General features: G+C 72.2%; 36 protein-coding genes and 2 rRNA genes. 22 read left to right on the forward strand and 16 right to left on the reverse strand.

Annotated elements, in window-relative coordinates; all coding sequences use genetic code 11:
• A 23S ribosomal RNA gene (locus ACFYY2_RS19530) occupies positions 1 to 73 on the forward strand; the annotation flags it as partial.
• A 79-nt stretch (positions 74 to 152) separates the two neighbouring features.
• Positions 153 to 269: ribosomal RNA gene (rrf, locus tag ACFYY2_RS19535) — 5S ribosomal RNA — on the forward strand.
• A 195-nt stretch (positions 270 to 464) separates the two neighbouring features.
• On the opposite strand, the gene ACFYY2_RS19540 is transcribed toward rrf, so the two are convergent.
• The 5 genes from ACFYY2_RS19540 to ACFYY2_RS19560 are packed head-to-tail and all read right to left on the reverse strand — an operon-like array spanning position 465 to position 5,933.
• Entirely contained in the window at positions 465 to 1,778 is a 1,314-nt protein-coding gene (locus tag ACFYY2_RS19540; protein WP_388744360.1) for a DUF58 domain-containing protein, read from the reverse strand.
• Positions 1,779 to 1,788: 10 nt separating this feature from the next.
• Entirely contained in the window at positions 1,789 to 2,808 is a 1,020-nt protein-coding gene (locus tag ACFYY2_RS19545) for an AAA family ATPase (protein WP_388744363.1), read from the reverse strand.
• On the reverse strand, positions 2,805 to 4,031 hold the full coding sequence (locus tag ACFYY2_RS19550) for a DUF4350 domain-containing protein (RefSeq protein ID WP_388744366.1): 1,227 nt from the start codon (positions 4,029 to 4,031) through the stop codon (positions 2,805 to 2,807). Before ACFYY2_RS19550 ends, ACFYY2_RS19545 begins: the two co-directional genes overlap by 4 nt.
• Complete coding sequence (locus ACFYY2_RS19555) at positions 4,028 to 4,720, reverse strand: DUF4129 domain-containing protein (RefSeq protein ID WP_388744369.1); 693 nt, start codon at positions 4,718 to 4,720, stop codon at positions 4,028 to 4,030. Before ACFYY2_RS19555 ends, ACFYY2_RS19550 begins: the two co-directional genes overlap by 4 nt.
• A gap of 4 nt (positions 4,721 to 4,724) precedes the next feature.
• Entirely contained in the window at positions 4,725 to 5,933 is a 1,209-nt protein-coding gene (locus ACFYY2_RS19560) for a glycerophosphoryl diester phosphodiesterase membrane domain-containing protein (RefSeq protein ID WP_388744372.1), read from the reverse strand.
• Between the two features lie 140 nt (positions 5,934 to 6,073).
• Between ACFYY2_RS19560 and mtnA the strand changes: the two genes are divergently transcribed.
• The 7 genes from mtnA to ACFYY2_RS19595 all read left to right on the forward strand — a co-directional run bounded on the left by mtnA (position 6,074) and on the right by ACFYY2_RS19595 (position 14,589).
• Entirely contained in the window at positions 6,074 to 7,222 is a 1,149-nt protein-coding gene (mtnA, locus tag ACFYY2_RS19565; RefSeq protein WP_388744375.1) for an S-methyl-5-thioribose-1-phosphate isomerase, read from the forward strand.
• A 4-nt stretch (positions 7,223 to 7,226) separates the two neighbouring features.
• Positions 7,227 to 7,916 (forward strand): two-component system response regulator MtrA, encoded by a 690-nt coding sequence (gene mtrA, locus ACFYY2_RS19570; RefSeq protein ID WP_187281934.1) that lies wholly within the window; start codon positions 7,227 to 7,229, stop codon positions 7,914 to 7,916.
• A 1-nt stretch (position 7,917) separates the two neighbouring features.
• Positions 7,918 to 9,945 carry an MtrAB system histidine kinase MtrB gene (gene mtrB / locus ACFYY2_RS19575; protein WP_388744378.1) on the forward strand — a complete coding sequence of 676 codons (2,028 nt, stop codon included), beginning with the start codon at positions 7,918 to 7,920 and terminating at the stop codon, positions 9,943 to 9,945.
• Positions 9,935 to 11,800 carry an LpqB family beta-propeller domain-containing protein gene (locus ACFYY2_RS19580; protein ID WP_388744381.1) on the forward strand — a complete coding sequence of 622 codons (1,866 nt, stop codon included), beginning with the start codon at positions 9,935 to 9,937 and terminating at the stop codon, positions 11,798 to 11,800. Before mtrB ends, ACFYY2_RS19580 begins: the two co-directional genes overlap by 11 nt.
• A gap of 103 nt (positions 11,801 to 11,903) precedes the next feature.
• Complete coding sequence (locus tag ACFYY2_RS19585) at positions 11,904 to 12,623, forward strand: ComF family protein (protein WP_388744384.1); 720 nt, start codon at positions 11,904 to 11,906, stop codon at positions 12,621 to 12,623.
• Between the two features lie 329 nt (positions 12,624 to 12,952).
• The gene (hpf, locus tag ACFYY2_RS19590; protein WP_388744387.1) at positions 12,953 to 13,642 is read left to right on the forward strand and encodes a ribosome hibernation-promoting factor, HPF/YfiA family; all 690 of its coding nucleotides are present in this window, start codon (positions 12,953 to 12,955) and stop codon (positions 13,640 to 13,642) included.
• A 194-nt stretch (positions 13,643 to 13,836) separates the two neighbouring features.
• Positions 13,837 to 14,589: a response regulator gene (locus tag ACFYY2_RS19595; protein WP_388744390.1), complete on the forward strand. Its 753-nt coding sequence runs from the start codon at positions 13,837 to 13,839 to the stop codon at positions 14,587 to 14,589.
• 19 nt (positions 14,590 to 14,608) lie between these two features.
• Here the strand turns inward: ACFYY2_RS19595 and ACFYY2_RS19600 are convergent, their stop codons facing one another.
• Together ACFYY2_RS19600 and ACFYY2_RS19605 are read right to left on the reverse strand one after the other, a co-directional pair.
• A complete protein-coding gene (locus ACFYY2_RS19600; RefSeq protein ID WP_388744393.1) occupies positions 14,609 to 15,784 on the reverse strand; it encodes a winged helix-turn-helix domain-containing protein in 1,176 nt (391 codons plus the stop codon).
• A gap of 10 nt (positions 15,785 to 15,794) precedes the next feature.
• The gene (locus ACFYY2_RS19605; protein ID WP_388744395.1) at positions 15,795 to 16,385 is read right to left on the reverse strand and encodes a GNAT family N-acetyltransferase; all 591 of its coding nucleotides are present in this window, start codon (positions 16,383 to 16,385) and stop codon (positions 15,795 to 15,797) included.
• A gap of 240 nt (positions 16,386 to 16,625) precedes the next feature.
• Between ACFYY2_RS19605 and secA the strand changes: the two genes are divergently transcribed.
• Positions 16,626 to 19,454, forward strand: coding sequence for a preprotein translocase subunit SecA (gene secA, locus ACFYY2_RS19610; protein WP_388744398.1), 2,829 nt, complete (start codon positions 16,626 to 16,628; stop codon positions 19,452 to 19,454).
• Between the two features lie 282 nt (positions 19,455 to 19,736).
• Here secA and ACFYY2_RS19615 read toward each other — a convergent pair whose 3' ends face one another.
• Positions 19,737 to 20,165 (reverse strand): Rv3235 family protein, encoded by a 429-nt coding sequence (locus ACFYY2_RS19615; RefSeq protein ID WP_388744400.1) that lies wholly within the window; start codon positions 20,163 to 20,165, stop codon positions 19,737 to 19,739.
• Positions 20,166 to 20,445: 280 nt separating this feature from the next.
• On the opposite strand from ACFYY2_RS19615, the gene ACFYY2_RS19620 reads away from it, so the two are divergent.
• The 3 genes from ACFYY2_RS19620 (at position 20,446) to ACFYY2_RS19630 (ending at position 27,122) form a co-directional block, all read left to right on the forward strand.
• Complete coding sequence (locus tag ACFYY2_RS19620) at positions 20,446 to 20,952, forward strand: DUF6912 family protein (RefSeq protein WP_388744403.1); 507 nt, start codon at positions 20,446 to 20,448, stop codon at positions 20,950 to 20,952.
• A 97-nt stretch (positions 20,953 to 21,049) separates the two neighbouring features.
• On the forward strand, positions 21,050 to 21,721 hold the full coding sequence (locus ACFYY2_RS19625; RefSeq protein WP_388744406.1) for an HAD family hydrolase: 672 nt from the start codon (positions 21,050 to 21,052) through the stop codon (positions 21,719 to 21,721).
• A 373-nt stretch (positions 21,722 to 22,094) separates the two neighbouring features.
• A complete protein-coding gene (locus tag ACFYY2_RS19630; protein ID WP_388744408.1) occupies positions 22,095 to 27,122 on the forward strand; it encodes an NAD-glutamate dehydrogenase in 5,028 nt (1,675 codons plus the stop codon).
• A 90-nt stretch (positions 27,123 to 27,212) separates the two neighbouring features.
• Here the strand turns inward: ACFYY2_RS19630 and ACFYY2_RS19635 are convergent, their stop codons facing one another.
• Positions 27,213 to 28,013 carry an ABC transporter ATP-binding protein gene (locus tag ACFYY2_RS19635; RefSeq protein ID WP_388744411.1) on the reverse strand — a complete coding sequence of 267 codons (801 nt, stop codon included), beginning with the start codon at positions 28,011 to 28,013 and terminating at the stop codon, positions 27,213 to 27,215.
• Positions 28,006 to 28,947 carry an ABC transporter permease gene (locus ACFYY2_RS19640; protein WP_388744412.1) on the reverse strand — a complete coding sequence of 314 codons (942 nt, stop codon included), beginning with the start codon at positions 28,945 to 28,947 and terminating at the stop codon, positions 28,006 to 28,008. Before ACFYY2_RS19640 ends, ACFYY2_RS19635 begins: the two co-directional genes overlap by 8 nt.
• 144 nt (positions 28,948 to 29,091) lie before the next feature.
• Between ACFYY2_RS19640 and ACFYY2_RS19645 the strand changes: the two genes are divergently transcribed.
• Positions 29,092 to 29,697: a TetR/AcrR family transcriptional regulator gene (locus tag ACFYY2_RS19645; RefSeq protein WP_388744415.1), complete on the forward strand. Its 606-nt coding sequence runs from the start codon at positions 29,092 to 29,094 to the stop codon at positions 29,695 to 29,697.
• A 4-nt stretch (positions 29,698 to 29,701) separates the two neighbouring features.
• On the opposite strand, the gene ACFYY2_RS19650 is transcribed toward ACFYY2_RS19645, so the two are convergent.
• Positions 29,702 to 33,130, reverse strand: a complete 3,429-nt coding sequence (locus ACFYY2_RS19650) for a CDP-glycerol glycerophosphotransferase family protein (protein WP_388744417.1) — start codon at positions 33,128 to 33,130, stop codon at positions 29,702 to 29,704.
• A 100-nt stretch (positions 33,131 to 33,230) separates the two neighbouring features.
• Here ACFYY2_RS19650 and ACFYY2_RS19655 point away from each other — a divergent pair, with 100 nt between their 5' ends.
• The 6 genes from ACFYY2_RS19655 to ACFYY2_RS19680 all read left to right on the forward strand — a co-directional run bounded on the left by ACFYY2_RS19655 (position 33,231) and on the right by ACFYY2_RS19680 (position 44,469).
• A complete protein-coding gene (locus ACFYY2_RS19655) occupies positions 33,231 to 35,246 on the forward strand; it encodes a CDP-glycerol glycerophosphotransferase family protein (RefSeq protein WP_388744420.1) in 2,016 nt (671 codons plus the stop codon).
• A gap of 75 nt (positions 35,247 to 35,321) precedes the next feature.
• Positions 35,322 to 36,032 (forward strand): methyltransferase domain-containing protein, encoded by a 711-nt coding sequence (locus ACFYY2_RS19660; RefSeq protein WP_388744422.1) that lies wholly within the window; start codon positions 35,322 to 35,324, stop codon positions 36,030 to 36,032.
• Between the two features lie 11 nt (positions 36,033 to 36,043).
• Positions 36,044 to 36,901, forward strand: a complete 858-nt coding sequence (locus ACFYY2_RS19665) for a TylF/MycF/NovP-related O-methyltransferase (RefSeq protein ID WP_388744425.1) — start codon at positions 36,044 to 36,046, stop codon at positions 36,899 to 36,901.
• A gap of 121 nt (positions 36,902 to 37,022) precedes the next feature.
• The gene (locus tag ACFYY2_RS19670; RefSeq protein ID WP_388744428.1) at positions 37,023 to 40,475 is read left to right on the forward strand and encodes a CDP-glycerol glycerophosphotransferase family protein; all 3,453 of its coding nucleotides are present in this window, start codon (positions 37,023 to 37,025) and stop codon (positions 40,473 to 40,475) included.
• Positions 40,472 to 43,315, forward strand: coding sequence for a CDP-glycerol glycerophosphotransferase family protein (locus ACFYY2_RS19675; RefSeq protein WP_388744431.1), 2,844 nt, complete (start codon positions 40,472 to 40,474; stop codon positions 43,313 to 43,315). The genes ACFYY2_RS19670 and ACFYY2_RS19675 overlap by 4 nt, the downstream gene beginning before the upstream one ends.
• The gene (locus ACFYY2_RS19680) at positions 43,315 to 44,469 is read left to right on the forward strand and encodes a glycosyltransferase (protein ID WP_388744433.1); all 1,155 of its coding nucleotides are present in this window, start codon (positions 43,315 to 43,317) and stop codon (positions 44,467 to 44,469) included. The genes ACFYY2_RS19675 and ACFYY2_RS19680 overlap by 1 nt, the downstream gene beginning before the upstream one ends.
• A gap of 66 nt (positions 44,470 to 44,535) precedes the next feature.
• On the opposite strand, the gene ACFYY2_RS19685 is transcribed toward ACFYY2_RS19680, so the two are convergent.
• From ACFYY2_RS19685 to ACFYY2_RS19705, 5 genes are all read right to left on the reverse strand, one after another.
• Positions 44,536 to 46,770 (reverse strand): CDP-glycerol glycerophosphotransferase family protein, encoded by a 2,235-nt coding sequence (locus ACFYY2_RS19685; RefSeq protein WP_388744436.1) that lies wholly within the window; start codon positions 46,768 to 46,770, stop codon positions 44,536 to 44,538.
• Between the two features lie 186 nt (positions 46,771 to 46,956).
• Complete coding sequence (locus ACFYY2_RS19690; protein WP_388744438.1) at positions 46,957 to 47,871, reverse strand: carbohydrate ABC transporter permease; 915 nt, start codon at positions 47,869 to 47,871, stop codon at positions 46,957 to 46,959.
• Positions 47,868 to 49,235, reverse strand: coding sequence for a carbohydrate ABC transporter permease (locus tag ACFYY2_RS19695; RefSeq protein ID WP_388744440.1), 1,368 nt, complete (start codon positions 49,233 to 49,235; stop codon positions 47,868 to 47,870). The genes ACFYY2_RS19690 and ACFYY2_RS19695 overlap by 4 nt, the downstream gene beginning before the upstream one ends.
• A gap of 4 nt (positions 49,236 to 49,239) precedes the next feature.
• Positions 49,240 to 50,607 carry an ABC transporter substrate-binding protein gene (locus tag ACFYY2_RS19700; RefSeq protein WP_388744443.1) on the reverse strand — a complete coding sequence of 456 codons (1,368 nt, stop codon included), beginning with the start codon at positions 50,605 to 50,607 and terminating at the stop codon, positions 49,240 to 49,242.
• Between the two features lie 306 nt (positions 50,608 to 50,913).
• Positions 50,914 to 54,204, reverse strand: a complete 3,291-nt coding sequence (locus ACFYY2_RS19705; protein ID WP_388744446.1) for an FHA domain-containing protein — start codon at positions 54,202 to 54,204, stop codon at positions 50,914 to 50,916.
• 408 nt (positions 54,205 to 54,612) lie between these two features.
• On the opposite strand from ACFYY2_RS19705, the gene ACFYY2_RS19710 reads away from it, so the two are divergent.
• Both ACFYY2_RS19710 and ACFYY2_RS19715 read left to right on the forward strand, forming a co-directional pair.
• The gene (locus ACFYY2_RS19710) at positions 54,613 to 56,256 is read left to right on the forward strand and encodes a serine/threonine-protein kinase (protein WP_388744448.1); all 1,644 of its coding nucleotides are present in this window, start codon (positions 54,613 to 54,615) and stop codon (positions 56,254 to 56,256) included.
• 148 nt (positions 56,257 to 56,404) lie between these two features.
• Positions 56,405 to 57,640: a serine/threonine-protein kinase gene (locus ACFYY2_RS19715; protein ID WP_388744450.1), complete on the forward strand. Its 1,236-nt coding sequence runs from the start codon at positions 56,405 to 56,407 to the stop codon at positions 57,638 to 57,640.
• Positions 57,641 to 57,671 lie beyond the last annotated feature (31 nt).

Here is a 57,671-nt window from a genome sequence, read left to right on the forward strand (position 1 = left end):
GTTGATAGGCCAGATGTGGAAGCCCGGTAACGGGTGGAGCTGACTGGTACTAATAGGCCGAGGGCTTGTCCTCAGTTGCTCGCGTCCACTGTGTTAGTTCTGAAATAACGAACGGCCGTGTTTTGATCCGGTGTTGGTTAATTTCATAGTGTTTCGGTGGTCATTGCGTTAGGGAAACGCCCGGTTACATTCCGAACCCGGAAGCTAAGCCTTTCAGCGCCGATGGTACTGCAGGGGGGACCCTGTGGGAGAGTAGGACGCCGCCGAACAATTATTCCGGGAAAGCCCCGTGCCCTTGTGGCACGGGGCTTTTCTGCGTTCCCGGACCATTGGACGGTGAAGCCGGTACGGCTGCTCCGTCGTGATTATCGTCGTGCCTGACATGACTACGGCCGGCTGCGTCACTGCTTGGCCCCGCTCGCCCCGAGCTCTTTGGCTTGTGGTGGGCTGCGGGGCTCCTGCTTCTACAGGCGACCGGCTGCCTTGAGCGCGAGGTAGGCATCGGCCAGAGCCGGGGCGAGCTCGCTCGGAGAGGCGTCGACGACCGTGACGCCGTGCTGACGAAGCTGGTCCGCGGTGCGGCGGCGCTGGGCCTGGGTCTGGGTGCCGGCTGCTGCCTCGTAGGTCGCGTCCACTGTGCCGCGTGCACGCGCCATCGCCTCGACCTGGGGGTCCGCGACTGCGGCGACCAGGACAGTGTGGCGTCGGGTGAGCTGAGGGAGCACGGGAAGCAGACCCTCTTCGATCGGCGCCGCGTCCAGGCTGGTGAGCAGGACCATCAAGGAGCGCCGAGGCGCGCTCGCCAGTGCTGCCGCGCTGAGTCCGCGGGAATCGGTCTCCAGCAGTTCGGGTTCCAGCGGTGCCAGCGCACCGACGAATGCCGACAGCACGTCGCTGCCTGCTGCCCTGCCCCGTACCTGGGCTCGGATGCGCCGGTCGTAGGCGAGCAGGTTGACGCGGTCGCCGGCGCGGGTGGCGAGTGCGGTGAGGAGCAGCGCGGCGTCCATGGCGGCGTCGAGACGGGGCACGTCACCGACCCGACCCGCTGAGGTACGGCCCGTGTCCAGGACGACGAGGATGTGCCGGTCCCGCTCCGGACGCCAGGTGCGGACCGCGACGCCGGTCTGGCGTGCCGTGGCCCGCCAGTCGATGGAGCGAGTGTCGTCTCCCGGGACGTACGCCCGCAGGCTGTCGAACTCCGTCCCCTCCCCGCGGGTGAGGACGCTGGTCCGGCCGTCGAGCTCGCGGAGCCTGGCGAGCCGCGACGGCAGGTGTTTCCTGCTCGTGAAGGGAGGCAGTACCCGGACCGTCCAGGGCACGCGGTGATGCCCTTGGCGGGCGGCGAGCCCGAGGGGACCGAACGAGCGGACCGTCACCCGCTCCGCCTTGCGGTCGCCCCTCCGGGACGGGCGGAGCACCGTGGTGAGGCGCCGCCGTTCGCCGGCGGCCACGACGAACTCGTGCCGGGACGAACGCTGTTCGGGCTCGGTGCTCCAACTGCTCGGGGGCCAGGCGTCGCGCAGGTGGGCGCGCAGCGGGCGCCGCGATGGATTGGTCACGGTGAGTTGCACGGTGGCGGTTTCGCCGAGTCGAACGGATGTGTCACCGGATCGAGTGAACTGGAGCGTACGTACTGGCGCGGCCAGGGCGTAGTCGCACAGAATTGCCAGTGAGAGCGGGACATCGACCGCGAGCATGCCGGTCCAGCTCGGGGCCGCAATGGCTACGGGGAGTGATCCCAGTGCCGCCACCAGGGCGGCCCGACCGGTGAGGGCCATGGTGACCGCCTTACCGGGGGACGGGGACGTGGGCAAGGACGGCTGTGATGACGGAGTCGGGGGTGACTCCTTCCATCTCGGCTTCCGGGCGCAGCTGGATGCGGTGGCGAAGCGTGGGGAGGGCGAGGGCTTTCACGTCGTCGGGGGTGACGTAGTCCCGGCCGGTGAGCCAGGCCCAGGCGCGTGCGGTGGAGAGCAGTGCGGTGGCTCCCCGGGGGGAGGCACCGAGGTTGAGCGAGGGGGATTCACGCGTGGCACGGCAGACATCGACGACGTAGGCGGCGATCTCGGGAGAGACGGAGGTCTTGGCGACGGCCGCGCGTGCGGCCTCCAGGTCGGCGGGGCCGGCGACGGGGCGTATGCCGGCGGCTTCGAGGTCGCGCGGGTTGAATCCGTCCGCGTGACGGGTGAGCACGTTGATCTCGTCCTCCCGTGAAGGCAGGGGCACGGTGAGTTTCAGGAGGAATCGGTCCAACTGTGCCTCGGGCAGCGGGTACGTCCCTTCGTACTCGACGGGGTTCTGGGTGGCGGCCACGAGAAAGGGATCGGGCAGAGGCCTGGGTGAACCGTCGATGGTGACCTGGCGTTCCTCCATGGCCTCCAGTAGCGAGGACTGTGTTTTCGGAGGGGTGCGGTTGATCTCGTCGGCGAGCAGCAGATTGGTGAACACGGGGCCGGGCTGGAACGAGAACTCGGCGGTGCGGGCGTCGTAGACCAGCGACCCCGTCACGTCGCTCGGCATCAGGTCGGGAGTGAACTGGACGCGTTTGACGTCCAGTTCCAGGGAAGCGGCCAGGGCCCGGACCAGGAGGGTCTTCGCCACGCCGGGGACGCCTTCGAGGAGGACGTGTCCGCGGCAGAGGAGAGCGACGACCAGGCCGGTGACGGCGGGGTCCTGGCCGACGACGGCCTTGGAGATCTCTGAACGCAGAGCTTCCAGGGAGGCCCGGGCACTGTCCGAGGTTACGGGCACCGCAGGGGTTCCTGTGGGTGCCGCAGGCTCGGCGGTCTCCGGGGTCGTGGCGCTCATGAAGTACGTACCTCTCTTTCGAGGGCGTCGAGTTGGTCGGTGAGCAGGACAAGCGCGGCGTCGTCGGCGGGAGCAGGGCCGAAGAGGAGGGTGCCGAGGTCCTCGCCCGGGGTGCTGAGGCGTGCGGTGACGGCGGGAAGGAGGACTTCGGGCGACTCGGAGTCACGGGGGGACACCCCGAGGAGGGGAGAGATGCGGGTGCGGGTGGCCGCGCGCAGGGTGGCGGCGGCGCGGTCGCGGGCGTTGGCCTTGCGGTAGAGGCGTGCTCGTCCTTCGGTGGATTCGGAGGCGCGCACGGCGACCGGTAGCCGTTCGGTGACGAGGGGGCCGAGACGCCGGGCTCGCCAGACGGCGGCAAGGCCGGCGGCGACGGCGAGCTGGAGTGTGCCCCACAGCCAGCCGGAGGGGATCAGGCTGATGAAGCTGCGCTCTCCGCCGGCTTCGTCGGCGCCGTCATGGGGTTTTTCGCTGCCGGTCTCGATAGCGGAGGGGTCGTCGAGCGAGGGGAGGTACCAGACGAGATGTGGTCGCGAGCCGAGGAGTTGCAGGGCCAGCGAGGCGTTGCCCCGCTTGTCGAGACGGTCGTTCCGGAAGATGTCGGGGGAGCCGAGGAGCACGGTGTCGCCGGTTTGCCGCTCGGGCAGGACGAGGAGCGTGGCGTGTCCGGCGTCCGGGTAGCAGGCGGTGGCCCCGTCCGTTTCGGTGGAGTAGTGCGTGCCGCCCATGTCGGCGGTTCCGGCGGCGCGGGCGGCGGGGAGAGCGCAGTTCGGGGAGCGTCCGGCCACGGGCCCGGCGGACTCCGCCCGGACGGGCGGGGCGAGACGGGCGACCGATGCGGGTCCGGGGGCGACGAGCACCGTGCGCCCCCCGGATTCGGCGGTTGCGGCGCTGAGGAGCCTCTGCTGGTGGGAGGTGAGCAGGTTGGGACCGGCCACGAGGAGCGTGGTGTCGGACTCTGCCGCGGAGGTCACCTCGGCCAGCGTGGTGGCGACGTCGACGGATACGCCTTGGGCCCGGAGGAGTTCGGCGACGGCCCGGCTGCCCTGGGGGTCGGGGGAGCGGGGGTCGAGGCGGCCGTGCTGTCCGCCGGACTGGAGCGCGGCGAAGGCCACCCCGGCGACGACGAGGACGAGGACGGCCAGCAGGATGCCTCGCGCGCGCTGCCATATCTGCCCGGGGGTGCGGGAGTCGGAGGTGGTCGGGACGGCTGTCGTGCCGGTCACAGGGCGCTTCCTCCGGCTGTCAGGGCCGTCAGCAGGGGCTTGGCGGTCTCGATGTCCCGGTCGAGCGTGCACAGGCTCAGATACGCGGCCTCGTCGGCGGTGCGGCCGCCGTACGTGACGTCGTCGAAGACCCGGGCGGCTGTCCGGAGCCGGGCCGCGTATGCGGGCAGCAGCCGGCCCGCGTCGACCGCCGCCTCGTCGGCGGTGCGGCCGGGGCGTGTGTCGAGTACGGCGCGGTCCTCGAGGGAGCGCACGACGGCGCGCATGCGTTCCTGGACGGCTTCGGTCCACCGCTCGGCGTCGGCGTGTGCGGCTGCGGCGGCCCTGTGGGCGGCCGCGGTGCGTGTGGTGTCGTCGAACAGGGCGTCGGCTGTGCGGACGGTGCGCTGCGGTGTTCCGAGCCGCCACCACAGGGCGGCGCCCAGGGCGACGACGACCAGAACGATCACGACGAGTCCGGCCGGGCCACCGGGGGCGGCCCCGGCGGCGCCGTCGAAGAGGCCGCTGATCCAGTCCCAGAAGTGGTCGATCCCGCGTTCGAGGAAGTTCGGATCGTGTTCGTGGTACATCGGGTCGGACAGTTCGTCCCGGGCCGCTTCGCGGGCGGGGACACGCGACGTGTCCACGGGTATGCCCCCGCCCGTTCCCGTGAAGTGTCCTGCTGCGATGGTGCCCCCCGGCGCGTTCACCGCATCAGTTCCCGGGGGCGTCGTAGCCGGGCACGCCGGCTGCCCGGGCGAGGTCGAGGTCGAGGGCCTCGCGGCGGATGCGCTGGTCGACGTAGAGCAGGGCCATGACGCCCGCGGTGAAGGGGTAGGTGAGCGTGGAGATGATCACTTCGCCGATGCCCGTGATGACGAGGAAGGGCCAGCCGTAGTCGGACGGGCTGCTGTTGAGGAACTCGCTGAGTCCGTCGCTGTCCACCGTCACGGCGATGATGCCGAACGGGACCGCGATGATCAGGCTGACGATGATGACCAGCAGGTAGGTGAGCGCCAGGATGCCGAAGGTGCGCCACCAGCTGCCCCTGACCAGCTTCGCGGACCGGCGCAGGGCGGTGAGTACGGGCTGCCTTTCGAGCATCAGTGCCGGTGCCGCGAGAGTGAAGCGGATCATCAGCCAGAGCACCACGCCGCATGCGGCGGCAAGGCCGACGAAGGCGAGGGCGATCCCTCCGGCGCCGTCGCCCAGGAGCAGGCCCGGAAACAGGCCCACGGCCATGATCGCGGCGCTCATCAGGCTCAGCAGCAGCGTCAGCCCGAGAAGCGGCAGAAGCCGGGGGCGGGCCTCGGCCCAGGCTTCGGAAAGTGTCACTCCGCGGCCGAGCACGGAGCGGCTGATCACCACGGTGAGGACCGAGGTCGTGACCAGCGTGGCGATCATGGCGATCAGCGTGCCCGGCGCGCTGGTGAGGAGTTCCGACGCGGCCGAGTCGGTGGCCTGGCGCAGCGCCTCCGCCCCCACGGCGTCCGGGTCGACCGAAGTGGGCTCGGGCAGGAGGTAGCGCTGCACGAGGATGACCACGATCTCGGCGAACACGGAGACGGTGAGGCTGACGCCGAGCACGGTGCGCCAGTGGGCGCGCATCGTGGAGACCGCGCCGTCGAGGATTTCGCCGACGCTGAGCGGCCGCAGCGGGATGACCCCCGGCTTCGCCGCCATGGGCGGGCCGCCCCAGCCCGGGCCCGGAGGCGGGCCGCCCCAGCCCTGGGCGGACTGGGGTGTGCCGGGGCCGTTGCCGGGGGCCGCAGGCGGGGTCCACTGACCCGGCGGCGGTTGTGCGGGGGACCACTGTCCGGCGGGACCGCCTTCGTCGACGGGCGAGGACGGCTTGGGGATGCCCGCTTCCTGGTCGTCGGAGGGGGCGGATCCGGGCGAAGCCCAGCCCGGAGAGTCGTTCATCGTCGCTCCTTCACGGTCCCGTCCGCTCATCGGGGCGGCGGGTTGGCAGCCATCGTGCCACGCGCCGCTCTGGTGCGGGCCGGGCCCTCCTTCTCCTTCTTGCCTTCGTGTGCGGGCGGTTCAGCGGGCAGACTGGGCAGATGGCTGATCAGGACGCGCAATCACCGGTGGGCATCGCGCCGCCGCCCCTTTCGGTGCTCCGCTGGGATGAGCCTCCCGAAGGGCCCGCAGTGGTGCTCCTCGACCAGACACGGTTGCCCTCGGAGGAGGCCGAGCTGGTGTGCGCCGGTGTTCCGGCGCTGGTGGAGGCCATACGGACGCTGGCGGTGCGTGGTGCGCCGCTGCTGGGCATCGCAGGGGGGTACGGCGTCGCGCTCGCCGCTGCTCGGGGCGAGGACGTGGAGTCGGCGGCGGGACTGCTGGAGCGGGCGCGGCCCACCGCGGTGAATCTGGGGTACGGGGCGCGCCGCGTGGCGGCGGTGCACCGGTTGGCGGTGGAGTCCGGGGCCGACGGGCCGGCCGCTGCGGCTGCGGCTCTGGCCGAGGCGCGGGCGCTGCACCGGGAGGATGCGGAAGCCAGTGGGCGCATGGCGCAGTACGGTCTGGAGCTGCTGGCGGAACTCCTGCCGGGAGACGGGCGGCACCGGTTGCTGACCCACTGCAATACCGGGGCGCTGGTGTCCGGCGGCGAGGGGACGGCCTTCGCCGTGGCGCTGAGGGCGCACCGTGAGGGCAGGCTGAGCCGGCTCTGGGTGGACGAGACGAGGCCGCTCCTCCAGGGCGCCCGGCTGACGGCGTACGAGGCGGCCAGGAACGGGATGCCGTACAACTTGCTCACGGACAGTGCGGCGGGTTCGCTGTTCGCGGCGGGGGAGGTGGATGCCGTGCTCATCGGAGCGGACCGCATAGCGGCGGACGGCTCGGTGGCCAATAAGGTGGGGAGCTATCCGTTGGCGGTGCTGGCCAAGTACCACCATGTGCCGTTCGTCGTCGTGGCACCGACCACGACGGTGGATCTGGAGACAGCGGACGGCGCATCGATCATCGTCGAGCAGCGGTCGGCCGCGGAGGTGACGGAGATCACATCCGTAGCGGGGCGTCCGGCTGGGGGCGGAGGGGCCGTTCGGGCTCTCGCGCCCTCGGGAGCCAAGGCGTACAACCCCGCATTCGACGTCACGCCGCCCGAACTGGTCACGGCGATCGTCACGGAGGAGGGCGTAGTTTCCCCGGTAACGGGAGTCGGACTGGCAGAGCTGTGTGCCAGGTCATCGCAGGTAACGATTAGCTAATGGGATGATGTCGTTTATGAAGGGACGCGTCCTTGTCGTCGACGACGACACCGCACTGGCCGAGATGCTCGGCATCGTGCTGCGGGGAGAAGGTTTCGAACCGTCGTTCGTAGCGGACGGCGACAAGGCACTGGCCGCATTTCGTGAGGCCAAGCCCGATCTGGTGCTGCTTGACCTCATGCTGCCCGGACGGGACGGCATCGAGGTCTGCCGGCTGATCAGGGCCGAGTCGGGTGTGCCGATCGTCATGCTCACGGCCAAGAGCGACACGGTGGACGTGGTGGTGGGCCTGGAGTCCGGTGCCGACGACTACATCGTCAAGCCGTTCAAGCCGAAGGAGTTGGTCGCCCGCATCAGGGCACGTCTGCGGAGGTCCGAGGAGCCCGCGCCCGAGCAGCTGGCGATCGGGGACCTGGTCATCGACGTGGCGGGCCACTCGGTGAAGAGGGAGGGGCAGTCCATCGCCCTGACCCCGCTGGAGTTCGACCTGCTGGTCGCGCTCGCCCGCAAGCCCTGGCAGGTCTTCACCCGTGAGGTGCTGCTCGAGCAGGTATGGGGCTACCGCCATGCCGCGGACACCCGGCTGGTGAACGTGCACGTGCAGCGGCTCCGTTCGAAGGTCGAGAAGGATCCGGAGCGGCCGGAGATCGTCGTGACCGTCCGCGGTGTCGGCTACAAGGCCGGACCGAGCTGACATGACCCTGGGCAGCGCTGCTCCGCCACCCGGGGGCACCGGGGCACGCACGGAGCGGGCTGCCGGTCCCGCCGGGGTGTCCTCCGGTTTCGGCAGGGTCCTGCGGGGTGTCCGGTTGCTCCGCGACCGGACACCCGGCGGTCCCGTGCCCCGGCTGCTCCTGCGGTGGATCAGCGGTCCGCTGCTTCCGGCCGTCCGGCTGTGGCGGCGCAACCTGCAGCTGCGGGTGGTCGCCGGCACCCTGCTGATGTCGATCGGTGTGGTGCTGCTCCTGGGATTCGTCGTGATCGGGCAGGTCCGTAACGGCCTGCTCGACGCGAAGGGCAAGGCGGCCCAGACACAGGCGGCGGGCGGTTTCGCCGCCGCGCAGGCGAACGCGAACGCCCCTCTGCTGCCGGGTGCCCAGGGCGAGGAGGGCGCCGACGGCGCGACGGCCAACACCTCGTGGCGCACCGAGCTGGTCGATCAGCTCGCCAGTGGCGGGACCAACGCGTTCAACGTCGTGGCCCTCAGCCCCGACTCGGCGGGGCAGGGCACCAGCCGCGCCCCCCGGGGTTCGGGCAGCGTGGAGGCGTCCAGCATCCCCCAGAGGCTGCGCGACGACGTGGGCCAGGGGGCGGGGGCCTTCCAGACGTACTCGCTGATCCGGTACTCCCACGGGAAGAGCCCGGAGCCCGGGCTCGTCGTGGGCAAGCGGCTGTACGACATCGACCACAACCCGTACGAGCTGTACTACCTCTTCCCGCTCACGCAGGAGGAGAAGTCGCTGACCCTCGTGACGACGACGCTGGCCACGGCCGGTCTCTTCGTCGTCGTGCTGCTGGGGGCCATCGCGTGGTTCGTGGTGCGCCAGGTCGTCACGCCCGTGCGGATGGCGGCCGGCATCGCCGAGCGGCTCTCCGCGGGCCGGCTACAGGAACGCATGAAGGTCACCGGCGAGGACGACATCGCCCGGCTCGGTGAAGCCTTCAACAAGATGGCGCAGAGCCTCCAGCTGAAGATCCAGCAGCTGGAGGAGCTCTCCCGTATGCAGCGGCGCTTCGTCTCCGACGTCAGCCATGAGCTGCGCACCCCGCTGACGACGGTGCGCATGGCCGCGGACGTGATCCACGAGGCGCGTGTCGACTTCGACCCCGTCACGGCCCGGTCCGCCGAACTGCTGGGGGACCAGCTGGACCGTTTCGAGTCGCTCCTCTCCGATCTGCTGGAGATCAGCAGATTCGACGCGGGGGCGGCGGCGCTGGAGGCGGAACCGATAGACCTGCGTGCGGTCGTCCGGCGCGTGATCGGCGGCGCCGCGCCGCTGGCGGAACGCAAGGGCAGCCGGATCCGGGTGATCGGCGACGAGCAGCCGGTGATCGCGGAGGCGGACGCCCGCCGTGTCGAGCGGGTCCTGCGCAACCTCGTCGTCAACGCCGTGGAACACGGTGAGGGCCGCGATGTCGTCGTGCGCCTGGGCGCTGCCCAGGGGGCGGTGGCGGTGGCGGTGCGTGACTACGGCGTGGGGCTCAAGCCCGGCGAGGCGACCCGGGTCTTCAACCGGTTCTGGCGTGCGGACCCGGCGAGGGCCCGCACGACCGGTGGTACGGGTCTGGGACTGTCGATCGCCGTCGAGGACGCCCGGCTGCACGGCGGATGGCTGCAGGCGTGGGGCGAGCCGGGCGGCGGTTCACAGTTCCGGCTGACCCTGCCGCGTACGGCGGACGAGCCGCTGCGCGGGTCGCCGATACCGCTGGAGCCGGAGGACTCCCGGCGCAACAGGGAAGAGCGTGAGCGGGCGGAGACGGCACCTGCCGCATCCGAGCACCGGCTCATGTCGGTACCGAGCCAGTCCGGTTCCGCGCGCTCGCCGATCACCGTGCCCGCGCACGGTGCGGTGGGCTCGCGTACCCCGGCCTCGGTCCACCCGGCGGCACTGCCGGGCAACGGAGCACGCGTGGTGTCGCGTCCGGCCGGCGAGCGGCCCGGCGGCGCCGCCGATCCAGAGGCGCAGGACCCTGAGCGGGAGGACACGGCTCGTGGAGAGTGAGCGTCGTCGCGGCGCCCGTGGCCGGGCGGTGCGGCTGTCCGTGCTGTTCGGCTGCGGTGTCGTGGTGCTGGCGGGGTGCGGGGCGATGCCGGACACCGGTGACGTGAAACCGGTGGACGCCTCGCAGCCGGGGGAATCCCAGGTGCAGGTGTACGCCGTCCCGCCGAGGGAGGGCGCCGCACCCCTGGAGGTCGTCGACGGGTTCCTCGAATCGATGACGAGCGACGATCCCGATTTCCGGACGACCCGCACGTACCTGACGGCGGAGGCGGCCCGCACCTGGCAGCCGAGCGAGGGCACCACGGTGCTCGCGAAGGCGCCGAACCGCAACGGGCCCACGGTCCACGACAAGGAGCGCGGGGGGACCGAGACCACCTACACGCTGACCGGCGAGCAGGTGGCGGCGGTCGACGCGCAGAGTTCGTACCGGCCGCTGGCCCCGACGGAGTACTCCCAGATGCTGCACCTGGTCCGGGAGAAGGGGGCGGACGGCAAGCACGAGTGGCGCATCGACATCGTGCCGGACGGCCTGGTGCTCGGACAGTCCGACTTCAAGCGCCTCTACCGTTCCGTGAACAAGTACTACTTCGCCGCCGGCCGGACGGGCGAGGAGCCCGCGCTGGTCGCCGACCCCGTATACGTGCGCAACCGTACGGACCCCGTCACCCGCATGGACACCACGACGCAGACGGTACGGGCGCTGCTGGCAGGGCCGTCGAACTGGCTGCGGCCGGTGGTCGATTCGCGCTTCCCCACCGGCACGTCGCTGAAGAAGGGGGTCACGTCGCTGGCTCCGGACGACCAGAACGTCCTGAAGGTGCCGCTGAACAAGAAGGCCGAGAAGGCCGGCCAGGGCGCCTGCCGGATGATGGCCGCCCAGGTGCTCTTCACGCTGCGCGACCTGACGTCCGCCCGCGTGGGGCAGGTCGAGCTGCAGGGCGGGCGGGGGCCGCTGTGCTCGCTGGGGGCGGACGAGGCGCAGGAGTTCGCCGCGGACAAGGACCCCGACACCCCTGACAGCCAGTACTTCGTCGACGCCAAGGGGCACGTGCAGCGCATCCCCGGCAGCAGCAAGGGCAGCGGAGATCCGGAGCCCGTCACCGGCCCGTTCGGCAGCGGTCCGGTGGCCATGGGCGCCGTCGGTGTGGCCAGGGACGAACAGCAGGCGGCGGCGGTCTCGGCGAACGGGCAGCACCTCTACGTGTCCTCCCTCGTCTCCGAGAGCGAACCGTCCGCCCCCGTGGTCACGAGCGGCGCGCAGAAGCCCGCGGACCGGCTGTCCGCACCGAGCTGGGACGGCAACGGTGACCTGTGGGTCGCCGACCGCGATCCCGCCGGCCCCAGGCTGCTGCGTCTGGTGGACGGGGCCGGAGAACCGCAGGAAGTGGCGGTTCCGGGCCTGGACGATGGGCGGATCGAGGCACTGCGGATGTCGTCCGACGGGGTGCGCATCGCCCTTCGGGTGTCGGAGGACGGGCATACGACGCTGCGCATCGGCAGGGTCGAGCGCCATGGCTCGGGCAAGTCCGAGACGGTGTCCGTGGAAGACCTGCGCCAGGCAGCGCCCCAGCTGGCGGAGGTGACGGCGGTGTCCTGGTCGGGCCGCAGCCGGCTCGTCGTGGTCGGCAAGGAGGAGGGCGGTGTGCAGCAGGTGCGTTATGTGCAGGCCGACGGGTCCACCTCGTCGTCCGGTGTCCTGCCGGGCGTGAACCAGGTGACCGCTGTCGCGGCGGCGGACGACGAGCAACTGCCGCTGATGGCCGACACCGAGAGTGACGGGATAGTCAAACTGTCGCCGGGTGACAACTGGCAGACGGTTCTCAAGGACGGCTCCTCGCTCGTCTACCCGGGCTGAGCCGGTCTCCGGGCCTCTCGCCGGCCGGTTGTCCACACCGGTTGTCCACAGGGGGTTGTCCACAGGGGTGGCCCGCTGCCGGTTCGCTCGGCACAGTGGAGGTATGAGGGGCTGGTGGCGGGAGACCGTGGGGCTGGTGCTGCCCGTGTCCTGCGCGGGCTGCGGCAGACCGCGTTCCGATCTGTGTGACGCGTGCGCGCGGGCGCTGCGGGTCGCGCCGCGCCGGGTGAGGCCCGCGCCCGAGCCGTCCGGTCTCCCCGTGGTCCACGCCGGCGCACCGTACGAGAACTGCGTACGCGCCGTGCTGCTGGCCCACAAGGAGCGAGGGGGGCTCGGCCTTGCGGGAGCGCTCGGCGGGGCGCTGGCAGCCGCCGTGCGAGCCGGGGCGGGGCATGAGGGCGGGGCGCGGACCCTGTTCCTGGTCCCGGTTCCGTCCGCCCGGCGCGCCACGGCCGCGCGTGGTCACGACCCGGTGCGCAGGATCGCGGTCGCGGCCGGTGCCGAGCTGCGGCGCGGAGGCGCCCGGGCCCGGGTGCTCGCGGTGCTGCGACAGCGGCGGGCGGTGGCCGACCAGGCGGGGCTGGGGGCCCGTGAGAGGCAGGCGAATCTGTCGGGCGCCCTGATGGTCGCGGCCGGCGGCGCGGAAGCCCTGGCGCGGGGCCGGGTGGTACTCGTCGATGACCTGTTGACGACCGGCGCCTCACTGGCCGACGCCGCGCGCGCCGTCCGGGCCGTGGCGCACACCGGGGGCGCCGGCGCGGAGGGGCTCATGGCCGCGGTTGTCGCAGCTTCTCCGACTGCTTTCGAATTAAACCGGAACTGACAGTTAACTTGCATCGTTGCAGGTAGTAAGTGGCTAAAGGGCCCTGAACGGAGGTACGCGTGAGTAGCGGGTGCCGACACGGTGGTGGGCAGGCTATGTTCGGTTGTGAGGAACGGTGAATCCCGCGCCTCGACGAATGCACCACCAGGTTTCGGGCAGGTAACTCAGCAGCAGGCCGGAAGCATGGAAGTCGATGGGGTGGATACCTCATCGGTGGGGGAGGAGGAGGTGGAAGTCACCGAGTCCGCGGCTCCGGTGATCGCTGGAGCCTGGTGCAAAAGGGAGATGCTCCGCCGCCGAAGCGGAGCGATCCGGGAACGGAGTTCTGCGTGGACATCGTCGTCAAGGGCCGCAAGACCGAGGTGCCCGAGCGGTTCCGCAAGCACGTGGCCGAGAAACTGAAGCTGGACAAGATCCAGAAGTTCGACGGCAAGGTGATCAGCCTCGACGTCGAGGTGTCCAAGGAGCCGAATCCCCGTCAGGCCGACCGGGCAGCCCGGGTGGAGATCACGCTCCGCTCGCGTGGGCCGGTCATCCGGGCGGAAGCGGCGGCAGGCGACCCGTACGCAGCGCTGGACCTGGCCACCGACAAGCTGGACACACAGCTGCGCAAGGAGCATGACAAGCGCTACAGCAGGCGCGGCAACGGGCGTCTGTCCGCGGCCGAGGTCGCAGAGGTAGTGCCGGAAGCCGCCTCCTTCAACGGGGACGGTGAGCTGATTCCCGAGGAGCCGGGCGAGTCCGTGCCGACCAGGAGGGTCGGCTCGCTCGAGGTGCAGGGCGAGGGACCGCTCGTCGTGCGCGAGAAGATGCACGTCGCAGCGCCCATGACGCTCGACCAGGCCCTCTACGAGATGGAGTTGGTCGGACACGACTTCTACCTCTTCGTCGACTCGGACTCCAAGGAGCCCAGTGTCGTCTACCGGCGTCACGCCTACGACTACGGCGTGATCCACCTGAGGACCGACCCGCTGGCCTCGGACGGGGCCGGTGGCGCGGGCGGTGCGCTCGGCGGCTGACGTCACCGTCCACAGCTCATGCACGGTGCCCCTGGAAGCGTTCGCGCGCGGCCGGGGGCATCGCGTGCGCACGAGGGGGCACCGCTTCGGCGGCCGGGCATGACAGCATGGCGCCTCAGGCCAATCAGTGCTGTGTGCACTGCCGTTGGCGGACAGCCTGTGACCTCAGGCAGTGGCCTTCAGGGGGAGGAACGATGGCGGACACCTTCGGGCCCGTGCGCGGGACGACCGATGCCGACAGCGCCGGCGGCGCGGACTCCGGTGCGCACGACGGCAGTTCCCGCAAGGAGCCGATCAGGGTGCTCGTGGTGGACGACCACGCGCTCTTCCGCAGGGGGCTGGAGATCGTCCTCGCACAGGAGGAGGACATCCAGGTCGTCGGAGAGGCGGGGGACGGGGCCGAGGCCGTGGACAAGGCGGCGGACCTGCTCCCCGACATCGTGCTGATGGATGTACGGATGCCCAGGCGCGGGGGCATCGAAGCGTGCACCTCCATCAAGGAGGTCGCCCCCAGCGCCAAGATCATCATGCTGACGATCAGCGACGAGGAGGCCGACCTCTACGAAGCGATCAAGGCGGGTGCCACCGGCTATCTCCTCAAGGAGATCTCCACCGACGAGGTGGCCACGGCGATTCGCGCGGTGGCGGACGGCCAGTCCCAGATCAGCCCGTCGATGGCCTCCAAGCTGCTCACCGAGTTCAAGTCGATGATCCAGCGCACGGACGAGCGCCGCCTGGTGCCGGCGCCGCGTCTCACCGAGCGCGAGCTGGAAGTCCTCAAACTCGTCGCGACGGGCATGAACAACCGCGACATCGCCAAGGAATTGTTCATTTCGGAGAACACGGTCAAGAACCACGTCCGCAATATCCTGGAGAAACTGCAGTTGCACTCCCGGATGGAAGCGGTGGTCTATGCCATGCGGGAGAAGATCCTCGAGATCCGGTGACGTCCCGGGAGGACGGCCCTCAGGCGAGAGCCCGGGCGATTTCCGCCGTGAGAGGCCCGCGCAGCTCAGGTGCGTCCACCCGTTCGAGCCGGATGTCGGTGCAGCCGACCCAGGACGCCGCCTCGGCGAGGGCTTGGGCCATCGGCGCGACGGACTTCGCGCCGTCCAGCGACACCTGGCGTGCGACCAGCGTGGTTCCCTCCCTCGCGGGGTCGACCCGGCCCTGCAGCCTGCCACCCGCCAGCAGCGGCATGGCGAAGTAGCCGTGGATCCGCTTGGGCCGGGGTACGTACGCCTCCAGACGGTGGGTGAACCCGAAGATCCGCTCCGTGCGCGCCCGCTCCCAGATCAGTGAGTCGAACGGTGACAGGAGCGTCGTGCGGTGGCGTCCGCGCGGCTCCGAGGCCAGGGCCTCCGGGTGCGCCCACGCCGGCTTCGCCCAGCCCCGAACCGACACCGGGACCAGCCCGGAATCCGCCACGACCGCGTCGAACTGTTCGGCCTTGATGCGGTGGTAGTCGGCGATGTCCGCCCGGGTGCCGACGCCCAGCGACCGTCCGGCCAGTGCCACGAGCCTGCGCAGGCACTCGGTGTCGTCCATGTCGTCGTGCAGCACGGCGGCGGGGATCGCCCGCTCGGCCAGGTCGTAGACCCGCTTCCACCCGCGCCGCTCGGTGCACACCACCTCGCCGTACATCAGGGCGCGCTCGACGGCGACCTTGGACGCCGACCAGTCCCACCACTCGCCGCCGTTCTTCGCGCCGCCGAGCTCGGTGGCCGTCAGCGGACCCTCGGCCCGCAGCTGCTTGATCACCGTCTCGTACGCCCCGTCGGGCAGGTCGTGGTTCCACTGCGGCCGGGCGCGGTAGGCGCGGCGGCGGAAGGCGAAGTGCGGCCACTCCTCGACCGGGAGGATGCAGGCGGCGTGCGACCAGTACTCGAACGAGTGGCCTCCCGACCAGTAGGCCTCGTCGACGGTGCGCCGTCCGACGGCCCCCAGGCGTGCGTAGGGGACGAGCTCGTGCGACCGGGCCAGGACGGAGATCGTGTCGAGCTGGACGGCCCCGAGGCCGCGCAGCACGCCCCGGACCCCGCCCCGGCGGTCCGGGGCTCCCAGGAGACCCTGGGCGCGAAGGGCGATCCGGCGGGCCTGGTCGGCGGAGATTTCCAGCACGGGCTGAGGCACAGACGTCATGCTCACGACCCTAGAGCGCTCCACTGACACCCGTGGCCGACCGGTGCGGGACGGTGCCGGGAAGCCCGAGGTCGGCCGGGAGCAGGGCGCCCGTCCAGGTGTCGAGGCGTACGCCCTTGTTGACCAGGGCCGACCGCTGGTCGCCCTCCATCCGGAAGCCGGCACGCAGGGCGACGGCACGGGACGGTGTGTTACCGATCTCCGCCCGCCACTCCAGCCGGTCCGCGGACAGCGCGGTGAAGGCCCAGCGGGCCGCCCCCAGCACCGCTTCCGTGGTGTAGCCGGCGCCGCGGTGCCCGGCCGCCGTCCAGAAGCCGACCTCGTAGGTGCCCGGCAGGGCGCGGCCGCCGAGGCCGAGCGCACCGACGAGCGTGCGGTCCTCCCGCAGCAGGACCGCGAAGCTGTACATCGTGTCGTCCCGCCATCCGGAGGGCGCCAGCTCCCGCGTGAAGAGGTCGGCGTCGGCGCGGGTGTACGGCGAGGGGACGACCGTCCAGCGCTGGATCTCCGGGTCCTGGCATGCGAGGTACACCGCTTCCGCGTCCCCGGGTTCGACGGGCCGCAGGAGCAGGCGATCGGTGGTGAAGGCCGTGGGTTCCATGAAGGAATACTGGTGAACCGGTCGCCGTGACGCGAGTACTTTTCGGGCTGCCCGGCACCTTCCGTCCCCTCCGTACGTTGTCCTGGAAGGGTGCGGCGGGGGTCAACGCGGCGGCAGCCCTCCCGGCGCGGCGGGGTCCTCGCTTACGATGGCCGTTGCGGTGGGGCCCACCTGCCGTGCCCGCGCCGAGTCCATTACACGACCCAGTGCCAGGCCCGACCGGCAAGGAGACCAGCCTCAGTGTCCGTCTTCAACAAGCTCATGCGTGCAGGCGAAGGCAAGATCCTGCGCAAACTGCACCGCATCGCGGACCAGGTCAGCTCCATCGAAGAGGACTTCGTCAACCTCTCCGACGCCGAGCTGCGGGCGCTCACCGACGAGTACAAGGAACGGTACGCGGACGGCGAGAGCCTGGACGACCTGCTTCCCGAAGCATTCGCCACCGTCCGTGAGGCCGCGAAGCGAGTCCTCGGACAGCGCCACTACGACGTCCAGATGATGGGCGGCGCCGCCCTGCACCTCGGCTACGTCGCCGAGATGAAGACCGGCGAGGGCAAGACCCTCGTCGGCACCCTGCCGGCGTATCTCAACGCGCTCTCCGGCAAGGGCGTGCACCTGATCACGGTGAACGACTACCTCGCCGAGCGTGACTCCGAGATGATGGGCCGGGTGCACAAGTTCCTCGGCCTCGAGGTCGGCTGCATCATCGCGAACATGACACCGGCGCAGCGCCGTGAGCAGTACGCCTGTGACATCACGTACGGCACGAACAACGAGTTCGGCTTCGACTACCTCCGCGACAACATGGCGTGGTCCCAGGACGAGCTGGTCCAGCGCGGACACAACTTCGCCATCGTCGACGAGGTCGACTCGATCCTCGTCGACGAGGCCCGTACGCCGCTGATCATCTCCGGCCCCGCCGACCAGGCGACCAAGTGGTACGGCGACTTCGCCAAGCTGGTCACGCGCCTCACCCGGGGTGAGGCGGGCAACCCGCTGAAGGGCATCGAGGAGACCGGCGACTACGAGGTCGACGAGAAGAAGCGCACCGTGGCCATCCACGAGCCCGGTGTCGCGAAGGTCGAGGACTGGCTCGGGATCGACAACCTCTACGAGTCGGTGAACACCCCGCTCGTCGGGTACCTCAACAACGCGATCAAGGCCAAGGAACTCTTCAAGAAGGACAAGGACTACGTCGTCATCGACGGCGAAGTCATGATCGTCGACGAGCACACCGGCCGCATCCTCGCCGGACGCCGCTACAACGAGGGCATGCACCAGGCCATCGAGGCGAAGGAAGGGGTGGACATCAAGGACGAGAACCAGACGCTCGCCACGATCACCCTGCAGAACTTCTTCCGCCTCTACGGCAAGCTCTCCGGCATGACCGGTACGGCGATGACCGAGGCCGCTGAGTTCCACCAGATCTACAAGCTCGGCGTCGTCCCGATCCCGACCAACCGGCCGATGCTCCGCGCCGACCAGTCGGACCTGATCTACCGCACCGAGGTCGCGAAGTTCGCCGCGGTCGTCGACGACATCGCGGAGAAGCACGAGAAGGGCCAGCCGATCCTGGTCGGCACGACCTCCGTCGAGAAGTCCGAGTACCTCTCGCAGCAGCTCTCCAAGCGCGGTGTCCAGCACGAGGTGCTCAACGCCAAGCAGCACGAGCGTGAGGCGACGATCGTCGCCCAGGCCGGCCGCAAGGGCGCGGTCACGGTCGCCACGAACATGGCCGGCCGAGGCACCGACATCAAGCTCGGCGGGAACCCGGACGACCTCGCCGAGGCGGAGCTGCGCCAGCGCGGTCTGGACCCCGTGGAGCACGTCGAGGAGTGGGCCGCGGCCCTGCCCGCCGCGCTGGAGAAGGCCGCTCAGGCGGTGAAGGCGGAGTTCGAAGAGGTCAAGGAGCTCGGCGGGCTCTACGTCCTCGGTACGGAGCGGCACGAGTCGCGCCGTATCGACAACCAGCTGCGCGGTCGTTCCGGCCGTCAGGGCGACCCGGGCGAGTCCCGGTTCTACCTGTCGCTGGGTGACGACCTGATGCGCCTGTTCAAGGCGCAGATGGTCGAGCGCGTCATGTCGATGGCGAACGTCCCCGACGACGTCCCGATCGAGAACAAGATGGTCACCCGGGCGATCGCCTCCGCGCAGTCGCAGGTCGAGCAGCAGAACTTCGAGACGCGCAAGAACGTCCTGAAGTACGACGAGGTGCTCAACCGGCAGCGCGAGGTCATCTACGGCGAGCGCCGCCGCGTCCTCGAGGGTGAGGACCTGCAGGACCAGATCCGCCACTTCATGGACGACACGATCGACGACTACATCCGCCAGGAGACGGCGGAGGGCTTCGCCGAGGAGTGGGACCTCGACCGTCTGTGGGGCGCCTTCAAGCAGCTCTACCCGGTGAAGGTGACCGTCGCCGAGCTCGAGGACGCCGCGGGCGACCTGGCCGGGGTCACGGCCGACTTCATCGCCGAGTCGGTGAAGGACGACATCCACGAGCAGTACGCGGAGCGCGAGAAGACCCTCGGCTCGGACATCATGCGTGAGCTCGAGCGGCGCGTGGTGCTGTCCGTGCTCGACCGCAAGTGGCGCGAGCACCTCTACGAGATGGACTACCTCCAGGAGGGCATCGGCCTCCGGGCCATGGCGCAGAAGGACCCGCTGGTCGAGTACCAGCGTGAGGGCTTCGACATGTTCAACGCCATGATGGAGGGCATCAAGGAGGAGTCCGTCGGCTACCTGTTCAACCTGGAGGTCCAGGTCGAGCAGCAGGTCGAGGAGGTTCCGGTGCAGGCGGCGGGCGAGCAGACCTCGCTCGACAAGCAGGACGCCGCGGTTCCGGCCCCGGCGGCCCGGCCCGAGATCCGTGCCAAGGGTCTGGACGCGCCCCAGCGTCCCGACCGGCTCCACTTCTCCGCTCCCACGGTGGACGGCGAGGGCGGTGTCGTGGAGGGCGACTTCTCCAACGGCGACGGCGCGGCATCCGAGGGTGACGGGATGACCCGTGCGGAGCGCCGCAAGGCGCAGAAGAGCAGTGGCAGCGGCGGGCGCCGCCGCAAGAAGTAGCGCGAGGCGCCGTTCGACGGCCTGGGCCGGACACCGCAGAGGTGTCCGGCCCAGGCCGTTTTCCGTTCCCTCCCCGCGTGGGGGAGGGAACCCGTCAGCGGCAGGGGGCCCGCCGGGCGCGAGGAGCCCTCCAGGTGCCCCCAGGACGCACCGCGAGCCCGACGACGGGACCAGCGGGCCCCGAGGCGCCGGGAACGCCTCCCGTGGTCCTCAGGGCCCCGCCGCACCCTGCCGTGCCGGGCGGCGAGGCAGGCGCCCGTCCGGGCGACACGTGCCGGGCGTTCAGCGGACCGCCGGGAGGCGTTCGCCGCCCAGGTCGATGGCGGCGCAGCGCCAGCGCTGGTCGGGGCCCTGTTCCAGGCGGAAGGCCATGGCGCGGACCTGTTCGCCCGTGGCGATGCTCGCGAAGGCCTCGACCACGCCGGTGGCGGGCTGGGTGCCGTGACAGGCGCGCACGACGGGGCGCCCGCACCCCGCGCCGAGCGGGGCGTCCGGGGCGAGCTCGGCCAGCTGGTCGTAGGCCTCGCCGATGGTGTGGCCGAGCATCCAGTGCACCGGTCGCTGGCCGCTGAGTACCGCGAGAAGGCGCTCGGCGAACCACTGGTGCGGGCGCAGTGGCCGCCGCGGCCGCAGCGGCGTGCGTTGCGGCGGTACGGTGCCCGGCCTGGTGCGGTCGCGTCGTCCGGCCGGCCTCGTCCTGTCCGTGCTCATGCTCATAGCCCCCGTGGCTGCTGTCCGGAGCCCGGGCGAGTACCGGGCGGTAACTTCTGCTGGGGCTCTTCTACGGGGCGGGTCTGCGGCCCCGCAAGCGGCCGTTGGGGCCGATCGGGCAGCCTCCGGGATCACCTATCAGGGTGATGTGCCGTGCGCCGCAAGGGATCGAGGAGAGTGACGGTCGTCGTGGGGTGGACGCCGGAGGGCTGATCGGCAACCCCGAAGGGGGACCTCGCACGTATCCTGAGGGCGTCCTCGACTACGAAAGCGGTCAGCCATGCGTGTGTACGTCCCCCTGACCCTCTCCGGTCTCGCCTCGGTGCACGGGGCCGGCGAGATCGGTCCGGGGCCGCTGACCGCGTACGCGGTGACGCCCGGTCTGCGCGAGTGGTACGTCTCCGACGACATCGAGGAGCTGGAGTACGCCGCGCTCAACCGGGCCGCCGCCGCCTCGCTGCGGCTGATCGCCGGGAAGCCGGACGAGCTCCGGCGACGTGTCGTCGTCGCTCTGGACGTGCCGGACGGGGCGGTGGCCGCCGACCCCGACCACATTCTGGACGCGTCCTCGCTGGGTGAGGTCCGTCTCGCGGACGCGGTGCCGCTGTCGAAGGCGGCCGCGGTCCATGTGGACGCCGACGACGCGGAGAAGGACGTCGCCGCGGCGGCGGCCGCCCTCGGAGCCGCGGATCTCGGGGACGACGACGCCCAGTTCACCGTGGACGGCGCCGAGGACCACGAGCTCCTGTGGTTCGGGATCCAGGAGATCCCGGGTCTGATCGCCTGAGCGGCCCGCCCCGCACGCTCTCCGCCCCACCACGCCCGATCCGTGGCGGCGGACTCTCGCCGGGTCCGCTGTCGCAGGTGGCGGGTATTTTTTTCCCATGGAGACAACGGGGAAGCACCGCACCCATCTGGTCTGGGACTGGAACGGCACACTGCTCGACGACATCGATGCCGTCCTCGGCGCGACGAACGCCGCGTTCGCGGAGGTCGACCTCGCGCCGCTCACCCTCGAGCAGTACCGCGAGACGTACTGCGTCCCGATACCCAGGTTCTACGAGCGGCTCATGGGCCGGCTGCCCACCCCGGCGGAGTGGGAGCGGATGGACGATCTCTTCCACCGCCACTACACCGAGCAGCGGGTCGCCTGCGGCCTGACCGCCGGGGTCGAGGAGCTGCTGGCCCGCTGGAGCCTCGGCGGGCGCAGCCAGTCCCTGCTGAGCATGTACGGCCACGAGCACCTGGTGCCCGTGGTGCGGGGATACGGCATCGAGCGCCACTTCGTGCGGGTCGACGGCCGCAGGGGCCCCTCGGGCGGCAGCAAGGCGCAGCACATGGAGCGTCACTTCGAGGTGCTCGGGGACGTCTCCCCCGGCAGTGCCGTGGTCATCGGTGACGCGCTGGACGACGCAGTGGCCGCCGCTCACGTGGGGGCGCGCGCCGTGCTCTACACCGGTGGTTCGCACAGCCGCGGCAGCCTGGAGGCGGCGGGTGTGCCGGTGGTGGACACCCTGGCCGAGGCGGTCGCGCTGGCCGAGCTGATGACGGACTGATCACATCTGCCCGCGTGTGTGCCTATACGGGCCGGAACGGCCGCATGCGATGTCCAGAGTGTCAAAGTTCTGTGGCTTCTTTTGTACATATGCGGCTCATGACGGTTGTGGGTGCGAGAGGGATAGCCTGGTGCGGTGATCAGCGCGATACGTCTCGGGGGCAGCGAAGCCCCCGGCATGGGCCCGGAGTGCCACAGCACCCGGGCGATCCGTGATCTCCGCGCCCCCGACCCCCGGCCGGAAATGGCCGATATGGTCCCGGGTATCTCCCCAGGCGGCATAGCGTCGACCCAGACCGGAATCCCCGCGTCGTGGCGTGACGCCGCCTTCTTCACCTACGTCACGCAACGGCGCGCGACAGGAGCCAGAGGACATGCAGACCAAGCTGGACGAAGCCAAGGCCGAGCTGCTCGCACGGGCGGCCCGGGTAGCTGACAACAGTCCGGGCGGTGGTGTCGGTGGCCCGGGTGGTGGCCTCCGGGTGCACCTTGCCGACGCGGCGACCGGCACCGGAGCGGACGACGGCACCGGCCAGGGTGACCGGCCGGGCCGGGACACGCTGCTCGCCTATCTCCAGCGCTACTACCTGCACACCGCTCCCGAGGACGTGAGCGGCCGCGACCCGGTCGACGTCTTCGGTGCCGCCTCCTCGCACTACCGCCTGGCCGAGAACCGACCCCAGGGCACCGCGAACGTCCGGGTGCACACCCCGACGGTCGACGAGAACGGCTGGACGAGCAGTCACTCGGTCGTCGAGGTCGTCACGGACGACATGCCCTTCCTGGTCGATTCGGTGACCAACGAGCTGTCCCGGCAGGGCCGCGGCATCCACCTCGTGATCCATCCGCAGGTGACCGTCCGCCGTGACGTCGCGGGCAAGCTGATCGAAGTGCTCGCCGACGACCGGCCCCGGGGCAACGGCGGGAAGCGGGCGAAGGGCCGGCAGGCCGGTCCTGAGCTGCCGCACGACGCGGTCGTCGAGTCCTGGATCCACGTCGAGATCGACCGGGAGACCGACCGCGCCGACCTGAAGCAGATCACCGCCGACCTGCTGCGTGTCCTGTCCGACGTGCGGGAGACCGTCGAGGACTGGGACAAGATGCGCGACGCCGCGCTGCGGATGGCCGACGACCTGCCGTCCGAGCCGCTCGACGAGCTGGCCGACGAGGAGGTCGAGGAGGCCCGCGAGCTGCTGCGCTGGCTCGCCGCGGACCACTTCACCTTCCTCGGCTACCGGGAGTACGAGCTCCGCGACTCCGACGCGCTGACGGCCGTGCCCGGCACCGGTCTCGGCATTCTGCGGTCCGACCCGAAGCACACCGAGGACGAGGCCCACCCGGTGAGCCCGTCCTTCGACCGGCTGCCCGCCGATGCCCGGGCGAAGGCCCGGGAGCACAAGCTCCTCGTCCTGACGAAGGCCAACAGCAGGGCGACGGTGCACCGCCCCAGCTACCTGGACTACGTCGGCGTGAAGAAGTTCGACGCCAACGGCAACGTCATCGGAGAGCGGCGGTTCCTCGGGCTGTTCTCCTCGGCGGCCTACACCGAGTCGGTGCGCCGGGTTCCCGTGGTGCGCCGCAAGGTCGCCGAGGTGCTGGAGGGCGCGGGCTTCACGCCCGACAGCCACGACGGCCGTGACCTGGTGCAGATCCTGGAGACGTACCCCCGCGACGAGCTGTTCCAGACGCCCGTCGACCAGCTGCGCTCCATCGTCACCTCCGTGCTCTACCTCCAGGAGCGGCGCCGGCTGCGGCTGTACCTGCGCCAGGACGAGTACGGGCGCTACTACTCCGCCCTCGTCTACCTCCCGCGCGACCGCTACACCACGGGCGTACGGCTCCGGCTGATCGACATCCTCAAGGAGGAACTCGGCGGCACCAGCGTCGACTTCACCGCCTGGAACACCGAGTCGATCCTCTCGCGGCTCCACTTCGTCGTCCGCGTCCCGCCCGGCACCGAGCTGCCGCACCTGACGGACGCCGACGCGGACCGCATCGAGGCGCGCCTCGTCGAGGCCGCACGCTCCTGGGCAGACGGCTTCCAGGAGGCGCTGAACGCGGAGTGCGGCGAGGAGCGTGCCGCCGAACTGATGCGGCGCTACGGCCAGTCGTTCCCCGAGGGCTACAAGGCCGACCACTCGCCCCGTGCAGCGGTCGCCGACCTCGTGCACCTGGAGGAGCTCAAGAGCGAGCGCGAGGACTTCGCGCTCAGCCTGTACGAGCCCGTCGGCGCCGGCCCCGGCGAGCGGCGCTTCAAGATCTACCGGACCGGTGAGCAGGTCTCGCTCTCCGCCGTGCTGCCCGCCCTCCAGCGCCTCGGCGTCGAGGTGGTCGACGAGCGGCCGTACGAGCTGCGCTGCTCCGACCGCACGCACGCCTGGATCTACGACTTCGGGCTGCGGATGCCGAAGTCCACGGGCAAGGGCGACCACCTCGCCGAGGACGCCCGTGACCGCTTCCAGGAGGCGTTCGCGGCCATCTGGACCGGCGAGGCGGAAAACGACGGCTTCAACTCCCTGGTCCTGGGTGCCGGACTGGACTGGCGTCAGGCGATGGTGCTGCGCGCCTACGCGAAGTACCTGCGCCAGGCGGGTTCGACGTTCAGCCAGGACTACATGGAGGACACCCTCCGCAACAACGTCCACACGACCCGGCTGCTCGTCTCGCTCTTCGAGGCCCGGATGTCCCCGGTCCGCCAGAAGGCGGGCACGGAGCTGACCGACGGGCTGCTGGAGGAGCTGGACGGGGCACTGGACCAGGTCGCCTCGCTGGACGAGGACCGGATCCTGAGGTCCTTCCTCACGGTCATCAAGGCCACGCTGCGGACGAACTACTTCCAGCTGGCCGACGACCACGAGCCGCACGGCTACGTCTCCATGAAGTTCGACCCGCAGGCGATCCCGGACCTTCCGGCGCCCCGCCCGGCGTTCGAGATCTGGGTCTACTCGCCGCGCGTCGAGGGCGTCCACCTGCGCTTCGGCAAGGTCGCCCGGGGCGGTCTGCGCTGGTCGGACCGACGGGAGGACTTCCGTACGGAGATCCTCGGCCTGGTCAAGGCGCAGATGGTCAAGAACACGGTGATCGTGCCGGTGGGCGCCAAGGGCGGGTTCGTCGCCAAGCAGCTCCCGGACCCGGCCGTCGACCGCGACGCGTGGCTCGCCGAGGGCATCGCCTGCTACAAGATCTTCATCTCGGCGCTGCTCGACATCACCGACAACATGGTGACCGGCGAGGTCGTGCCGCCCTCCGAGGTCGTCCGTCACGACGAGGACGACACCTATCTCGTCGTGGCCGCCGACAAGGGGACGGCGAGCTTCTCGGACATCGCCAACGACGTGGCCGTCTCGTACGGCTTCTGGCTCGGCGACGCGTTCGCCTCCGGCGGTTCGGCGGGATACGACCACAAGGGCATGGGCATCACGGCCCGCGGTGCGTGGGAGTCCGTGAAGCGGCACTTCCGCGAGCTGGGCCACGACACGCAGACCGAGGACTTCACCGTCGTCGGTGTCGGCGACATGTCGGGTGACGTGTTCGGCAACGGGATGCTGCTCTCCGAGCACATCAGGCTGGTCGCCGCCTTCGACCACCGGCACATCTTCATCGACCCCAACCCGGACGCGGCGACCTCGTACGCCGAGCGGCGCAGGCTGTTCGACCTGCCCCGCAGCTCGTGGGCGGATTACGACACCGACCTGCTGTCCGCGGGCGGCGGCATCCACCCGCGCTCCGCGAAGTCGATCCCGGTCAACGCGCACATGCGTGCGGCGCTCGGCATCGACGAGAAGGTCGTCAAGATGACCCCCGCCGAGCTGATGCAGAACATCCTCAAGGCGTCGGTCGACCTCCTGTGGAACGGTGGCATCGGCACGTACATCAAGTCGTCGGCCGAGACCGACGCGGACGTCGGTGACAAGGCGAACGACTCGATCCGCGTCAACGGCGCGGACCTGCGGGCCCGTGTCGTCGGTGAGGGCGGCAACCTGGGCGCCACGCAGCTCGGCCGCATCGAGTTCGCCCGGTCCGGTGGCCGCATCAACACGGACGCGATCGACAACAGCGCCGGTGTGGACACGTCGGACCACGAGGTGAACATCAAGATCCTGCTGAACGGTCTCGTCCGGGACGGCGACATGACCGTGAAGCAGCGCAACAAGCTGCTCGCGGAGATGACCGACGAGGTCGGCGCGCTGGTGCTGCGCAACAACTACGCACAGAACACGGCGCTGGCCAACGCCTGCGCCCAGGCACCGTCGCTCATGCACGCGCACCAGCGCTTCATGCGCAAGCTGGGGCGCGACGGGCACCTCGACCGGGCGCTGGAGTTCCTGCCGAACGACCGCCAGGTCCGCGAACTGCTCAACCACGGCAAGGGGCTCAGCCAGCCCGAGCTCGCCGTGCTGATCGCGTACACGAAGATCACGGCCGCCGACGAGCTGGTCGCCACCAGCCTGCCGGACGACGCGCACCTGCAGAAGCTGGTGCACGCCTACTTCCCGAAGCAGCTCAGCGAGCGCTTCCCGGAGGCGGTCGACGGGCACGCGCTGCGTCGCGAGATCATCACGACGGTGCTGGTCAACGACACGGTCAACACCGGTGGTTCGACCTTCCTGCACCGGCTGCGGGAGGAGACCGGGGCGTCGCTCGAGGAGATCGTGCGGGCCCAGTTCGCGGCGCGGGAGATCTTCGGTCTCGCCGGGGTGTGGGACGCCGTGGAGGCGCTCGACAACACGGTCGCCGCCGACGTGCTGACCCGGATCCGGCTCCACTCGCGCCGGCTCGTCGAGCGCGGTGCGCGCTGGCTCCTGGGCAACCGGCCGCAGCCGGTCGCGATCGCGGAGACCGTCGAGTTCTTCCGCGAGGGCGTGGAGCACGTCTGGAACGAGCTGCCCAAGCTGCTCAGGGGCGCGGACGTCGAGTGGTACCAGTCGATCCTCGACGAACTCACCTCGGTGGGCGTGCCGGACGAGCTGGCGGTGCGGGTGGCGGGCTTCTCGTCCGCCTTCCCGGCGCTGGACATCGTGGCGATCGCGGACCGCACGGGCAAGGACCCGCTGGCCGTCGCCGAGGTGTACTACGACCTGGCCGACCGGCTCGGCATCACCCAGCTGATGGACCGGATCATCGAGCTGCCGCGGGGCGACCGCTGGCAGTCGATGGCCCGCGCCTCCATCCGTGAGGACCTGTACGCCGCGCACGCCGCGCTCACCTCGGACGTGCTGTCCGCGGGCAACGGCTCGTCGTCGCCCGAGCAGCGGTTCAAGGCCTGGGAGGAGAAGAACGCGGCGATCCTGGCGCGTTCGCGCGCCACTCTGGAGGAGATCCGGAGCTCGGAGGCCTTCGACCTGGCGAACCTGTCGGTCGCCATGCGGACGATGCGGACCCTGCTCCGTACGCACGCCTGACCCCGGGCGGCCCGTGGGGCCGCCGTCACACACGTCCGCCGGGCGGGCCTTCGCGGCCCGCCCGGCGGACGTGTCACTTCTGCGGACGTGTCACTTCTTGGGCTTCCGGGGCCGGACGGGGCCGGTGAACTCCTCGTACGCCGCCACGACCTCCTTGGCCGGGCCGTCCATCCGGAGCGTGCCCGCCTCCAGCCAGATCGCGCGGTCGCAGGTGTCGGTGATCGACCTGTTGCTGTGGCTGACCAGGAACACCGTGCCGGCCTCCTCGCGGAGCTCCATGATGCGGTCCCTGCTGCGCCGCTGGAACTTCGCGTCGCCGGTGGACAGGGCCTCGTCGATCAGCAGGACGTCGTGGCTCTTGGCGGCGGCGATGGAGAAGCGCAGCCGGGCGCCCATGCCGGAGGAGTAGGTGCGCATCGGCAGGGTGATGAAGTCGCCCTTCTCGTTGATGCCGGAGAAGTCGACGATGGACTGGTAGCGCTCCCGGATCTGTTCGCGCGTCATGCCCATGGCCAGCCCGCCGAGCACGACGTTGCGCTCGCCGGTCAGGTCGCTCATCAGGGCGGCGTTCACGCCGAGGAGCGAGGGCTGGCCCTGGGTGTGGACCTGGCCCTTCGACGGCGGCAGAAGGCCGGCGATGGCCTTGAGCAGGGTCGACTTGCCGGAACCGTTGGAACCGATCAGGCCGATCGCCTCGCCCTTGTACGCGGCGAAGCTGACGCCCTTCACGGCGTGCACCTCGCGCGCTCCCCGGGGCTGCTTGCGCGACACGATCCGGTTCAGCGCGGAGGTGGCGCTGCCCCGGCCGGTGCGGGCGCCGTTCACGGTGTAGGTGATGTGGACGTCGTCCACGACGACGGTGGGCACACGGGTGCCGGAGGTGTCAGCCACGTCCGTACCTCTCCTCGGCCTTCCAGAAGTAGACGAAGCCGCCGACGCCGGCGACGAGCGCCCAGCCCGCCGCGACGGCCCACACGTGCGGGGGCAGCTGCGCGCCGGTGAAGCTGTCGATCAGGGCGTAGCGCATCAGGTCGATGTAGACGGCGGCCGGGTTGCATTCGAGCGCGAGCAGGACGAGCCGGGGCACCCGGTCCGCGGAGAGCAGCGTGTCGAGGCTCCACATGACGCCGGAGGCGTACATCCAGGTCCGCAGGATGAAGGGGGTGAGCTGTGCGATGTCCGGGGTCTTGGCGGCGAGCCGTGCCATGACCATGGAGACGCCGGTGTTGAACACCGCCTGGAGGGCGAGTGCCGGGACCGCCAGCATCCAGGAGGGCTGCGGGTACTGACCGAACGCGAGCAGGATCAGGAACAGTGCGCAGAGGGAGAACAGCAGCTGTTGCAGCTGCTGGATGGCCAGCGCGATCGGGAGGGACGCCCGGGGGAAGTGCAGTGCCCGCACGAGCCCGGTGTTGCCGCTGATGGCCCGCGTGCCGGCCGTGATCGAGCTGGAGGTGAAGGTCCAGATGAAGACGCCGGTGACGAGGAAGGGCACGTAGTCGGGGACTCCGTGCTTGGTGTTCATCAGGACGCCGAAGATGAAGTAGTAGACCGTCGCGTTGAGCAGCGGGGTCATGATCTGCCAGATCTGGCCGAGCTTCGCCTGGCTGTACTGCGCGGTCAGCTTGGCGGTGGCGAAGGCGGTGATGAAGTGCCTGCGTCCCCACAGCTGCCGGACGTACTCCCCGAGGGTCGGCCGGGCCCCGCTGACGGTGAGGCCGTGGCGGGCGGCGAGCGCGGCCAGCTCACCGGGCTCGTACACGGGGAGGTGGATGGGAGATGCGGTGTCCACCGGGGCCGGCGGGGCTGCTGTCTGGCTCACCACGATCGCTTTCGACGGGGGGCTTGGGGGGAGGGGCTGCGGACGACCGGGGCGGTTGGGACGGCACCGTATCGTCGTAACGCTGACAGTAGGACGTTTGTGCGTCGCAACGCAACCGTTTCGTCGTTACGGTCTATCATTCGGAACATGAACACCGAACGGCGAACCGGGCGCCGGACCCCGGCGGGTGCCGCGGTGCTGCGCGAGGACGTGACCGACGCGATCCGCGTCGCCGTCTTCGAGGAACTGGCCGCCGTCGGATTCGCCCGGATGTCGATCGAGGGCATCGCCCGGCGCGCGGGGGTGGGCAAGACCGCCGTCTACCGGCGCTGGAAGTCCAAGCTCCACCTCGTCCTGGACCTGGTGGCGGCCGTCGCGGCGCAGGGCATGCCGGCGCCCGCCACCGGTTCGCTGTACGGGGACGTCCGGGCCGTGCTCGAACTGGCCTCGTACGCCCTGAGGCATCCCCTCGCGTCACAGGTGATCCCGGACCTCCTGGTCGAGGCGGCCCGGAATCCGGAGATCTCCGACGCCATCAAGGCGGCCCTGCTCGACCAGCAGCAGGGCGTGGCGGCCGTGGTCGTGCGGGAGGCGGTCGCACGCGGCGAGCTGCCCGAGGGCAGCGACCCCGACCGGGCGCTCGACCTCATCGTCGGGCCGCTCTACTGGCGTCTCGCCGTCGTCCGCGGCGGTCTGCCGAAGGGCTACCTCGACGACCTGGCCGCCTCGGCGGTCCGCGCGCTCAAGGGCTGAGCGCTCAAGGGCTGAGGGACCGGGCCCCCTCCGGCTCCCCGCCGAGCAGCCGGTCCACGACCCGGCGGGCGGCACCGCCGTCGGCCGGACCGCAGAAATCCCGCCGGAAGCTCTCGTAGGCGTCCGCGTGCAGTGCCGCCGACGCCGGAGTGGCCCGCAGGGCCTCCGCCACCTCCTGGGTGCTGACGAGGAGGGGCCCCGGCGCTCGGGTCTCGAAGTCCAGGCAGAACCCGCGCACGGTGTCTCTGTAGTGCTCCAGGTCGTGGGTGTGGAAGAGCATCGGCCGGCCGGTGTGCGCGAAGTCGAAGGCCAGCCCCGCGTAGTCGGTGACCAGCACGTCCGCGATCAGCAGCAGCTCGGCGACGTCCGGATGGCCGGACACGTCCCGCAGCGCGGGGTGCACCGGCACGCTCCCCGTGACCCGCGGGTGCCTGCGGACCAGCACCGTCGTGCGCCCGTCCAGCGACTGCGCCAGCTCCGCGTGGTCGAGCGCCGGGTCCCAGCGGTACAGCGGCGGGGACCCGGCGGGGAGGCTTGCCGGGGGGTGCGCGAGATGGTCGCGGTACGTCGGCGCGTGGAGCACCACGCGGTGGCCCTCCGGGATGCCCAGCGACCCGCGCACCCGCTCGGCCGTCTTGTCCCGGTCCGGAGCCGACAGCAGGTCACCGGCCGGGGAGCCTGCTTCCAGGACCTCGCCCCCGTAGGCCAGCGCCCGGCGCAGGTGCGGGGTGGCGAAGCCGCTCGGGGAGACCAGCACCGACCACTGGGCCGAGCCGCCGGCCAGCGTGTCCAGGTGCTGGTGGTCGGCGTACAGGGTGCCCGCGAGGTCCAGGCCGAACCGGCCCAGGGGGGCGCCGTGCCAGGTCTGCACGACCGTCTGGCCCGGGCGGCGCTCGAACCACGTGGGCAGCGGGCCGGCCGCCACGACGTGGCGCGCACGGGCCAGCGCCTCGTGCCAGGCGGCGCTGTGCGCCACGACGGGGGCGGCGGTGGCCGGGACCCGGGCGGCGTCGCCCGCGGATCCGTCGGTGACCCAGAGGTGCTCCGTATCGGTGCTCCGGCGTACGAGCTCGGCGTGCACCGCGCGCGGCGCGCCGTCTCCCGCGTAGAGCACAGCGTCCCTCAGGGGCAGTCCGCGCTGCGCCGGGTAGTGCGCGGAGCGCAGCCGGGCGCGGTGGTGGGCGCTGCGCTCCGCGTCCCCGAGCGCCGGCGCGCCGTGCACGGTGAGCCGGTCGCCGTGCCGCCGGTCGAGGCGGAAGCGGGCGCCGGCCGCGCTCACCGGCAGCCTGGCGGCGAGCAGGCCCGTCACGCGTGCGGGCCGGCCGTCGAGGGACACCTCCCAGTCCCCCTCGCGGGGCGGCTCTGCGAGCACGGCGCGGAAGCGTCCGTCCCGCTCCTCGACGGGCACGGTCACCGTCTCGCCGAGGGCGGTGTGGCGCAGCACGAGGACCCCGGCCCCGCGCCCCTCGATCCGAAGTCCGCCGTCCGGGCCGGCCGAGGCGTCGTCCACGAGGGGTTCGCCGGTCACCTCCACCACCAGGTGGCCCGCGGCGTCGGCGAAGAGGGGCGGTGGCAGGTCCGGTGCCGCGGCGAGGGGCACCCGCCCGCCGCCGTCGGTCAGGAGCACGGCCCGCCACCGCGCACCCGGCGGCGTGGTCTCCCCGGGGGGTGCGTCGGGGGGCGGTCCGGACCCGGCCGCGAGTGCCGCGAGCGGGATGCGGACGGCGAAGCGCGCCCCGGCCGGTCCGCCCGCGCCGGGAGGGCCGCCGTCCGGGAGCAGTACCGGACAGACGTGGTCGGCCGACCCGTCGCGGGTGAGGGCGAGGGAGACCGGGCGCGCGCCGCCGTACAGCCGGCCGGTCAGTTCCGCGGTCTCCGCCCCGCCGTCATGGGCGAGGGCCAGGGCCGGCAGCCGCTCCACGGCCAGTACGAGCCGGCCGTCCCGGTAGTCGAGCACCGCGCGCAGCCCGCCGCCCAGGTCGTGGACCAGCGGCTGCGCGGCCGCCGCCGCCACCGCGCGCAGGGCGGCCCGGCGCACGACGCCGTGCCCGGCGACGACCACGCCCACCTGCCAGACGCCCGGCCCGAGCCGGCCCGGATCCAGGACCATCTCGAAGCCCGCGTGGTCGTAGCGGTGCAGCTCCTGGCCGGAGTCCGCCGTGGCCCGGTCGGTCCGCACGGTGCGGCACGGCACGGCCCGCAGCCGTCTGCCGCCCGCCTCCCTGACCAGTCCCGCCTTCAGCGACCCCAGGGCCGTGGACGCCGGGAGGTTGCGGACGTAGGCGTAGCCGTGCAGCCGCAGCCGGCCGTCGGCACCCCAGGACGACTCCACCAGCCGCGCGACCGCGGGCAGGTCTCCGCTGCCGAGCCGCGCCGACACGGCGCCGGAACCCGCCACCCCGGGGTGCGCGGCCCGCCGCCTCCCCGGCGGCCCCACGACGGTGAACGTGCCGCTTCCGTTGGCCCGTTCGAAGGCCAGGACGGCCAGCAGCTCGCCGAGCCTGCGCTCCCGCACCAGCCGCCACCGGATCCGTGCTTCGGCGGGCAGGCCCGTCAGGGCCGCGTCGCCCGCGCGGTCGAGGAAGGCGCCCGCGTCCGCCATGAAGGCCGCGCGGTAGTCGGGGCCGCCCATCGGCAGCCCTTCCAGGAAGTACACGAAGTCGTCGCGCAGGCACGAGGCGTCGTAACGCAGCCGCTGCCCGGGGCCCCGGTCCGCGAGGAACGCGCTGACCCGTTCGCAGGCCGCGATCCGGTCCCGGACGCCCCGGACGTCCGTGCGCCGCCGGGTGATCGAGCCCTCCCGCACCCGCCACAGGTAGACGTGCTCGTGCAGGACGTCCACCGAGGCGGCGAGATAGTGCGCGGGGATCATCACCGGCGTGTCCTCGTAGAGCCGGCCGACCGGGAAGGAGAAGGCGTGCCGGTCCCAGAACGCGCGACGGAACACCTTGTTCCACGCGACCCGGTCGGCCAGCAGGCGCGGGTCGCGGGTGATGTGGGTGCGCGGGCGGTCGCCGGTGAGCCAGCGGTACTGCCAGGCCTGCTGCCTGCCCTGCTCGTTCAGCCGCCACACGTTGCCGGTGACCAGGTCCGATCCCGTCGACTCCAGGGACGCCAGCATGCGTTCGTACGCGTCGTGGACGAGTACGTCGTCGCTGTCGGCGAACGCCAGGTACGGCACCCCCGGGGTGGTGTGGGCGACTCCCGTGTTGCGGGCGGCGCTCAGCCCGGCGTTGGGCTGGTGGACGCAGCGGAAACGCGCGTCCCGTGACGCGAAGTCCTCCGCGATGCGGCGGCTCCCGTCCGTCGATCCGTCGTCGACGAGCACCACCTCGATGTCCTTCAAGGACTGGCCGGCCAGCGAGGTGAGGCACTCCCGCAGATAGTCCTCGACGTTGTGCACGGGGACGACGACGCTGAGGAGTGGCTTCATGTACGGCTCAACCCGGGGGAGCGCCGGGGGTCACGCCGTTGACCCGAACGGGTGAAGATCCGTAGGGCGGGCGGCGCGGGCCGCACTACGCTCGGCTGCCATGCTCCTCAGTGTCGTCATGTCCGCCCGCCATGCCCACGGGCATCTGAGGGCCGCTCTGGACTCCGTCACCGGGCAGGCGGCTCCCGGGGGCGGGCCGGTGGAACTGGAGCTGATCGCCGTGGGCTCCGGCGACCCGGACGGTGCGCCGGAAGCCGCCGTCGCCCGCGAGTGCGCGGCGCGCGACCCACGGCTGAGCGTGCTGCTCCTCGACGGCCCCTGGGACGCGGGCGCCGCCCGCAACGCCGGTGCGGCGGCCGCCCGGGGGACCTACCTGCTCTTCCTGGACGGGGACGACCTGCTGCTCCCGGGCGCGGGTGCGGAGATCGCCGCACGCCTGGCGGCGGACCGGCCGGACGTGCTGCGCGTGGGGCACGACAGCGTCGACTGGCGGGGCACACCGCTGCCGGGCCCGGCGGTACCGGCCGCCCGCGGCCAGGTGGTGCGCCGGGCCTTCCGGGACGAGGCCGGGCTCCACTTCACCGAGGGCCTGTACGGCGACGTCGTGCCCGTCCACCGTGCCCTGTTCCTCGCCTCCGACGCGGGCACTCTGGCCGTGCTGGACCGGATCTGCGTACGCCACCGGCCGCGCCGCAGGGGCACACCCGCCACGACGCCCGGCCGCGCCCACTTCGCCGTGATCGACGCCCACGCCCGGCTGGCCGGCGCGACCGGCGGCGACCCGAGAGCCGCCGCCGCGCGCACCGCGCACCTGACGGCCGTGCTGGGCGACCGGGGCCGCATCGCCCCGGCCGACCGCGCGGCCTTCTTCCGGGCGGCCGGTCTGCCCGGCCCGTACGCCGCGCACCGGGTCCGCGAAGCCGTCGGCGCCGGGCGCACCCGGGCGCGCGCCGTCCTGCGCGCCGTCCACAAGTCGGTGCGCGCCCGGCTGATGCGGGTCCTCTACCGGGCCGACCTGCACCGCCCGCTGGATCCCGGCCTCGCCGTCTACGGGGCCTACTGGAACAGGGGCGTGGCGTGCAATCCCGCCGCCGTCTACGCCAAGGCCCGCGAACTGGTCCCGCACATCAGGGGCGTGTGGGTCGTCTCCTCGCGCCACCGGGACCGGATGCCGCCGGGCGTCCCGTACGTCATCGAGGGCTCGCGCGCCTACTGGCGGACCATGGCCACGGCGTCCTACCTCGTCAACAACTCCAGCTTCCCCGGCGGCTTCACGAAACGCCGGGGCCAGGTCTACCTGCAGACGCACCACGGGACGCCGCTGAAGACCATGGGCCTGGACCAGCACCCGTATCCCGCCCTCACCAACGGTGTCGACTTCGGGCGGATCGTGGCCCACACCGACCAGTGGGACTTCAGCCTCTCCGCCAACCCGCACAGCTCCGAGGTCTGGGACCGGGTCTACCCCTCGACGTACGAGCAGCTGCCCTACGGCTATCCGCGCAACGACGCCCTGTGCACCGCCACGGCCGAGCGCACGGCGAAGATCCGGGCGGATCTCGGCATCGCACCCGGCGCGACCGTCCTGCTGTACGCGCCGACCCACCGGGACTACCGCAGGGGGTTCGTCCCGCTGGTGGACGTGGAGCGCCTCGCCCGCGAACTCGGCCCCGGGGGAGTGCTGCTGGTCCGCGCGCACTACTTCTACGGGCGCTCGGCCGGGACGGGGACGACGGAGCGGGTCGTCGACGTCACCGGGCATCCGAGCATCGAGGAACTCTGCGTCGCCGCCGACGCGTTGATCACCGACTACTCGTCCCTGGTGTTCGACTACGCGTGCCTGGACCGGCCGATCATCACCTACGCACCCGACTGGGAGGCGTACCGGGCATCGCGCGGGACCTACGTCGACCTGCTGTCCGGGCGTCCGGGTGACACCCCGGGGGTGGTGGCCACCACCCAGGACGAGCTGTTCGAGGTGCTGCGCACCGGCGCCTGGCGTTCGCGGGAGGCGGCAGCCCTGCGCGCCGCCTTCCGCAGCCGCTTCTGCCCGTACGACGACGGCGGCGCCGCGGAGCGCGTGGTGCGGCGGATCTTCCCGGTGCGCTCCGGCTGAAACCCGGGGTGTCCTCCGCTCCACGCCGTCGTTGTGTTCAACAGCGCGCGCACACGGCAACGTTGGGAGAGGCACATGCACCGGTCCGCCTACGAGCAGATGCGGATCTGCGTCGAGGAGTACCTGCCCAAGGACCGCAGGCACCGTGTCGTGGACCTCGGCTCGCGTATCTCGGGGAAGCAGTCCCGCACCCACCGGGGGCTGCTCGCGGAGCACGACATCGACTACTTCGGGGTCGACGTCCTCGACGGGCCCAACGTGGACGCGGTCATGGAGCGCCCCTACCGCATCCCCGCCCGCTCCCGCAGCGCCGACGTCGTCCTGTCCGGGCAGGCGTTCGAGCACATCCCGTTCTTCTGGGTGTCCATGATGGAGATCGCCCGGGTCCTCAAGCCCGGCGGCCACGCCTTCATCACCGCGCCCTCGCGCGGCCACGCCCACGACGCCCAGGACTGCTGGCGCTACTACCCGGACGGCTTCCGGGCGATGGCGGCGTACTCCGGCCTCGAACTCCGCGAGGCCTACACGGACTTCCCGCCCACCAGGGGAATCTGGCACGACTACGGTTCCATCGACGCGAAGGCCGCCTACTGGGGGGACTCCGTCGGGGTCTTCCGCAGGCCCCTTCGCTACCGCGGGCTGACCATGTTCGCCGTGCGGGAGGCGGCGGTGTGGTGGGCGAACCGGGTCGGCGGGGTGGACCGGGTCCCGCTGCCGCGCCCGCTGGACGGCCGCGAGCTCTGCGGGAGGCCGGACACGCGTACGGCCCCATCAACCACAGGTTGACGAAAGATGACATGAGCCGCAAAACGCGCGTACTGTCCCGCCCCATGGCTTGGCGCAACGCCGTCAACGGCGTCCTTCAGCAACTCACCGGATACCAGCTCAGGCGTGCGACCGTGCCCGCTCCCCGGTCCGCCCCCGCGGCCCCCGCCGTGGCGAAGCCGGCCCCCGCGAAGACCGCCGCCGTGAAGAAGCCGCAGTTCCCCGCGGACTACGACGACGAGGCGAAGGACATCATCCGCGCGGTCAAGCCGTACACGATGACCTCGCCGGAGCGGCTCAACGCCTTCGTCCTCGCGACCCGGCACGTCGTCAAGCACGGCATCCCCGGGGACATCGTCGAGTGCGGGGTATGGCGCGGCGGTTCCATGCAGGCCTGCGCCAGGACGCTGCTGTCGCTCGGTGACACCGACCGCGACCTCTACCTCTTCGACACCTACGAGGGCATGACCCCGCCCACCGCGGAGGACCTGCGGCGGGACGGCAGGCCGGCCCGGGAACTGCTGGACGCCCAGGGCAAGGACCGGCCCATCTGGGCGGTGGCCTCGCTGGAGGACGTACAGGCCGGGTTCGAGCAGGTGCCGTACCCGAAGGACCGCGTCCACTACGTGCAGGGCAAGGTCGAGGACACCGTCCCCGGGCAGGCGCCGGAGCGGATCTCCATCCTGCGGCTCGACACCGACTGGTACGCGTCGACCAAGCACGAGCTGGAGCACCTCTACGGGCGGCTGGTGAGCGGCGGAGTGCTGCTGATCGACGACTACGGCTACTGGCAGGGGTCACGCCAGGCCGTGGACGAGTTCCTGGAGGAGACCGGCGCGCAGCTGCTCCTGCTGCGCATGGACGAGGGCCGGATCGCCGTCAAACCCTGAACGCGCAGGCCCCGTTGCGTTGCGAGCCCCGTGCCTCACCGGCACGGGGCTCGTTCCATACAGAGGACGTCCGTCGCAGAGGGCGTCCGTCCGTCCCCCCGGAAGGATCGTGCGCACCGCCATGGCACCCCGTCTCACCGTCGTCGTCCCGCTCTACAACGTCGAGGACTACCTCGGCGCCTGCCTCGGCTCACTCGCCGGGCAGACCATGGCCGACCTGGAAGTCGTCATGGTGGACGACGGTTCGACGGACGGCAGCGCAGGCGTGGCCAGGGAGTACGCGGGGAAGGACCCGCGCTTCCGTCTCGTCAGCCAGAAGAACGCCGGGCTCGGGGCGGCCCGTAACGCCGGCGCCGGACAGGCCCACCCCGACGCCGAGTTCCTGGCCTTCGTCGACAGCGACGACGTCGTGCCGCCGGACGCCTTCGCCCTGCTGCTGGGCGAACTCGACGCCTCCGGCTCGGACTTCGCGACCGGCAACGTCCTCAGACTGCGCGCGGGCGGCACGCTCGAACAGTCCCCGATGTTCCGCAAGCCCATGGAGACGTCCCGCCGTGCCACGCACGTCACCCGGGACTGGATCCTGCTCGGCGACCGCATCGCGTGCAACAAGGTGTTCCGCAGGTCGTTCTGGGACCAGCACGCCTTCGCCTTCCCGACGGGGGTCCTCTACGAGGACATCGCCGTCGTCCTGCCCGCGTACTTCCTCGCCCGGAGCGTCGACGTCGTGGCCGCGCCGGTCTACCACTGGCGGGACCGGGACGGCTCGATCACCACCCGGCGCGCGGTCGCCCGGGGCATCCGCGACCGGGTCACCGCGGTCTCCACCGTCAGCGGGTTCCTCGCCGGCCGGGGCATGGCCGAGGCGAAGCGGCGCTACGACGAGCACGCGCTCTCCGGCGACCTGTGGCTGTTCATCGAGGCCCTGCCGGACGGCGACGAGAGCTTCCACGAAGCCTTCCTCACCCACGCGAACGCCTTCGCCGACACGGTGGACCCGGCGGTCTTCGACGCGCTCCCGCTGCACCTGAGGGTCAAGTGGGCCCTCATCCGGCAGCGCAGGACGGCTGAACTGCTCGCCCTCCTGGCCCACGAGTCCACGGACCGCGACACCTTCCACGTCCGGGGCACCCTCCGCCCGAGGGCCGCCCATCCGGGGGTCGGGGACCCGCTCCCGCGCGGCGTCACCGCGCTGTCCGCCGCGGACCTCCCCGTGCACGCGCACCTCACCGAGGCCGTGTGGCGGGAGGGGCTGCTGCACCTCAAGGGGTACGCGTACGTGCGCAACGCCCCCGGCAGGTCGGCGGGGACCGGCTGGCTCCGGTCGGGCCGCAGGGTGATCCCGCTGCGGCTGCGCCGGTCCACGACGGACGAGGCGGCGGCCGGCTCCGGCCGCTCGCTGCACGGCTACGAGCGTTCCGGCTTCGAGACCGTCGTCGACCCGCGGCGCCTGGCGGGCAGGCGTACGGCCCGGGGGGTCCGCACCCTGTGGAAGCTGGAGTCCGTCGTCGTCGGAGCCGGACGGCCACGCCGGGGCCCCATGCGCCTGCTCGGCAATCCCGCGGCGCCCGCCGTGCGGTACGTCGACGAGCGGACCCGGGTCGTCCCCCTCCTGTCCGGCAACAAACTGGAGCTGCGCGCCGAGCGGATCGACGCCGTGCTCGCCGGGCACCGGGCGACGGAGGCCGGCGACGCGGTCCGGATCGCGGTGCGGATGCTGGGCCGGGACACGGCGACGGCCCTGCGCATCCAGGAGTGGCGCACCAAGCAGACCAGGGAGTTCCCCCTGGCACCGGGCGAGGACACGGACGGCCGGGGCTTCTTCGCCGAGGTCCCGCTGGAGGCCTTCCCCGGCACCGACGGGGACTGGGGCGTCCAACTGGTCGGCGGGGCGCGCCGGCTGACGGTCGCCGCCCGCCCCGAGACGGAGGCGGGACGCTACCCGCTGGCCGGCGGCCGCGAGGTGTACGCCGCGGCCAACCCGTCCGGTGACCTGGTCCTCACGGACCGGGCCGTCCCGCCCGTCGTCGCGGACGTGTCGTGGACCGAGGACGGCGGGCTGGTCCTCGGAGGGACGTTCCCGGCCGCGCCGGAACGCGGGGTGGAGCTGGTGCTGCGCCACAGCGGCCATCAGGAGGAGAGCACCTTCGCCGTGGAGCGCGAGGGGGCGGCCTTCCGCGCCGCGCTCTCCCCCTCGGCCGTCGAGGGCCCCGCCGGCACGCTGCCGCTCGCCGAGGGCCGTTGGTACCCCTTCCTCCGGGAGCGGGGCGAGACCGATCCGGACCGCTACCTGCCGCTGCGGGTGGTCCCCCAGCTGCACGCCGGCCTGCCGCTCCACCGCGACGCGCGAGGCCGCCGCTTCACCCTGGAGCGGCGCTTCCACGACCGGCTCTGCCTGTCGTCGGGCAGCGCCCTGCCGGTGCGCGACCGGGGCGCGTTCGGGCAGCGCCGGCTGCGCGCCCGGTATGCGGAGGCGCGCGGAGCGGGACTGCGGGACGCCGTCCTGTACTCCAGTTTCGACGGGCGTCAGTTCTCGGACTCGCCCCGGGCCGTCCAGGAGGAACTGGCCCGCCGCGACACCGGCGTCGAGCACCTCTGGGTGGTGCGCGACCAGCAGGCCGCCGTGCCGGCCGGGGTCCGGGCGGTCGCCCTGCACAGCGCCGAGTGGCACGAGGCGCTGGCCCGCAGCAGGTGGATCGTGACCAACACCCAGCTGCCGGAGTGGTTCGAGCGGTCGGAGGGGCAGTTCGTCGTCCAGACCTGGCACGGCACCCCGCTCAAGCGCATCGGCCGCGATCTCGCGGGCACGGCCTTCGCGGACGCCGCCTACATCGAGTCCATGCCCCGTCGGGCCGCGCAGTGGAGCGTCCTCGTCTCGCCCAACCGCTTCTCCACCCCGGTCCTGCGCCGCGCGTTCGGGCACACCGGCGAGGTGATGGAGTGCGGCTACCCGCGCAACGACCTGCTGTACGCCCCCGACCGTGCGAAGACCGCCGCCGCCGTCCGCCAGTCGCTCGACGTGCCCGACGGCAAGCGGGTCGTCCTGTACGCCCCGACCTGGCGCGAGGACCGCCCCAGGCGGAGCGGGCTGTACGGACTGGATCTCCAACTGGACCTGGAGCAGGCCCGGAAGGCCCTCGGTGACGATCACGTCCTGCTGGTGCGCCGCCACTACCTCGTCGGCGGCAGCATCCCCGGAGACGACTTCGTCCGGGACGTCTCGCGCCACCCCGACGTGGCGGAACTGCTGCTGATCAGCGACGTGCTGGTCACGGACTACTCGTCCCTGATGTTCGACTTCGCCCAGACGGGACGCCCCATGCTCTTCCACACCTACGACCTGGAGCACTACCGGGACACCCTGCGCGGCTTCTGCTTCGACTTCGAGAAGCGGGCGCCCGGGCCCCTGATCACCGCGTCGGCCGACGTGGTCGAGGCGCTGCGCGACCCGGACGCCGCGACCGCGGGACACCGCGACGCCTACGCCGGGTTCCGTGAGTCGTTCTGCGATCTCGACGACGGGACGGCGTCGGCCCGGGTAGTGGACCGCATGCTGAAGGGGGACCGGGCATGAGCGCCCCCGACTTCAGCTGTGTCGTCACCGCCGCGGAGTGCGGGCAGGAGGCGCTGCGCGCATCCGTGGAGTCCGTCCTCGGCCAGAGCCTGCGTGCCGTCGAGGTCCTCGTGGTCCTCGCCCCCGCCGCGCCCGAGGGGGTGCGGAAGGCGGCGGGATCACTCGCCGAGGGGGCCGCCGGCCGCGTCCGCGTCGTGGAGGCCGGGGCGGATTCCGTCGCCGTCCTGCGCAACGCGGGCCTGGAGGAGGCACGGGGCACCTATGTCCTCGTCCTCGACGCCGGCGAGTGCCTCCAGCAGCACGCCTGCCGCAACCTCCTGGAGGCCGGGACGCGCACCGGGGCCGATCTGGTCGCCGGGCGGTGGAGCCGGCTCACCGAGGACGGGACCAAGGAGCGCGAACCCTCCTGGCAGCAGAAGCTGTTCGCCGGCTCCAGGACCGTGCGCCGTTTCACCGACGCCCCCGAACTGGCCGTGCACGACGCCCTGGTGTCCGGATTCTGCGTGCGCCGCGACGCACTGGAGCGGCACGCCCTGCGCTATGCCGGGGACCTCACCCGCAGCGGGATCCTCTTCGGACCTCTCGCGGCGTCCGTGGTCGGCCGCATCGCGCTCGTGCGCCGCCGGATCGTCTCGGGGAGGGCACTGCCCGACGACGGGCGTGACCTCGCCGGACTCGTGGAGGCACACCGGCGGGTGTGCCACGTCCTCGTCGCGCAGGGGCTGTCGGGGCTCCGCGAGGAGCGGGACCGCGCCTTCCTGCGGGACCGGCTCGTCCCGCTCGTACGGACCTTCCCCCAGCGGCCCGCCGCCGAGCGGACCAGGATCGCCGCCACGGCCTCCCGGGTGCTGCCCGACTGCGTCCCGGACGCGGCCCTCCTCACCCTGCCGCCCGTCGAACGCGTCGCCGTGCGGCTGCTCCAGCACGGCGACGCGGACGGGGTGCTCGGCGCGGCGTACGCCCTGCGCCGGCGGGGCACCGTGGCCGCACCCCTCTCGACGGGCGAGGACGGACGCGTCCACTGGGGCGACGGGACCGACCCCGCGCTCGACGTCACGGAACTCGGCCACCAGTACCGCGTGTTCGGCGAGCTGAAACTGATGAACCGGCTCACCCGCTACCAGGCCGACGGCCGCGGGGTCCTGCTCCGGGGGCGGATCGTCCTGCCCGGGCACACCGGCCCCGACCCGGACGGCTCCCTCGGCGCCCATCTGGAGTTCCGGGTACGGGACGGCGCCCGCGCCTTCCGCGTCCCCGTGGACGACCTCCGGGCCGACGCCACCGGCATCGACTGGTCGGCCCGCTTCGACCTCACCGGCGCCGTCCGCCCGCTGGGTCCGCGCGACACGGTCTGGGACGCCCGGATGGTGGTGGACGACGGGCGGACCCGCTCGGTCAGCGACCTCTTCGCCGCCCACGACCTCGTCGGCCCTGACGACCGCTCACCCGCCCGGCCCCGGCTGGGCGTGCTGACCGGCGACACCTGGCAGCCCTACGTCACCACCCGGGACCATCTGGCCCTGCGCCTGGAAGCCCGCCGGAGGCCCGCACGCACGGCCCGGCGGCTGGTCCACTACGCCACGCACTTCCGCCCCGCGCGCCGCGTCAAGCTCCTGGCGCGGGCCCTCGGCAGGCGGCGGGACCGGCTGCAGGCCCGGGGCCTCAAGGCCTCCGTGTACCGCTCCTGGCTCCTGAGGCTGCCCGTGCGCCGGGGCAGCGCGGTCTTCGAGAGCCACATGGGAAGTTGTTACGGCGACAGCCCCCGCGCCGTCCACGAGGAGGTGCGCGCCCGGGGCCTGCGGCTGCGCTGCGTGTGGGCGTACGCCGACTCCCCGGAGGGCTTCCCGGCGGACGCCCGGCTGGTGCGCCGCTGGTCCTGGCGGTATCTGTGGGCCCTGGCCAGGGCGGAGTACTGGGTCGACAACCAGGGGTTCCCGCAGAACCTCGACAAGCCCCGGGGCACCACCTACCTGCAGACCTGGCACGGGTCCGCGTACAAGCGCATGGGCTTCGACGAGACGCGGGTGCGGATGCAGAACGCCCCGCAGCGCGAGCGGCTCCAGCAGGCGGTGGGCCGGTTCGACCACTTCCTCGTCCGCTCCCCGCACGACGAGCGCACCCTGGCGCGCGCCTACCGGCTGCCCGAGGAGACCCTCCTGCGGACGGGGTACCCGCGCAACGACGTCCTCCTCGCGGCGCGTGCCCGGGACGAGGCGGAGGGGCGGCTGCCGCGCCCGCCGCTCGCGGCCGGGCTGGGCCTCCCCGACCACCGCAAGGTCGTGCTGTACGCCCCCACGTTCCGGGGCGGTCCCGGCCGGCGCAGGCGGCAGCGGCTCCTGCTGGACGCGGCGCGTTTCGCGGAGCGCTTCGGCGACACGTACACGCTGCTGGTGCGGGCCCACTACCTGGAGGCGGCGAGCCTGCCGCCCTGCCCGCCCGGGACGGTCGTCGACGTCTCGGGCCACCACGACGTCAGCGAACTCCTCGCGCTCACCGACGTGCTGGTCACGGACTACTCGTCGATCATGTTCGACTTCGCGCTCCTGGACCGCCCGATCGTCCTGTTCGCACCGGACCTCGACGCGTACGCCGCCGAGCGGGGCAGCTACTTCGACCTGCGGGAGAAGGCGCCGGGGCCCGTGACCGAGACCGAGGACGAACTCTTCGCCGTGCTCGCCCGACTGAAGAGCGCGGACACCGGGTTCCAGGACCGGCGCGCCGCCTTCGCCGCGGAGTTCGGTGCCTACGACCGGGGGGACGCGGCCCGCGCGGTCGTCGACACCGTGTTCGCCCGGCACCTCGCCCCGTCCCGCACGACCCGTACCGGGGAGGACCGCTGATGAGCGGCAGCCGTGAACGCGATGTCTTCATCGTCGCCAACAGCACCGACGAGCTCGGCGGGGTGACCGGCTGGGCGCACCGCATGGCCCACCTCTTCCAGGAGGCGGGCCACCGGGTGCACACCGTCGGCGTGCACGCCTCGGAGCGGAAGATGGCCCTGCCCGAGGCGCCCGCCTACCCCGTCACGGCCCTGTATCCGGCGCACCCGCCGACACCCTGGGCCCCCCAGGGGCTGCGGGACCGCTTCCGGGTCGCCGCCCGGCGTGCCGAGGCCGCGCGCGTCGCCGAGAAGCGGCGGGCCGTCGCCCGGCTGTCGGAGATCTTCCGGGCGGCCCGGCCCGGCGGGGTGGTGATCGTCAGCCAGGTGTGGGCGATGGAATGGGTCGGCGAGGCGGACACGTCGGGCCTGCGCGTCATCGGCATGAGCCACGAGTCGTACGACTACTCGAAGGCGAGCCACCGCTACCGCTGGATCAAGAACCACTACACGGCGCTCGACCGCTGGCTGGTCCTCACGGCACAGGACGCCGACAGCTGGGCGGGCGACGGGATGAACAACGTGGGTTTCATGCCCAACGCCCTGGCCTCCCTGCCCGAGGTGCCCTCGCCGCGCCGGGAGAAGTCGGTGGCGAGCATCGGCAGGCTGACGGACCAGAAGGGCATCGACATGCTCCTGGACGCCTGGGCGCTGGTGGCCCCGCAGCGCCCTGAGTGGCGGCTCGACGTCTACGGGACGGGCGAGGACGAGCAGGCCCTCAGGGAACAGTGCACCGCCCTGGGCCTGGACGGCTCGGTCGGCTGGCGGGGGCGTACCGACGACGTCCCCGCGTCGCTCGCGGGCTCCTCCGTCTTCGTCCAGTCGTCCCGGGGCGAGGGCTTCCCGCTGGCCCTGATGGAGGCGATGGCGAACGGGCTGCCGTGCGCGGCCTTCGACTGCGCCCCGGGCGTGCGCGAGATCGTCCGCGACGGCGAGGACGGTCTGCTCGCACCGCCCGGGGACATCGGCGCGCTCGCCGACCGGCTGCTGCGGCTCACCGGCAACCCCCGCATGCGCGACGCCATGGGCGACCGTGCGCGGATCAACGTCCAGCGCTTCTCCGAGGCGGAGATCATGTGCCGCTGGGAGGAGCTGTTCGCCTTCCTGGAGCGCTGACCTACGGGGCGTACGGGGGCGGAGCACCCATCCCGGGGCGCGGCCGTCCGCCGCGCCCCGGACGCCTCAGCCGTTGGTGTACTCCCGTACGGGCACCTGCCGGGGCACCCCCGCCGGTCCCCGCCCCGTCAGCGGCGCGGGGACCGGCAGCCCCGAGGTGTCCCCGAGGAAGACCCGGCGCACCACGCGCTCGGCGGCGTGCCCGTCGTCGTACGGACAGAAGCGGGCCCGGAAGGCCGCCCGGCGCTGCGCGGAGCGCGGTCCGCGCCAGTGGTCCGTCGCGAAGATCTCGTGCAGCTCCTCCTGGTCCCGCGCCACTGCCCCGGGCGGGAAGCCCGCCGGATCGAAGTACGTCCCCCGGGCCGCCTCGTACGCCTGCGCGTCCTCCAGGTGCAGGACCACCGGACGGTCCAGGTTGACGTAGTCGAACATCAGCGACGAGTAGTCCGTGATCAGCCCGTCGGAGGCGAGGCAGAGCTCCTCGACGGACGGGTGGGCGCTGACGTCGATGATCCGCGGGTGCCGGGTGTGTCCGGCGGTCGCCCTGGCCGTCGCGTCCAGGTAGTGGGAGCGCGCCAGGATCACGAAGCGCGGGCCCAGGACGCGGACGAGCTGTTCCAGATCCAGGGAGTGCCGCTGCTCCCGCCGGTAGTCGCGATGGGTCGGCGCGTAGAGCAGGGCCGTGCTGCCCGGGGGGACGCCGAGGCGCTCGCGCAGCCGGGCGGCCTGGTCCGGGGCCGCGCGGTGGAAGACGTCGTTGCGGGGGCTGCCGTACTCCAGCGTGGTGTAGCCGGACGGATAGGTGCGCTCCCACACGAGGGTGGAGTGCTGGTTGGCCGAGAGGGAGAAGTCCCACTTGTCGACGTTGCGCAGCAGCTGCTCGAAGTCCATGGACCCGGCGGCCGCGGGGCGGTGCACGAGGTCGGTGCCCATGGTCTTCAGGGGGGTGCCGTGATGGGTCTGCAGCAGCACCTGGCCGCGTCGCTTCACCAGTCTGCGGTCGAAGTTGACGTTGTTGACGAGGTACTTGGACCGGGCCAGGGCGGTCCAGTAGGCGGCTGTGCCCGGATGGAGCACCCGGGTCGCCTCGGGAACCGTGTGCGCGTCCTCGGGCCGGCAGATCCAGGAGGTGCGGATGCCCGGAACGAGCGCCCTGGCCGTGGCCTCCAGCGCCGCGGGACTACAGGTGTAGCCGCGGTGCCAGTAGGCCGCGAACACCGCGTCCCCCGCCCTCACGGGGAGGCGCAGCTGCACGCGGTAGTGGAGCTGCAGAGCCGCCCCGCGTGCCGCCCGGCGCGCGGCCGATCCGGCGCGCCCGAGCCGGGTGCGCAGCCGCTGGGCCGCCCAGAGCGCGCGGTAGGTCCGGTGGGCGCCGAGCCGGAACAGGGCGTGCCGCAGGCGCGCGCGGCGCGGCACCGGGGCGCCGGGGGTGCGATAGCGGCGGCAGTGGGCGCGGGCCCGGCGGAAGAACTCACCCCGGGTACCGCGCGGAAGGCGCCCCCGGGACGTGAAGAGCGTCGAGAAGTGGTCGAGCATCCTGCGGAATATCACCGGGCGCCAGTCCGCGAGCGCGGGCCGGGAGTCGATGAAGGCGAAGACGCGGTCGTACTGGTCGAACACGTCGAAGTGGCGGCGGGTGGTGGTGGAGAGGATGTTGCCCCGGCGCCGCTGGCGGTAGCCGACGCAGACGGTGTCCAGGACGGCGATCGACCCGGCGGCCATGAGCACGGGGTACGTCCACGGGGTGTCCTCGTAGTAGCCCGGCGGGAAGGTGAATCCCTCCGCCTCGACGAACTCGCGCCGGTAGGCCTTGTTCCAGACGACCATCAGGACCTTGAGCAGTTCGGGGCGGTCCGAGAGGCGGAAGGAGGCCGGGCCGGTCTCGGCGAGGTGCTGGGAGAAGGCGTTCCGCACGCTCTCGCCCGACCAGTAGGTGCGGGCGTAGTCGTAGACGAGGACGTCCGGGTCACCGGTGGCCGCCAGCCGGTCGGCGACGGCCTGCAGGGCCTCGGGGGCGAAGGTGTCGTCACCGTCGAGGAAGAGGAGGTAGTCCCCGGTGGCCCGGGCGACCCCGGCGTTGCGGGCCGGCCCGAGGCCGGAGTTGTGCGGCAGGTGCACGACGGTGACGCGGGGGTCACGGACGGCGTACTCGTCGGCGATCGGGCCGCAGGCGTCCGGTGAGCAGTCGTCGACCACGATGATCTCGTAGTCCTTGAAGGACTGGTCCAGCACGGAGTCGAGACACGCGTGCAGGTACGCCTGGACCCGGTACGCGGGCACGATGACACTGAACCGGGGCACAACACATCCAGGGGGCGCTCGCGGGCGGGCAGGTGGCCCGCAAACGGCCGATGGAGTGACTTGGTTACGCCGGACGTGGCATTCGGGGGAAGTACGAGGTAGGGCGGCCCGAACGAGAGTGAACGGGCCGCCCTGGTGTTGACGAACGTCTGTGCTGTTCGGTCTCTCCTGCCTGTCCGGTCCCTCCTACTTGACCGCGCCCGCCATCACTCCGGAGACGAACTGCCGCTGGAAGGCGAAGAAGACCGCCAGCGGGATCACCATCGACACGAACGCGCCGGGCGCGAGCACGTCGATGTTGTTGCCGAACTGCCGGACCTGCTGCTGCAGGGCGACCGTGATCGGCGGGGACTCCGAGTCCGCGAAGATCAGGGCGACCAGCATGTCGTTCCACACCCAGAGGAACTGGAAGATCCCGAGCGAGGCGATCGCGGGCCCGCCGAGCGGCATCACGACCCTGGTGAACAGCCGGATCTCGCCCGCCCCGTCCAGCCGTGCGGCCTCCAGGAGTTCGCGGGGGATCTCCGCGAAGAAGTTCCGCAGCAGGAAGATGGCGAACGGCAGGCCGAAGGCCGTGTGGAACATGATCACGCCGAACGTCGTCTCGAAGATCCCGATCGTGCCGAAGAGTTCGGACACCGGGATCAGCGCGACCTGGACGGGGACCACCAGCAGTCCCACGACCAGCAGGAACCACCAGTCCCGTCCGGGGAACTCCATCCAGGCGAAGGCGTATCCGGCGAAGGAACCGATCACGACCACGAGGAAGGTGGCCGGGACGGTGATCAGCACCGTGCTGACGAGGGAACCGGTGATGGTCGAATTGTCCAGCAGGCGCTGGTAGTTGTCGAAGGTGAGCTCGGACGGTGCGGTGAAGACCTTCCACCACCCGGTCGCCGCGATGTCGTCGGCGCCGCGCAGCGACGACAGCAGCAGCCCGATGGTCGGCATCAGCCAGAACAGGCCCACCAGGACGAGGAAGACCCGCATGCCGCCGCCCCCCGCCCGGGCGGCGATCCGCGCCCCGAGGGACCGTCCGGCACGGGGCACCGCCTCGGCCCGCGGTCCGGGTCCGGCCTTCGCCACCTCGGTCGTGGTCATCGGCGCCCCTCCTTCCGAATCCGGCGCACGTTGAACAGCATCACGGGGATCACCAGCAGCAGCAGGAGTACGGCGATGGCGCTGCCGACCCCCGGATCCGCGTCCGTGCCGAACGACGAGCGGTACAGCTGCAGGGCCAGGACGTTCGCGTCGTCCTGGGACGATCCCGGCGCGATGATGAAGACCAGGTCGAAGATCTTCAGTACGTTGATCATCAGGGTGACCAGCACCACCGCGAGCACGGGCGCGAGCATCGGGACGGTGATCCTGCGGAACACCTGCCACTCGTTCGCGCCGTCCACCCGTGCCGCTTCGAGGAGTTCGCGCGGCAGGCCGGCCAGCCCCGCCGCGATCAGCACCATCGCGAAGCCCGCCCACATCCAGACGTAGCTGCCGATGATCCCCGGCGTCACCAGGGAGGGCCCGAGCCAGTCGACCCCGTTGTAGGGCTCGCGGAAGTTGTCCGCCGGGAGCCGGAGGACCGCCCCGTCCGCCGAGGCGGGCAGGGTGAACACGCCGTCGGCGCCCGCTGTGGCGGTCGCGACGACCTTGCCGCCCTTGACCGCCTCCACGGTGATGCCCTTGAGGCCCAGCTCCCGGGGGTCCACGAGGTTGGGTCTGCCGCCGCCGCCCTTGGTGAAGTCGAGCCAGGCCGTCCCGGTGATCCCCTCGCCGGAGGGGGTCGCCGCCTTCGCATGTGCCGCGTCGCCGGGCATCTTCGAGGGCACCACACCGACGAGCGGCAGGCTCACCGGTTCACCGGCACGCACGGTCTCCTTCGTGACGAAGGAACCGCCGCCGCCCGCCTTCAGCGGATGGACGGGCAGGGGATGCGCCTTGGGGAAGCCGGACGACTCGGCGAACGTGTCGTGCACGCCCACCGCCACGGCGTTGGCGACGCCGCGCTCCGGCGCCTGCTCGTACACCAGCCGGAAGATGATCCCGGCGGCCAGCATCGAGATCGCCATCGGCATGAAGACGATCAGCTTGAACGCCGTACCCCACCTGATCCGCTCGGTGAGCACCGCGAAGATCAGCCCCAGGACCGTGGACACCGTCGGGGCGAACACGACCCAGATCGCGTTGTTCCTGACCGCCGTACGGATGGTGTCGTCCGTGAACAGCGCCTTGTAGTTGTCGAGGCCGGCGAACCCCGTGCCCGCCTGGTCGAGGAACGAGCGGTAGACGGAGTAGACGATCGGGTAGACGACGAGGGCGCCGAGCAGCACCAGGGCCGGCAGGAGGAAGGACGCGGCGACGGCCCTGCGGGTGCCGGTCACGCTTCGGCGCGTCCGAGTGCTCGTGCCGGGACGCTTGTCGGCGGGGGGCGCGGCCTGCGCGCCCCCCGCTGTCGCAGTGGTCATCCCGTCAGCTCTTGTACGCCTTGGCGGCGTCGGACTCCAGTTTCGCCTGGGTCCCGGCGATGTCCTTCGGGTTCTTGAGGAAGTCCTGGAGCGTCTTCCACTCGCCCTTCCCGGGCGTCCCGCCGAACGACTGGGGTGCCTGGTCGGACATGTCGAACCTGACGTCGTCCCCGGCCGCGATGAGGGCCTCGGCGATCTTGCGCTGTACGTCGTTCGGGTAAGCGGCCGTGTCCAAGGCCTTGTTGGGCGAGATGAACCCGCCGGCCTCGGCCCAGATCCTCGCCGCGTCGGTGGACGCGAGCCAGGTCAGCAGCGCCTGGGCGCCCTTGCCGTCCTTCAGCGCCACGGCCGCGTCGCCGCCCGTCACCACGGGGGAGTCCGCACCCACCGCGGGGAACGGGAACACCTTGGCGTCCGTGCCGATCTTCGCCTTGGTCTGCGCGATGTTGACGGCCACGAAGTCGCCCTCGAACACCATGGCGCCCTTGGGCTGGTCGCCGCCGGTGAACGTCTGGGTGACCGAGACGGGGAACTCGGTCTGCAGTGCGCCGTCGGCGCCCCCGGAGATCAGGCTCGGCTTGCCGAACAGTTCGGCGAGGGTGGTGAGGGCGTCCTTGACGGAGGGGTCCGTCCACTTGATCTCGTGCTTGGCCAGCTGGTCGTACTTCTCCGGCCCGGCCTGCGAGAGGTAGATGTTCTCGAACCAGTCGGTGAGCGTCCAGCCGTCGGCGCCCCCGACCGAGACCGGGGTGACACCCGAGGCCGACACGGTCTCCGCCGTGGCCAGGAAGTCCTTCCAGGTCTTCGGCTCACTCGCGCCCGCGTTCTCGAAGGCCTTGGCGTTGTACCAGACCAGGGACTTGTTGGCGGCCTTGAAGTAGACGCCGTACTGGGTGCCGTCGACCGCGCCGAGGTCCTGCCAGACCTGCGCGTAGTTCTTGCCCAGCTGGGCCTTGGCCTCGGCGCCCACCGGCTTCGCCCACTTCTTCGCCACGGCCTGCTGGATGGCGCCCACCTGCGGGATCATGGCCACGTCCGGGGGCTGGCCGCCCGCTATCTTCGTGCCGAGGAAGTTGACGATCGGGTCCTGCGCGGGCACGAAGGTGACCGTGGCGCCCGTGCGCTTCTCGAACTCGTCGAGAACCTTGGTGAAGTTGGCCTGCTCGGGGCCCGTCCAGACCGCCGCCACCGAGATCTTCTCGCCGTCGAGCTTGGGCAGGGTGACGCTGGACGCGCTGTCCTCGCCCTTGCCGGAGGCGTCGCCCGACTTGTCCTTGCCGCTGCCGCCGTCGTCACCGCAGCCGGTGAGGGCCAGCGCGCCGATCGCGGTGAACACCACTGCGGCCCTACGCATTCGAAGGGTTGTGCGCATCTCTGCCCCGTTTCTTCTGTGCGCATGTACGCGAACCGGCACCGACCGCTGCTCGCCGCAGTGTCGTCCACGTCCTCCGCCGGCCCGGTTCGCGTCGTCCGTGCGCACAGTCCTACGCCCGGCGGACCAGCGCCGCAATACCGTCTTCGCCCTCAACTCGGTGATCGTGATGGGCTCGTGACGTCACGTCGAAACAGCGCCGAACGGGGAACGTCCGTGAGCGACGAGGGCGCGCCGAGGCGCCGGACGGCGTGGGCCCGGCGTGTCCCGGCGGCGGGGCCGGGCGTGTTCCGACGTCGGTGGATGTCAGGAGTGCGGGAGCAGCGGGGGCAGCGGCCCGGCGTTCACCGAACGGGCCGCGCGTTCCAGAGCGCTGGCCAGGAGGGCCAGGTCCGTGGGGCCGTTGCCCAGCTCGCGGACGGGCCGGCGGGCGGGCGGATCTCCCATCCGCTCCCACTCCAGCGGCACGACGGTGGGGCGCTGTGTCGCCGTGCGCGGGATGCGGCCGGTGACGCGGCCGCCCTGGAACGGAGTCACCCTGCCGTCCGGATGCCCCAGCCGCCCACGGCCCGGCGCGGGCTCGTCCGGGGACGGGGGCACGACGGGCGGGTCGAGCACGATGCGCAGCCGGGCGCCGCGGGCCAGCTCGGTGTCCTCGGTGCGGTCGGGGCGGGCGGACGTGGCGACCAGATGGACGCCGAGACGGCCTCCGTCCCTGGCGACGGCTTCCAGGACCCGCACGACCGACCCGGCGGACGGACGTCCCGGACTGCCCAGCGCCGGGGCGACCAGGGCGTCGAAGTCGTCGGCCAGCACGACCAGCCGGGGCAGCGGGGAGGGGCCCGGGTCCACGGGACGGGCCGCGGCGGGCCGCAGCCGCAGTGTGCCGCCCGCCGGTGCGTCGGCGTCGCCGCGCTGGTCGGCGGCACCGGCGGGGCGCCGGCCGGGCTGCGGTGCCCGCGACTGCTCGTACCGCGCGTGCCATGCGGTGAAGTCCAGGTCCCCGAGCAGCTCCGCGCGGCGCTTCAGCTCGCCGCCGAGCGCCTGGGCGAACTCCCGCATCCGGACGGGGTCCGAGGCCACGAGATGGGTGAAGACGTGCGGCAGTTCGGTGCACGGGCTCAGGCCCTCGCCGCGCTCCCCGTGCTCGCCGCCCGCTCCGTCGATCAGGAGGATGCCGAGCCGGTCCGGCCGGGCGGCCGACGCCAGGGAGGCGGCGACGGCGCGCAGCAGCTCCGTACGGCCACTGCCGACCGGGCCCTCGACCAGGAGGTGCGGTCCCTCGTCGGCCAGGTCGACGGACAGCGGACCCCGGGGGCCCGCCCCGAGCACGAGCACGGGGCGCCCCGCGTAGTGCGTGGAGGGCGCGGCGGCGGGGGCCGTGCCGTCGCTGTCACGCCGCTGGGCGCCGATCCGGGGGGAACCCTCTTCGCCGGAGCCCGCCGGGTAGGGGGAGCCGCCGGAACCGGAGCTGGTCGGCCCGCCGCCCCGGAACGGGGTGTGCTCGGGGGATTCGCGGGGGGCGCCGACCCGCGGGCCCGTGCTCAGGGTGCGGCCGGAGCCGGCCGGGTCCAGATCGGCGCCGGGCGCCTGCGGGCGCACCGTCGCGCCGGGCTGGTGCTCGGCGGTGGAGGCCCACCGGGCCATCAGGGAGGCAGGTGTGGCCCGGGCCAGACCGAGCTCGTCCAGCAGACGGGCGGACGGGGGCAGCGCGGCGGCGGCCATCGGCCGCCCGTTCAGGGAGGCGGAGCCCTCGTCCCGCAGCGGGGCCAGCGCGCGCCCGAACCGCTCGGCCCAGGCGGCCGAGACCGCGTCCACCGCGGCGACGGTGCCGTGCCCCGCGGCCTGGCCGCCCGCCGTGCGCAGCAGCCGCAGCGCGGTCGCCACGTCGCCGCTCAGCAGGGCCACCGCACCGCACTCGCGGAAGGCGATCGAGGCCCGGCAGGCGCTGTCGTAGGTCGCGGTGACCGGGGAGGTGGGGGAGGCGGCCGGTGTCTCGGCCAGACAGATCAGGTGGATGCCGGCGGCCGCACCGGAGCCCGCGAGCGCCGCGGTGGTCTCGCGCAGCGACGCGGATCCCGGGTCTCCGTCGACGATCACGACGGTTCGGGGCCCGGTGTGCCGACGGGCCGCCGCGGCCACCGAGGACCGGTCCGCGCTGGCCCAGCCGGGACCCAGGGGGCTCTCCTCGACGCGTCGGGCCAGCTCCGCCGCGCGGGCGGCGGCCTGCTCGCGGTCGTACGCGAGGAGCAGCCGGCAGTCCTGGCCGTGCATGGGGCGCAGGTGCGGCAGCCAGCCGAGCCAGGACCATTCGCGCCGCCGCTCCTCCGGGCTCCGGGCGCGGTCCGCGCTGATCAGCACGATCTCCAGGTCGAACGGGGAGTGCAGCGCCGCGAGCTGCGCCACGGTCGAGCGGACGAGCCCCGACAGCCGGTCGCGGGGTCCCGCGAGGCCGAGCGAGCCCGCCTCCCGGAGGCCCACGGTGACCGGCACGGCGGGCAGGTCCGCGCGCTCCGTCGTGCCCAGGCGCACGACCAGGGCCTCGGGGTGCGCGGTGTCGCGCTCCCACAGGCGCGGGCCGGGGCCGAGTGCCGTCAGGAGCACGGTCGCGGGGTCCGGCCAGGTCCCGGCCGGGGCCGAGGGCGCGGGGGCCGGGAAGGTGTGCGGAGCGGCGGAGGGCCCGTCGGCCCGCACCGCGCCGTGGGGCGATGCGTGGGCCGTGTCGTTCCTGCCGCCGGTGAGGCGCCGGGCCCAGGCCCCTATGCCGCCGCGTCTCGCGGTTCCGCCGTGGGTGGGGCCGGCGTCGTGGCCGTGGGTGCCGTCGAGGTGGGCGTCGTGGCCGGACGGGCCGTCGTCGAACGGGTCGTGGGCGCTCCGCCCCGAGGGCGCGGCGCTGTAGCCGTGCGTCTCCCCGTCGGTGCCGGCGTCCGGTCCGTGGACGCCGGCGTCGGGCCGGGCGACCCGGAGGTGACCCTCGCCGTCCGGCGCCGTCGTGAGCGCGGGCGTACGGGTGCCCGAGGTGAGGCGGAGCGTGGACTCGCCCAGCCGCAGCAGGGCGCCGGGCAGCAGCGGGACCGGGCGGCCGCCGACCTCCGCGCCGTCCAGCGAGGTGCCGTTGGTGGAGCCCAGGTCGGACACCGAGACCCGGCCGTCCCGGGAGACCGTGACCGCGCAGTGCAGCCGCGACACGTCCGGGTCGTCCAGCGGGACGTCGGCCTCGGCGGAGCGGCCGATGCGGATCTGCCCGCCGTGGAGCAGGTGGACCCCGCCGGCATCGGGTCCGGCGATCACGTGCAGCCGTGCCGGGACGGCGTCGTCGGCCGCCTCGTCCTCGCCGGGCACCTGGAGCGAGAGCACGGCCCCGTCGACCAGGGGCGGCTCGCCGAGGGCGCAGCGCTGCGGGTCCAGACGCTCGCGTCCCGCGTACAGCACGGTGGCGCCGCCGCCGAGGGATCCCTCCGGGCCGGACACCGCGGTGGCCAGCCCGGAGGCCACGGCCGCGAGTGCCGTCCCCGCGGGGGCGGTGACGAGCACGTCGCAGGCGCGCGCGGGGGTCTGGCCGCTGCGCGGCGCGAGGACGGTCAGCCGGATCTGCATCGCGTCGGCGGTCCCTTCTGCGCGGGGTGCCGGCAGGGGGAGACGCCCTGTGATTCCCCCCACCCGGCACGGACGCGTCGTCCGGTTCAGGTCGTCACGGAGCGTGAGTCCCCCGACCCCACGGTTCCGTGCTGCTGGCATCCTCGCACCTGCCACCGACAACACGCCCGGGGGTGACCGCTAAGTGATCTTGATTGGCCGAGTACGGGTGCAAAAGTGCCTGCTTGGTCCTGCCCGGGACGTGCTGCACACTCGTTCGGCAACCAACTCTTCCGTGTCGGCGTCTTCCCCCGAACACGACCGGAGGACGACCGGCCGGTGCCCCGTACCGCGGCACTAGAGTGGGCCGGGACATCCGGGCGGGACCGGGGGTACCGCCGGCACAACGATCAGCAGGGAGCGCATGACGTGCGGCCGGTAGGCAGCAAGTACCTGCTCGAGGAGCCGCTCGGACGCGGCGCCACGGGCACCGTCTGGCGAGCCCGCCAGCGGGAGACCGCGGGCGCCGAGGCGGCCGTCGCCGGGCAGCCCGGCGAGACCGTTGCGATCAAGGTGCTCAAGGAGGAGCTGGCCAACGACGCCGACGTCGTGATGCGGTTCCTGCGTGAGCGCTCCGTGCTGCTGCGGCTCACCCACGCGAACATCGTCCGGACCCGCGACCTCGTCGTCGAGGGGGATCTCCTCGCCCTGGTGATGGACCTGGTCGACGGTCCCGACCTGCACCGCTATCTGCGCGAGAACGGCCCGCTCACCCCGGTCGCCGCCTCGCTGCTGACGGCCCAGATCGCGGACGCGCTCGCCGCCAGCCACGCCGACGGCGTGGTCCACCGCGATCTCAAGCCGGCCAACGTGCTCCTCGACCAGCGCAACGGCGAGATGCACCCGATGCTCACCGACTTCGGCATCGCCCGCCTGGCGGACTCCCCGGGGCTCACCCGCACCCACGAGTTCGTCGGCACCCCGGCATACGTGGCACCGGAGTCGGCCGAGGGCCGCCCGCAGACCTCCGCCGTGGACATCTACGGCGCCGGCATCCTGCTGTACGAGCTGGTCACCGGCCGTCCGCCGTTCGCCGGGGGCTCCGCCCTCGAAGTCCTGCACCGGCACCTCAGCGAGGAGCCCCGGCGCCCCGGCAACGTGCCGGAACCGCTGTGGACCGTCATCGAGCGCTGCCTGCGCAAGGACCCGGACCAGCGGCCCAGCGCCGTCAGCCTGGCCCGTGCGCTGCGCACCGTGGGCGCCGGCGTCGGAGTGCACGCGAACTCCGCGCAGATCGCGGCCGCCGAGGGCGTCGGTGCCCTGCTCGCCCCCGACCCGGCCCCGGCCGCCGTCCCCGAGACCCCCGGCGCCGCGGACCTCACGCAGGTGCTGCCCGGCAACGCGGGCTCGTACGACCCGGCCGCACCGACCAGCGTCATGCAGCAGACCGCGGGTACGGGCGGCCAGGCCGACCCGACGGCGATGATGCCGCCCGTGCCGCCGCACCCCGACGGCCCCCCGCGGCCCGACGAGCCGCACCCGTGGCAGTCCCAGCTCAGGGCGGCCCGCGACCGCAACGAGCAGACGCAGGTCCAGTACCTCGACCCGAGCCAGGACCCGCTGCGCCGCCGCCCTCAGCGCCAGCAGCAGGCGCCGCAGCAGCAGCCCCAGCACCAGCAGCGCCCCCAGCACCAGCAGTACCCGCAGCAACAGCAGCAGCAGCGACAGCAGCAGCCCCAGCGCTACAGCCAGCCGCAGCAGCAGCCCCAGCGACAGCAGTACGCGCCGCCGCAGCGCCCCGCGCCGCAGCCGCCCGCACCGCGCCAGCCGAGGCAGCGCAGCGCCAACCCGATGCGTATCCCGGGTCTCGGCTGCCTCAAGGGATGCCTGTTCTCGGTGGTCCTGCTGATCGTCGCCGCCTGGCTCATCTGGGAGCTGACGCCGCTTCAGGACTGGGTCGCCCAGGGGCAGAGCTTCTGGAGCGCCATAGGGGACGGCATCGACAACGTCACCAAGTGGTTCGAGGACCTCGGGAGCAGCTCGGGCGACTCCAGCGGTTCCACCGGCCAGTAGGACCGCCCCTGCCCGTGTCTTTGTCGACTTCCTCGGGGTCAATTCGCCCGCAGAAGTGAAGGTTGGCGCCATCCAGGGCACGCGACCCCCCGATCGCCGCGTAACTTTGTCGACCGGGGGGTCAACGCCAGCCGCTGAGGGAGCAGTCTTGGCACGGAATATCGGCAGCCGGTACACCGCGCACCAGATCCTGGGGCGCGGCAGCGCCGGCACGGTGTGGCTCGGAGAGGGGCCCGAGGGCCCGGTCGCCATCAAGCTGCTCCGCGAGGACCTCGCGTCCGACCAGGAGCTCGTGGGCCGCTTCGTGCAGGAACGCACCGCTCTGCTCGGACTCGGCCATCCGCACGTCGTCGCCGTCCGCGACCTCGTGGTCGACGGCACCGACCTGGCCCTGGTGATGGACCTCGTGCGCGGCACCGACCTGCGCACCCGTCTGGACCGGGAGCGCCGCCTCGCACCCGAGGCCGCGGTGGCGATCATCGCGGACGTCGCCGACGGCCTCGCCGCCGCTCACCGGGCCGGAGTCGTGCACCGCGACGTCAAGCCGGAGAACATCCTGCTCGACATGGAGGGCCCGGCGGGTCCCGGCGGCTCGCACCCGGCCCTGCTGACCGACTTCGGCGTCGCCAAGCTGATCGACACCCCCCGCCGCACGAAGGCCACCAAGATCATCGGCACGCCGGACTACCTGGCTCCCGAGATCGTCGAAGGTCTCCCGCCGCGCGCCGCCGTGGACATCTACGCCCTCGCCACCGTGCTCTACGAGCTCCTGGCGGGCTTCACCCCCTTCGGCGGCGGGCACCCGGGGGCCGTCCTCCGCCGCCACGTGACCGAGACGGTCGTGCCGCTGCCGGGCATCCCCGAAGAGCTCTGGCAGCTCCTGGTCCAGTGCCTGGCCAAGGCCCCGGCCTCCCGCCTGCGCGCGTCCGAGCTCGCCGCCGGACTCCGCGCGCTGCTCCCGCTCCTGTCGGGCATACCCCCGCTCGACGTCGACGAGCCGGACAACGAGGAGCCGCAGACCTACGACGAACAGCCGTACGCCCCGGTCCCCGAGGAGCCGCGCCGTCGCGGTGCCGTTCCGCTGGTGCCCGCGTCGAGTCCCGACTCCAACCGGGACACCCACACGAGCATGCGCGTCCCCGGGCCCGACGAACTGGCGGGCGGCCCCCTCGGCACCGCCCGTGCCCCGCGCGCCCCCGGCCGCCCCCGCCCCGGTTCGGCCCGCAACAGGTCGGCGGCCGTCCGCAAGCGCAGGATCACCCTCGGTGTCGCCGTGGTCGCCCTGTGCGCGGCGCTGGGGGTCGGCGGCTGGCTGGCGACGGTCGGCGACGACACCGGGACGGCCCCCGAGGACACCCGGAATTCGGCGCCCGCGACTCCCTGAGGACCGGCCCCGTGCCGGGCCGGATCCGGGG

Source organism: Streptomyces sp. NPDC001822, from assembly GCF_042892135.1.
Classification (GTDB): domain Bacteria; phylum Actinomycetota; class Actinomycetes; order Streptomycetales; family Streptomycetaceae; genus Streptomyces.

Excerpts from the sequence above, each read along its gene's own strand:
- ACFYY2_RS19675 (WP_388744431.1), top strand. The coding sequence starts at position 40,472 with ATGAGCGCCCCCGACTTCAGCTGTGTCGTCACCGCCGCGGAGTGCGGG.
- ACFYY2_RS19625 (WP_388744406.1), top strand. The coding sequence starts at position 21,050 with ATGGAGACAACGGGGAAGCACCGCACCCATCTGGTCTGGGACTGGAAC.
- ACFYY2_RS19615 (WP_388744400.1), bottom strand. The coding sequence starts at position 20,165 with ATGAGCACGGACAGGACGAGGCCGGCCGGACGACGCGACCGCACCAGG.
- ACFYY2_RS19600 (WP_388744393.1), bottom strand. The coding sequence starts at position 15,784 with ATGACGTCTGTGCCTCAGCCCGTGCTGGAAATCTCCGCCGACCAGGCC.
- ACFYY2_RS19705 (WP_388744446.1), bottom strand. The coding sequence starts at position 54,204 with ATGCAGATCCGGCTGACCGTCCTCGCGCCGCGCAGCGGCCAGACCCCC.
- ACFYY2_RS19585 (WP_388744384.1), top strand. The coding sequence starts at position 11,904 with ATGAGGGGCTGGTGGCGGGAGACCGTGGGGCTGGTGCTGCCCGTGTCC.
- mtrB (WP_388744378.1), top strand. The coding sequence starts at position 7,918 with ATGACCCTGGGCAGCGCTGCTCCGCCACCCGGGGGCACCGGGGCACGC.
- ACFYY2_RS19540 (WP_388744360.1), bottom strand. The coding sequence starts at position 1,778 with ATGGCCCTCACCGGTCGGGCCGCCCTGGTGGCGGCACTGGGATCACTC.
- ACFYY2_RS19545 (WP_388744363.1), bottom strand. The coding sequence starts at position 2,808 with ATGAGCGCCACGACCCCGGAGACCGCCGAGCCTGCGGCACCCACAGGA.
- ACFYY2_RS19645 (WP_388744415.1), top strand. The coding sequence starts at position 29,092 with ATGAACACCGAACGGCGAACCGGGCGCCGGACCCCGGCGGGTGCCGCG.
- ACFYY2_RS19690 (WP_388744438.1), bottom strand. The coding sequence starts at position 47,871 with ATGACCACGACCGAGGTGGCGAAGGCCGGACCCGGACCGCGGGCCGAG.
- ACFYY2_RS19620 (WP_388744403.1), top strand. The coding sequence starts at position 20,446 with ATGCGTGTGTACGTCCCCCTGACCCTCTCCGGTCTCGCCTCGGTGCAC.
- ACFYY2_RS19595 (WP_388744390.1), top strand. The coding sequence starts at position 13,837 with ATGGCGGACACCTTCGGGCCCGTGCGCGGGACGACCGATGCCGACAGC.
- ACFYY2_RS19630 (WP_388744408.1), top strand. The coding sequence starts at position 22,095 with ATGCAGACCAAGCTGGACGAAGCCAAGGCCGAGCTGCTCGCACGGGCG.
- mtnA (WP_388744375.1), top strand. The coding sequence starts at position 6,074 with ATGGCTGATCAGGACGCGCAATCACCGGTGGGCATCGCGCCGCCGCCC.
- ACFYY2_RS19560 (WP_388744372.1), bottom strand. The coding sequence starts at position 5,933 with ATGAACGACTCTCCGGGCTGGGCTTCGCCCGGATCCGCCCCCTCCGAC.
- ACFYY2_RS19680 (WP_388744433.1), top strand. The coding sequence starts at position 43,315 with ATGAGCGGCAGCCGTGAACGCGATGTCTTCATCGTCGCCAACAGCACC.
- ACFYY2_RS19695 (WP_388744440.1), bottom strand. The coding sequence starts at position 49,235 with ATGACCACTGCGACAGCGGGGGGCGCGCAGGCCGCGCCCCCCGCCGAC.
- ACFYY2_RS19665 (WP_388744425.1), top strand. The coding sequence starts at position 36,044 with ATGAGCCGCAAAACGCGCGTACTGTCCCGCCCCATGGCTTGGCGCAAC.
- ACFYY2_RS19655 (WP_388744420.1), top strand. The coding sequence starts at position 33,231 with ATGCTCCTCAGTGTCGTCATGTCCGCCCGCCATGCCCACGGGCATCTG.
- ACFYY2_RS19605 (WP_388744395.1), bottom strand. The coding sequence starts at position 16,385 with ATGGAACCCACGGCCTTCACCACCGATCGCCTGCTCCTGCGGCCCGTC.
- ACFYY2_RS19670 (WP_388744428.1), top strand. The coding sequence starts at position 37,023 with ATGGCACCCCGTCTCACCGTCGTCGTCCCGCTCTACAACGTCGAGGAC.
- ACFYY2_RS19650 (WP_388744417.1), bottom strand. The coding sequence starts at position 33,130 with ATGAAGCCACTCCTCAGCGTCGTCGTCCCCGTGCACAACGTCGAGGAC.
- mtrA (WP_187281934.1), top strand. The coding sequence starts at position 7,227 with ATGATGTCGTTTATGAAGGGACGCGTCCTTGTCGTCGACGACGACACC.
- ACFYY2_RS19660 (WP_388744422.1), top strand. The coding sequence starts at position 35,322 with ATGCACCGGTCCGCCTACGAGCAGATGCGGATCTGCGTCGAGGAGTAC.
- ACFYY2_RS19700 (WP_388744443.1), bottom strand. The coding sequence starts at position 50,607 with ATGCGCACAACCCTTCGAATGCGTAGGGCCGCAGTGGTGTTCACCGCG.